This window comes from Phenylobacterium sp. P4_E10 (assembly GCF_056401675.1).
This window is the reverse complement of sequence record NZ_JBFUIW010000003.1, coordinates 278,099-333,758: the sequence shown is the minus strand read 5'-3', so window position 1 is coordinate 333,758 and position 55,660 is coordinate 278,099. Positions and strand designations below refer to the sequence as shown.

Sequence of the window (55,660 nt, the reverse complement as noted above, 5' to 3'; positions counted from 1 at the left end):
AAGGTCGCCCCGGCGATCGGCGGGCGGACACGGTCGTCGGCGGCCTCGACTGGCACGTCCTCGGCGATCGGGATCGCCTTGGAGAAGATCATTACGCTGCACCGGGCGCAGCTGGCGTGATAGCCGGCCAGGCCCGCCTTCAGTTCCGGGCCGATCCTGCTGGCCTCCTCGATGACCAGAATGTCGGCGTCCTGGGCGGCGAGCCAGGCGACGGTCTCGCCGTGCTGGGTGTTGCGGCCCCAGGCGTTGAACTGGATCAGCTTGAGCTGGCCCGCCGCGTCGGCGGCGGCCGGTTCGCTGCGCGGACGCAAATATTCGGGGGCGATCAGCAGGCCCGCCGCCAGCGCGCCCAGCGCGCTGAGCCCGACCAACGCGCCGCGCATCGCGCCCTGTTCGAACAACAGGCCATAGCCGAGCGGAAGCAAGGTCGCCGCCAGCAGCATCGGTGCGAAATGGGTGAGGACGTCGAGCCGGATGCTCCAGCGCCCGCCATGCGCGGCCAGGGCCCAGCCGGCGCAGACCAGGGCGACCAGCAGCATGAGGGCCGCGATGAGGGATCTGATCTGTTCCATGCGGCCTGTCAGGGAGTCTTGGGCGCCAGGACGGCGATGACGGGGTAGTGGTCCGAGCCGATCCGCGGGCCGCGGGTGACGGAGACGGTGCGCCAGCCGGAGCCGGCATAGACATGATCGATGGGCAGGAAGGCCAGTCCGAACCGTCCGTTGGCCGGCCAGGTCGCCAGGGCGCGGGTCCGGCGCTCCAGCCCGTACTGCGCCTCCTCGCGTCGGCGGACGAACGACCAGGGGGTCGAGTTGAAGTCGCCGGCCAGGATCGTGCGGGGCAGCGCCTGCCGCTGCAGCAGTTGCTTGAGGCGCAGGCCGTTATGGTACTGGTAGTCGATGTTGGTCGGCCAGTTGAAGTGCGTCCCGATGACCGTGTATTCGCCCCCGAGCCCAGCCAGATGGACGATGGCGACCGCGGGACCGAGCCCATACTGACCCCGCCGCGGACTTTCGATCCGCACGGGCGCGGAGCGGGTGAAGATCGCCACTTCGCAGGTCATGCCGCAGGACATGCGCCGGCCCATCTGCTGGGCGACGGCGGTCTGGAACACCGGGCGCGAATCCTCGACCACCAGCACGTCGGGGTCTTCGCGGGCCAGCCAGGCCAGCCGTTCCTCCAGGCCTTGGGTGTCCAGGGCGGCGTTGAACTGGATCAGCTTGATCTGTCCTGGAGCGTCGGCGAGGGCAGGCGGGCTGGTGGGGCGCAGGAATTCAGGGGCCATCAGCACCAGGCTTGAGATCACCGCCGTCGCGCCCAAAAGGGCCGGCGGCAGGCGGCGGGGGATGAACAGCGCCGCGATCAGGACCACTACTCCGCCGGCCAGATAGAGCGGCGCGAAGTGGGTCAGGATGTCGAGATGAGCGCTGAAGCGTCCGCCCTGCGCCGCCAGCGCCAGCCCGGCGCAGCCCACGCCGAGGGGCAGGACGATCCGGCGATGAACGAATCGCGCGAGGCTCATGACCCGAAGTAACATGCCGTGATGCTTGACGGGTGGGCCCGCCCGTGCGCTTCAAGCGCGCCCATGCAGCTTGCCGACTTCGATTTCGAACTTCCAGAGGACCGCATCGCCCTGCGGCCGGTCAGCCCGCGCGACGCCGCGCGGCTGCTGCTGGTGCGTCCAGGCCGTCCGCTGGAAGATCTCAGCGTCGCCGATCTGCCCGCCCAGCTGCGGGCTGGCGACGTGCTGGTGCTCAACGACACCCGGGTGATCCCTGCGCGCCTGAAGGGCCGCCGGGTGCGCGAGGCCTCCGACATCGCGGTCGAGGCGACCTTGCACAAGCGGCTCTCGCCCTCGCGCTGGAGCGCATTCATGCGCCCGGGAAAGAAGCTGGCGCCGGGCGACCGCATCCACTTCGGACAGATGGAGGACCGCGCTTGCCTGCTGGGCGCGCTGGACGCCACCGTCCTGGAGAAGGGCGAAGGCGGCGAGGTGGCCTTGGCCTTCGACCTGGCCGGTCCTGATCTGGACGCCGCCGTCGCCGAGCGTGGCGCCATGCCGTTGCCGCCCTATATCGCGGCCAAGCGCGGCGAGGACGCCCAGGACCGCGCCGACTATCAGACCGTCTACGCCGACGAAGAGGGCTCGGTCGCCGCGCCCACCGCGGGACTTCACTTCACCCCGCAGCTGATGGAGCGGCTGGAGGCGATGGGCGTCACGCTGCAGTTCGTGACCCTGCACGTCGGGGCCGGCACGTTCCTGCCGGTGAAGACCGAAAACCTGTCCGAACATCGGATGCACGCCGAGTACGGCGAGGTCGACGCCGGGACGGCCGAGGCCCTTAACGCCGCCAAGGCCGCCGGCGGCCGCATCGTCTGCGTTGGCACCACATCGCTGCGACTGGTGGAGAGCGCCACCGGCGACGACGGGGTCGTCCGCCCGTTCGCGGCCGAGACCTCGATCTTCATCACCCCAGGCTACCGGTTCCGGGCCGCCGACGGCCTGATGACCAACTTCCACCTGCCGAAGTCGACCCTGTTCATGCTGGTCAGCGCGTTCGCGGGCGTGGCGACCATGCGCGAGGCCTATGGCCACGCCATCGCCAGCGGCTACCGGTTCTACTCCTACGGCGACGCCAGCCTGCTCTGGAGGGCCGACTAGTGGCCGCATTCCCCTTCGAGATCGCCGCCACCGACGGCCCGGCGCGCACCGGCGTGCTCAAGACCCCGCGGGGCGACATCCGCACCCCGGCTTTCATGCCGGTGGGCACCGCGGCGACGGTCAAGGCGCTGACCGTCGATCAGGTGGCGCAGACCGGGGCCGACATCATCCTGGGCAACACCTACCACCTGATGCTGCGGCCGACCGCCGAGCGGGTCGCGCGGCTGGGCGGGCTGCACCGCTTCATGCGTTGGGACCGGCCGATCCTCACCGATTCCGGCGGCTTCCAGGTGATGTCGCTGTCGAAGATCGCCAAGGTCACCGAGGAGTCGGTCCGCTTCCAGAGCCATATCGACGGCTCCAAGCACGTGCTGACTCCTGAGCGCTCGATCGAGATCCAGGCCGACCTGCTCGGCTCCGACATCGTCATGCAGCTGGACGAGTGCGTCTCGTGGCCGGCGGAGGAGAAGCGCGCCGCCGAGGCCATGCGGCTCTCGGCCCGCTGGGGCGCGCGCTCGAAGGCGGCCTTCGGGGAGCGCGAGGGCCAGGCGCTGTTCGGCATCCAGCAGGGCTCAACCTTCGAGCATCTGCGCAAGGAGTCGGCCGAGCGGCTGATCGAGACCGGCTTCGACGGCTATGCGCTGGGCGGGCTGGCGGTCGGCGAGGGCCACCAGGCGATGTGCGAGGTGCTCGACTACGCGCCGGCCATGCTGCCGGCGGACCGGCCGCGCTACCTGATGGGGGTCGGCAAGCCGATCGACCTGGTCGAGGCGGTGGCGCGCGGCATCGACATGTTCGACTGCGTGCTGCCGACGCGCTCGGGCCGCCATGGCCAGGCCTGGACCTGGGAAGGCTCGATCAATCTGAAGAACGCGCGCTTCGCCGAGGACGACAGCCCGCTGGACGAGACCAGCGACTGCCCGGCTTCGTCCTATTATTCGAAGGCCTATCTGCATCACCTGGTGAAGGCCGAGGAGATCCTCGGGCAGGTGCTGCTGTCGTGGCACAACATCGCCCACTTCCAGGCCTTGACCGCGGCCATGCGCTCGGCGATCGCCGAGGGGCGGTTCGAGCAGTTCCGCCGCGACTTCAAGGCCCGTCAGCGCACCGGGTAGCGCGGCCTCATCTGCTGGCTGATCACCGGACTGCCGGTGAGGATGTGCGAAGGCGTGGCCGGCGGTGGGCAGCCGTTCGCCTCGCCCAGGCCCTTCAGATAGGCGCGCCGCACGCCGCCGGCGGTGATCGCCGCGGTGACGAGGCTGTCGTGGCGCTCGGCTCCTGACAGCTTGCGCACCCAGCCGCGGAACGGGATCACGTCGGAAGCGAAGCCGGCCACGGCCCCCAGCGCCGCGTCCCTGCCGCGCTCCATCAGGTCGTCCTCGTTGGTCGCCGGCTCGTCGAGATCGGCGCCCAGCGCGCCGTTCAGGGGCAGGATCTCGGCGGCGATCGCCTCGCAGGCCGTGTGCGGCGGACGCTGGTAGGGATCGGCCATCGCCTCCAGCAGTACGACCGGGATCTTGGTGCGCAGCACATTGGCGTCGCGCAGCGGCGCAGCCACGGCCTGCTTTACGCTCTCGCGCTTGGCGTCGGAGGTGGTCTGGATCTTGTCGGAACCGTCGGCCGGGGCGGTCACGCAGGCGCCCAGCGCCAGTAGCAAGGGCAGGGGATAGAGAGTCGCTCGCATCGGGCCCTGCTTGCCATCCACGATGAACGAGGGAAAGCGCGACCGATGGTCTTGCTCAGGCGAGGCCGCCCGCATATGGTCCGCGCCTCTTCGCCGGCGCGTTCGACGCGCCGCGCTGGGGGCCGGTAGCTCAGTGGTAGAGCATTCGACTTTTAATCGAATGGTCGTGAGTTCGAACCTCACCCGGCCTACCAACAGCCAAGCCTTACTGGATAGGGCGTTCCGGTTGTTGGGGTTGTAAGCAAAACGCCGCCTTTAGACTTCCGGATCGAAGGCCGCGGCCGCCTTCGAAGCCGCCGACCGCAATTTTGCGACGCAGTAAGCCCGGCAGATGGGCGCGGTCAGCGAGGCTCACGGCGCGGGCGTGAAATCAGATGGCCATTACGAATTGAGTAATTCGGACAATTGTGCAGGTACTCGCCTCTAAGGGGACGGCTGTAGAGCAAGGTTGCTGACCTGCTAAGCTTGACCAATAACGCCCGACTATTTGGGCAACGGGGGATGGTCGAGATGGTGGATAATCTAAGAGTAACTGGAGTCCTGGCAGGTGTCCTGGCGCTTGCTATGACCGCCGGGGTCAGCACCGCTCACGCTGAGGACGAAGTCCTCACGTGGAGTTCCGCCAATGCATCCGTTGGTGTTTGTCAGGTTGGGGTCACCTGCGGTCAACCGAACGGCGTGGCTATCCTGGCGCGTGAACAGTCAACGCAAGCTGACACCGATTTCAACAGCGCTGCCGTCGGCCCGCCCGACTATCTCCACCTCACCAACGGCGGCTACTTTGGCAACGCTTCGGCGTGGGCCGAGGCTGGCGAGGGGTTGCTCGGCCTGCCTCAGCTTCACGCGTTCTCAGAAAGCCGCAGCGTCGGCTTCGGGAGCAATCCGTTCATTGGGGTGGATGCCGCGTTTGTTCAGGCGGTGCAGGGCTACACCAACACCTCCACGAGCAACATGCTGATCCCGCTCAACGCGTTCCAGGGGCTTGTTGACTATAGGGTCACCGGGTCGCTTGGCATACTGAGCGCCGGGATCGCAGTGACGACCTCAGCAGCCCTTGAGACGGCGTCGTCGGCCGCACTCTGGTCGGCCGTCGGGACCGGTCCTGCGTTCGGCCAGTTCACCGCGGGCTGCGGCTCCACCGGGGCGCTGGCCATCGGCAACCCCGCGGTGGCGAACAGCAGCCCGTCCGCGGCTCTGCAATATCTGGCAGTTTCCGCCTCGTCCTGCACGTCGGAAACCACGTACCTCCTGGCTCCCAACGAGACCTTCTACGTCTGGACTCGCCTTGGTGTCGTGCACACCGCCAACGGCGTCACCGACGCCGCCAACACGTTCAACGTCACGATCGCGCCTGAGTACCAGCAGCAGGTCGCAGAGTTTGCGCCGGGCCTTAAAGTCGCCAGCGGGGCGAACCTCGAAATTCCGGTCTCGGCCGTTCCCGAGCCTGCCACCTGGGCGCTCATGGTCGGCGGTTTCATGGGGACGGGCGCCATGCTGCGCCGGCGTCGGATCTCCGCCGCCGAGGCTCCGGTCTGCTGACACTGCTGCAAAGCCCCAGCCTCAGGGCTGGGGCGCTTGCGGACTAGCGAGGAGGCGTCTCGGCGCCCAAGGTCCAGACGCACGCCAGTTCGTCCAATTCGGCCCGGCTGAGCGGGCGCGGCTTGAGCCAGTGGCTGAGCAGACCGGCGAGGGTCGGCGTCGGCGTCGGCTGCGTGGCGCAGGCGAGAGCGATCATCAGAAACCCGACGGTTGCCCGGAGCTGTTGGAGCTCTGCCTCGGATCCTCGGTGGAGGTGAAAGTTCACTGGTGGCATCTGGTACGCCTCTGGACAGCCCCCACTGTCCGAACCCCCTACAGATTGTAGCCACTATGTATGCGAGAGTATATCGCCATGACTCGCGATATGCGTGCGCGTTTGCAAGCGCCGATGACCTAGCGCCACGGCGACTGGGCTAGGCGGGGTTCTGGCTGACGACCACCACCAGCCCGGCCAGCATCAGGCCGTAGCCGAGGGCCATCTGCCAGGAGAAGGATTCCTTGAAAATCAGCCAGGCGGCGAGGGGCACCAGGGCCGATCCAACCAGCGAGAACGTGTAAGCGCTCGACAGCGGCACTCTGGTCAGGACGTAAAACCAGAACAGCGCGGTCACCGCGTACCAGGCGAAGGCGCCGATCAGCGGCCAGTTCTGCACCACCCGCAGGATGAAGGGCCCTTCGAGCCTGGCGTTATAGATCGACGCCCACTTGAACATCACCTGTCCGACCGGGAGGGCGATGGCGAAGACCGAGCACAGTACGACGTCCTTCCAGTGCATGGCCTCTACTCGCTGGCGATGCGCTCAAGCGTGCGCAGATAGGGATGGATGGGCCGAGTCGGGATGTTCAAGACGTCGAAGTTCATGGCTTGTAGCAACAGCTGAACGCCGATGATCACCGGCAGGGCGGCGGCCATGACCACCCCGGCGGACGCCGTCTGGCCGGGGTCGCGCACAGCCAGCCAATGCAGGGCATAGGCCGAACCGAAGGCCAGGGAGGCCGCGCCGAACACCAATTCCAGCGTCGCCACGTGGAAATCCCGGACGAAATACTCGCCCAGGATCCGTCGCACGAAATTCTGCAAGTGCCTGAGCGCGAAGGGGCCGACGATGGCGCTGATCCGCAGGTTGGAGACCTCGTCGCCATAGCGGGCCGGAATCGGCACGTCGCGCACCACCGCACGCAAAGTGCCGAGGTGATAGAGCAGGTCGGTCTCGAAGAAATACCTGCGAGAGATCCGCTTTTGAGTGACCAGCTTGGCGACGCTCGCCTCAATGGCGGTGAAGCCGTTGGTCGGATCGAAGACGTTCCAATAGCCTGTGGAGATCTTGGCGGCGAACGAGAGCGCGGTGTTGCCGAACACTCGCAGGCCCGGCATGGCGCTCAGGTGGCTGATCGACGTGAACCGGTTGCCCTTGGTGTAGTCCGCCTCGCCCAGCAGGATGGGGGCCACCAGCTGGGGCAGTTGGCTCAGGTCCATCTGATCGTCGCCATCGACCTTGACGAGGATCCGGCCGCCGCGCGCCTCGGCCTCGGCGTAGCCGGCGATGACCGCGCCGCCCACGCCCCGGTTTTCGGGCAGGCGCACAATGACGACCCGCGGGTCTAGCGCCTGGGCCGCAAGGAAGTCAGCGGTGCCCTGGGGGCAGGCGTCGTCCACGCAGACAATGCCTTCAATCCAAGTCGGCGCGCGCGCGATCACCTGCATGATCTGGCCGCGCACCTTGTAGCAGGGGATGACGAGCCAGACCCGCGCGTCACGCAGAGCCGATTCCAGCGGCGCGATGGCGCCCGCCCACAGCTGACGTTCCTCGGTTGGCGCCGGCGAGCGGGGGGAGTCCATCAGTCGGGCTCCCGGAGCAGCGCGATCTGATGGACTACGACCTCGCCCCCGGACCCGGTGTCCAGGTCCAGGCGGATCTGCTCAACGGTCGACCGGCTCCAGTCACGCCCGCCGGCGCGCAGGTCGGAGAGGTCATAGACGAGGGTCGTGGGGCTGCCCGCGATCGGCGGGCCGTTCAGCGGATAGGTCATGAACTTGGGCGATTCCCCGTGCAGATCGGTCGAGTAGTAGAGCGCGCCGTCCCAGGCCTTGGTCGCCCGGAGGCGAGTGAGCCGGACGACAAGAAGCCGCGCGCTGGCCCCCGAGAGGCTGAGCGCCGCTGGGGTCCGCAGGAACGGATCAGGGGCGGTGGCGACGACGCCCAGGCCCTGGCCGGGGAGGCTGGTCAGGCGCGCATTTGCCGCCTCGAAGCCGGTCGCGCCGCGCTCGAAATCCCAGAGCTTGACCAGTCCCGCGGGGCGGGCGCCGAGCTGGAATCTGTCTTCAGCCTCATCCCAGGCGACGAGCTTGTCCCAAGCGCGAGCCGGTTCGGGACCATTGGGCTTGTCGCAGGCGGCGAGCGCCAGGCACGCCAGCACGGCGGCGTTGGTGAACCGGTTCATTCCGTGGGCGCCTCTCTGACATAGGCCGCCACTTCCCGCCCACCGTAGACCTTGCGCCAAGCCTTGCCCGGCGTGCGGTCGCCGAACACGATGGCGCTGTCGAAGCCCGAGAGCGGGCGATCGTTGACCGGCCCGGGAGGCGTCATGCGGATGGCGGCCTGTCCCTTGAGCCGGAGATAGGCCACATGGCCGTCATTGCCGTCGCGGACGATCACCACTGTCCGTCCGCCCTGCTCGACAGTGAGGGCTGCGGCGACGTGAAGTTCGTGCTCGATCGCCTGCGCGCGCCTGGCGATCTCGCCCACCCAGGCGTCGTCTGCCCGCGTCGACAGCAGGCCGAGGGCCACGAAATAGGCCGGCCAGACCGCACGGAGCGGCGCCCCCGCCAGTGTGGCGATGGCCAAGGCGAGCGTCGCGAGGCTGGCGATCAGGCGGCCGCCTCCGACATGGCCGAACGGGAATGGCACGGTGTCGGGATGGGAAAAGGCAGTGATCGCTGTTCCGTCCCAGGGAAAGAGGCGCACCCCGAGTGCGAAGACGCCAAACAACCCCCCCAGGCCGATCAGCAGGCCGACGGCGACCAGCGTCCGGGTCTTGGCGGTGGATGAAATGTCCCAAGCCGTCAGCGGCCGTGCGGCCAGGAGCCAGATCATCGGCGTGTAGAACTCGAAATAGCGTCCCCAGAGCCGCCGGGTCTCGCTCTCGATGCCCGACATCTTGAACGAGAATATCGTGACCATGGCCAGGGTCCCGGCCAAGCACAGGACGACGAACCACAGGGCCAGGTCTCCCGGCTTCACGTCCGACCTTGCTTCGCTTCGGTTGCGGAGCACGGCCATGGCGGCCGCAGCCAGCGGGACGGACAGGAAGATTGCGGTGAGCGACAGCATGCTGGCGGCGGACAGGCTGGCGATGCCAAGGGCGTGCAAACCCGGATCATGCCCAAGGTGTTCGGCGTAGGCGGAGCCCAGGAAGAAGGTCATCGCGCGCTCGATCGTCCGGCCGTCGAGCAACTCGATGCTCGCGCCTACTGCAAGGAAGGCGATCGCAAAGAGCCCGAGCCTTCCGAGAAGCGACAGGAGCGAGCGGCGACGGATCATCGTCTCGGCGAGGCAGAGCGCCAGGAAGGCGGGGGCGACCACCACGCCGTGCGGCTTGACCAACACCAGGGCCGCAGCCAGGCCTCCGATCAGCGCCGCGTTCAGCAGCGGTCGCGACAGATAGGTCCAATAGAGGACGAAAACGATCAGGCAGAGCAGGCCGACATAGACGCCGTCCGGCATCGCGGCAAAGGCGAAGCGATAGTAGGGGAAGGCTGCGGCGATCAGCAGGAAGCCCAAGGCGGCCTTGCGTCCGCACTCCCGGACGGCGATGGAGGAGAGCAACAGCAGGCCGCCGAAATACGATAGCGCGCCGATCAGCCGCATCCAGGGAATGACGTTCAGCGACAGCACGTCGACCAGCCGGATGAGGGCGAAGTACAGCGTATTGGCCACCGGTTGAACGGCAGGATAGCTGCCGGGATCGAAGGCTAATTGGCGCGCATACAGCGCCCGGATCAGGTAGGCGCCTTCGTCGCCCGGATAGAGCGGAAGTTCCGCGAACAGGCGGTTCACATAGAACAGCAGGACTCCGATCCCGACGCCGAGCACCGCGCTCGCCGCGCCCCATCGGAGCAACCGTAGAATTGGTCCGTCAGCCCTCACGCCCCAGTGTTCTCCTCATCCCAACGTTCTTTGAAGCAATCCATAGTCGTGGCCGCTCCTAATTTCCACGTATCCTAGCGGTGGTCGTGCCGTCGCGGGTTAGCCTTTCCGCCGTCACCCCCAGAAAAACTATATTGTCCATGGGGGCGATGGGAATTAGCGAAGCGGCAAGCCGAGACGCAGCGATCCGCGCGCCTCGGCGTTTATGCGTTTGAACCGGGGCCGTAAGGATGACTGCGACTGCACCGATCGACAGAGTCGCGTCGCGGCGTCCGCTGATCAGGCGGCGATCGGCGATTCCCGGATTCTCGCTGACCATGGGCGTCACGCTGGCGATCCTGTCGCTGATCGTGCTGATCCCGCTGACCGCCGTGGCCCTGAAAGCTTCGCAGCAGTCACCCTCCGAATTCTGGCAGTCGGCCTTCAACGAGCGGGCGCTGACCGCCTATCGGCTGTCGTTCGGGGCGGCGCTGATCGCTGCTGCAATCAACGGGGTGTTCGGCGTTCTCACCGCCTGGGCGCTGGTCCGCTATCAGTTTCCCTTCAAGAGTCTGATCAACGGCATCATCGACCTGCCGTTCGCCTTGCCGACCGCCGTGGCCGGTATCGCGCTGGCGACGCTCTATGCGCCCAACGGCTGGATCGGATCGATATTCGAGCCGGCCGGGATCAAGATCGCCTACACGCCGCTCGGCGTGGTGGTGGCGCTGACCTTCATCGGGTTGCCGTTCGTGGTGCGCACCCTTGAGCCGGTGATGCGCGACCTGGCCGCCGACGTCGAGGAGGCCGCCGCCAGCCTCGGCGCCAGCCGGCTGGACACCATCGTGAGGGTCATCCTGCCCGCCCTGGGCCCGGCCTGGCTGACCGGGGTGGCGCTGGCCTTCGCCCGCGCGGTCGGCGAGTACGGCTCGGTGATCTTCATCGCCGGCAACATGCCCTACAAGTCCGAGATCGCGCCTCTGCTGATCATCATCGAGCTCGAGCAGTACGACTACGCCGGGGCCGCCACCATCGCGGTGGTGATGCTGGCGGTGTCGTTCCTGATGCTCTTCGTCATCAACGCCATCCAGGCGTGGGCCCGGAAGGTTTCCGCATGAGCCGCCTGCGTCATCCGACCGAAGATCCGCTATGGGCCAAGGGCCTGATCCTGGCGGCAGTGTTCGTGTTCTTGGCCAGCGTGCTGATCCTGCCGCTGGTCACGGTGTTCTTCGAGGCCCTGCGCAAGGGACTGCCTGCCGCCCTGGAGGCGATCGGCAACGAGGACGCCCGCGCGGCCATCAAGCTGACCCTGATCACCGCGGCGATCACCGTGCCGTTCAACGTGTTCTTCGGGGTCTGCGCCTCCTGGGCCGTCGCCAAGTATGAGTTCCCCGGCAAGTCGTTCCTGATCACCCTGATCGACCTGCCGTTCTCGGTCTCGCCCGTGGTGGCGGGCCTGATCTATGTGCTGGTGTTCGGGGCCCAGGGCTGGTTTGGGCCCTGGCTGATCGACCACGACATCAAGATCATCTTTGCGGTGCCCGGCATCGTCCTGGCCACCATCTTCGTGACCTTCCCGTTCGTCGCCCGGGAACTGATCCCGCTGATGCAGGAGCAGGGCGTCGACGAGGAAGAGGCGGCCGTCTCGATGGGCGCGTCGGGCCTCCGCACCTTTTGGAGCGTCACCGCGCCCAATATTCGCTGGGGCCTGCTCTACGGGGTGCTGCTCTGCAACGCCCGGGCGATGGGCGAATTCGGCGCGGTGTCGGTGGTCTCTGGTCACATCCGGGGCCTGACCAACACCATGCCGCTGCATGTCGAAATCCTCTACAACGAGTATGATTTCGTTGGAGCTTTCGCTGTCGCGGCGCTCCTGTGCTTCCTTGCTGTCCTCACCCTGGTGATGAAGACGCTTCTTGAAATGATCCAGCCGCAGTCGCGGCCGGGCCGCCACTGATTAAGAGACGACCCAGATGACCATTTCCATCCGTTCGGTGGAGAAGACCTTCGGCCGCTATCCGGCGCTCAACGGCGTCAGCCTGGAGATCGCCGACGGCGAGCTGCTGGCGCTGCTGGGCCCGTCCGGCTCGGGCAAGACCACGCTGCTGCGGGTGATCGCGGGCCTGGAGTTCCCTGATAGGGGCCAGGTGCTCTACGGCGACCAGGACATGACCTTTACCGGCGCAGCCGCGCGCCGGGTTGGCTTCGTGTTCCAGCAGTACGCCCTGTTCCGCCACATGACGGTGGCCAAGAATGTCGCCTTCGGGCTCGACGTGAGGAAGGGCCAGGCCAAGCCGCCGAAGAGTGAGATCGCCGCCCGCGTCGACGAGCTGCTCAAGCTTGTGGAGCTGGGCGAGCTCGGCAAGCGATATCCGGCCCAACTGTCCGGCGGCCAGCGCCAGCGCGTGGCCCTGGCCCGCGCCCTGGCGGTGAATCCCAGCGTGCTGCTGCTCGACGAACCATTCGGGGCGCTCGACGCCACCGTGCGCAAGTCGCTGCGCAAGGAGCTGCGGCGGATCCACGACGCCACCGGCGTCACCACCATCTTCGTGACCCACGACCAGGAAGAGGCGCTGGAGCTGGCCGACCGCGTGGCCATCCTCAACCAAGGCGCCATCGAGCAGGTCGGCGCGCCGCAGGAGGTGCACGACAATCCGACCGGCGCCTTCGTGGCCGGCTTCGTCGGCGAGGCCAACCGCTTCGAGGGCGAAGTGAAGGGCGGGCGCTTCCGGAAGGGCGAGATCGAGCTGCCGGCGGCCGGCGTCGCCGACGGCAAGGCCACTGCCTTCGTCCGCCCGCATGAGCTGCTCCTGGCTGAAAGCGGCGGCCTGCAGGTCACCGCCAACCATGTCGCGCCGCAGGGGCCGGTGGTGCTTGTCGACGCTGTCACCGCGGACGGCCAACGGATCGACGCGGCGTTCTCACGCCAGGCGGCCGAGGGGCTGCGTCCGGGCGCCAAGCTCAGGCTGAACGTCGGCCGGGCCTACGTCTTCGCGGCCTAGACCCCTTTCCGGTTCAGGTGGAACCTGAACCGGCCAGGAAGGGTCTACCTTCAGAAGATTGGAGCGTGACGGTCGCCGCAACCGGCTTCCACTAGCGGCTCTCACGCTCTGGAGGAGGCTTCCATGGACTTCCAGGTCCTCGGTGACGGCGATCTGGCGGTTCTGGACCGCGTCGCCGACGAGGTGTTCGACGAACCGGTGGATCCCCGCTGGTGGGCGGAGTTCCTTGCCGATCGGCGGCACTATCTGGCCGTGGCCATCGACGCCGGAGAGGTCGACGGTTTCGCTTCGGCCGTCTGCTACGTGCATCCCGACAAGCGGCCCCAGCTCTTCATCAACGAGGTCGGGGTCGCGCCGTCCCACCAGCGCCGCGGCGCCGCCCGCCGTTTGCTGGAACTCTTGCTGGAGAAAGGCCGCGACCTCGGTTGTTCGGAAGCCTGGGTGCTCACCGACGAGGACAACGCCGCGGCCCGTGCGACCTACGCCTCGGCCGGCGGTGAGGAGACCTCCGGGGTGGTCATGGTGACCTTCCCGCTGGCCTGAGGACGCCTACTGCTGCTGTTGCTGCTGCTGCTGGTCGTAAGATACGGCGCCCAGCGGCCGGCGGCGGCCGTTGCGGGCGAAGGTCGGCTGGGCCATGCGGATGAACTCAGGCTCGGTCAGGGCGGCCCGCGCCCGTCGCACCGAAACTCCAACCGCCAGCTGGCTTTCCGCCTCGCCCTTGTAGACCCCGCGTGAGGGCGGGACATCGTCGTAGTCGCGGCCGACTGCAGCGGCGATGTGGCGTTCGCCGGTCAGCACGTTGTTGGTCGGGTCGAAGCCGACCCAGCGCAGCGAGGGCAGGAACACCTCGACCCAGGCGTGGGTGGCGTCGGGATCGGAGCGGTCGCCCGCCTCGCGATCGGTGAACAGGTAGCCCGAGACGTAGCGCGCCGGCACGCCCCAGGCGCGGCAGATAGCGATCATGATGTGGGCGAAGTCCTGGCAGACCCCGCGGCCGGCCTCCAGCGCCAGGTCGATCGGGCTGTCGGCGCGGGTCACCCCGGCCTCGTAGCCGAACGCGGCGTAGATGGTCTCCGACAGGCTGCGCACCGCGCTGAGCGGATCGCGTCGGCGCAGTTCGTCCAGGCCGTGCTGCGCGACGAACGCCTTGAGGGCGGGCGTCTCCACCGCGAAGCCGCCATGGGCCAGGAAGTCGAAGTTTTCGCCGCGAACGAAGTCGCTGCGCAGCCGGTCCCATTCGCCCTGGTCGAGGGCCTCGGGCAGGGGCGGGGGCGTCTGGGTCTCGACCGCCGAGCTGGCCACGATCCGCAGGTAGTCGTGCGGCTGCGGTACGTCGAAGTGATAGACGGCGTTTCCGAACGGGTCGGCGTAGGAGAACAGCTGCGCGGCCGGATCGATGTCGAGATCGAACGAGACCAGCCGTTGGCGGGCGCCTTTCTGCGGCTGCATCCACACCTCCATGACGCTTTCGCGCACTGGCTCGGCGTAGTGGTAGTGGGTGACGTGGCGGACTTCGAGCAGCACGGGGTCAGGCCTTTCTCACGCCGGCAGCCGCATCTCGAGCGAGTAGGCGACGAAGGTGTCGTAGATCGACTGGTGCAGCGCGGCGCACTCCTCCAACACGGTGGAGATGAACCCGCCGGCCGCGGCCATTTCATCCATGTCGGCGTACTGCAGTCGCGCGCGCAGACGCCCGGCCAGGCGCTCGGGCGCCGCGTGGCCGGCGGTCCCGGCGTGGCGCGCGGCGGTGGACAGGTACTCCTCGATCCGCGCCGTGCAGAACCGCATCGAGCGCGGGAACTCCTCGTCCAGCAGCAGGAACTCCAGAACCTTGCGCGGCTGGATGTCGGCGGTGAAGCGCCGCAGATAGGGCTCCAGCGCGCAGCTCATGCGAAGGACTCCCATCAGCGCCATGTGGTCGTCGACCGGTCGCCCGGAACCGAAGCAGACCTCCAGCAGGCGGCCGATCAGCTGGGCGCGCTCCAGGTAGACGCCGAGCAACAGGAACCGCCAGCCTTCCCCGTGGCTCATGGTGGCGTCGGCCGCGCCCTTGAACAGGTGCAGGTCGGCGATGATGTCGTGCAGGAAGGACGAGGCTCCGTCGGCGAACGCCTTGGGCGCGTCGCTTCCGGTCATGCGCAGGTGGATGAGATTGAGCCGCTCCCAGGTCTCGGTGGTGATCTGGTCGCGGACCTGGCGGGCGTTCTCCCGCGCGTTGGCCAAGGAGGTGGCGATGGAAGCGCCGTCTTCGCGATTCAGGGCCAGCAGATGAGCCAGGTCGTAGGGATTGGCGGCGCGCTCGGCCTCGCTGCCGCCCACCGCCGCGAGCACGATGCGGGTGACCTGGCCGGCCGCCTCGTTGCGGTCGAGCGTGGCGTTCAGCATCACGTCCGACAGGCGGCACATGTGCTCGGCGCGTTCGACGTAGCGGCCGATCCAGTAGAGGCTGTCGGCGACCCGGGCGAGCATCATGGCTGGACCTCCTGTGCGTCGGCTTCCAGCACCCAGGTGTCCTTGGATCCGCCGCCCTGGCTGGAATTGACCACCAGCGAGCCCTTTTTCAGCGCGACCCGCGTGAGGGCGCCGGGCGTCACCACGATCTTGTCGCCGGAGAGGATGAACGGACGCAGGTCGACGTGCCGCGGCTCCATCTGCCCGTCCACCAGGCAGGGCGCAGTCGAGAGCTGGATGGTCGGCTGGGCGATGTAGTTGGCCGGGTCCGCTTTCAGAGCCTGGGCGAAGGCCTCGCGCTCCTGGCGGCTGGCGTGCGGGCCGACCAGCATGCCGTAGCCGCCCGAGGCGCCTACCGCCTTGACCACCAGCTTGTCGAGGTTGGCCAGCACGTGATTGAGCTGGCTCGGCTCGCGGCAGAGATAGGTCTCGATGTTCGGCAGGATGGCGTCTTCGCCCAGATAGTAGCGGATGATCGCCGGCACATAGGCGTAGACCGCCTTGTCGTCCGCCACGCCGGTGCCCGGCGCATTGCAGATCACGACGTTGCCGGCCCGATAGGCGTTGAACAGGCCGGCCGAGCCCAGCCCCGAGTCCCGGCGGAAGGTGAGGGGGTCGATGAAGTCGTCGTCCACCCGGCGGTAGATCACATCGATCCGTCGCAGACCGGTGGTGGTCCGCATGTAGACCATGTTGTTGTGCACCACGAGGTCGCGGCCCTCGACCAGGGGGCATCCCATCAGGCGGGCGAGATAGGCGTGTTCGTAGTAGGCCGAGTTGTAGACTCCCGGCGTCAGGACCACGATCTGCGGGTTGGGCCGCCACTCGGCCGCCATGCTCTTCAAGGTCGCCAGCAGCAGGTCGGGATAGCGGTCGATGGCCCGCACCCCCGCCGCCCGGAACGATCCCGGGAAGGTCCGGCGCGAGGCTTCGCGGTTGGCCAGCATGTACGAGACGCCCGACGGCACCCGCAGATTGTCCTCCAGCACCGCGAACTCGCCGTTCGGCTGGCGGATCAGGTCGGAACCGCAGACGTTGGCGTAGGCCTGGTGCGGCACGTAGAGGTTCAGCATCTCGCGCTGGTAGGACGGCGCGCCGAGCACCAGTTCGCGCGGCACGATGCCGTCCATCAGGATCTGCTGGGCGCTGTAGATGTCGGCCAGGAACATGTTCAGGGCGCGCAGCCGCTGCGTCAGCCCGGCCTCGATGCGCTCCCACTCGGCCGCCGGAATGATCCGCGGCAGCAGGTCGGTCGGGATGATCCGCTCGGTCGAGCTCTCGCCGCCATAGACCGTGAAGGTGATGCCCTGCAGCAGGAAGTAGCGTTCCAGGGTCCGTTGCCGCTCGGACATCTCGGCCGGAGACAGGGTGGCGATCCGCTGGTGCAGTCCCTCGTAGTGACCGCGCACCTCGCCGAGGGCGGTCAGCATCTCGTCATAAGGACCGGAAACGCTGACAGCCGGCCCCATCAGCTCTTCGGGTTCCTGCGCCGTCGCCACGCCGTACTCCACCAGCTAGCCCTCTCGTGCCTTCGGTGATTGCGAGCTTAGGAAAACGGCCGGCGAATGAAGGGTGATTTCGCCGCGCGGAGCGGTTGCATGCACGGGCGCCCAGGGATTGGGCGCCCGCCTGTACACGGCGCAGGCGCCTTCGCCGTCCGGCGGTGGGTGACAGGCCGCCGCGACGCGGGCTACACCAAAGGTAGGGGCGCGAGTGGAAGGATTGGCGTGGGACGATTGGTCGTCGCGGTCGCCGCCTCGGCGGCCATTTGTACGTCTGGCGCTGTGCGCGCGGAGACTCCGCGGGCGACCATCGAGGGCGACCTGGATTCGAGGCTGCGCGAAGCGATCGTTCGCGCCGTCGGCGAAACCGACAAGCCGATCGCCAACCGCTTCGAGGCGCGCCGCCGAGCGATCGACGCCGGCGAGAACGCGATCTCCGTCCTGCGCGCCGAGGGCTACTACGCTTATGACGTGGAGCCGGACGTCGGCGAGGGCGATCCGCCTACCGCTATCGTGCGGATCACGCCCGGCCCGGTGTTCACCCTGGCCGATCCCCAGATCCAGTGGCTCGAGCCGGCCCCGTCGCCGACGGTCCAGCAATCGGGCGAGGTCGTCATGGGCCTGGCCATCGGGGCGCCTGGCCGATCGATCGACGTGATCCGGGCCGAAGGCCGCATCGTCGCGGCGGTCCAGAAGCGGGGCTATGCGGACGCCGCGGCCCAGCCGCGCGAGGTGATCGTCGATCACGCCGACAAGACGGTGCGTCCCACCTACAAGATCCTGGCCGGCACGCTGGTGCGGCTGGACGCCATGAGGATCGTCACTGAGGGCCGCAGCCGCCGAGCCTGGCTTGAAAGCCTGGCCCCGTGGAGGCCTGGCGACGTCTACGACCCCGAGGACGTCGCCGAACTGGAGCGACGGCTGCTGGACACGAGCGTCTATGAATCGGTCACCGTCGCCCTGGCGCCGAAGGACCAGACCACCGCCGAGGGCCTGCGGCCGATCCTGGTCAGCCTGTCGGACCGCAAGCCGCGGACCCTTGAGCTCGGGGCCAGCTATTCAACGAGCGAGGGCTTCGGGGCCGACGCGCGCTGGACCCGCTTCAATATCCTCGGCCGCGCCGACACGGTGCAGTTCCTGGCGCGGGCATCGAACATCGACAGCCGCGTGACCGGTGAACTGACGCTGCCGCACTGGCGGCGGCCTCAGCAGACGCTGAAGACGGGCGGCGGCTACTACTTCAACCGCACCGACGCCTTCGACGAAACTGGTGTCGGCGTGAGGCTCGACGTCCAGCGGCGGTTCGGCAAGAACTCCTACATCACCGTCGGCAGTTCGCTGGACTACAGCCATACCGAAGAGCAGCAGATGCTCGAGCCTCAGCCTCTGGGGCCCGACATCATCACCGTCGCGGGGCTGGCCATCGGCGTGCTCGATCGCTCCGACGATCCGCTCGATCCCAAGCGCGGTTGGCGCCTCGATATCCGCGCCGAGCCGACTTACCTGTTCGGCGATGGGAGCCTGCCGTACTTGAAGGCCCAGACCCAGGCGACCGCCTACGTGCCGTTCGGCGAGAAGGCGCGCACCGTCCTGGCTGGCCGCGTCAGGGCCGGGACCATGTTGGGCGGTAGCATTCCGACGGTGCCGGCCTCGCGGCGCTTCTACGCCGGTGGGGGCGGTTCGGTGCGCGGCTACGCGTTCCAGGCCATCGGGCCGCGGCTTTCGGACAACACCCCGCAAGGCGGGATTTCGCTGTTGGAGACGTCCTTCGAGATCCGCCAGAAGGTCGGTCAGCGCTGGGGGGTAGTCGGCTTTGTCGACGCCGGGGCGGTCGGCACTGACAAGTTTCCTACCGGCGATGACGTCAGCGTCGGCGGCGGGGTGGGCGTGCGCTACGACCTCGGCTTCGGCCCGATCCGCGCCGACATCGCCATTCCCCTGGACCAGCGCGAAGGCGACCCATCGTTCCAGATCTATCTAAGCATCGGGCAGAGCTTTTGAGCGAGACACCGACCCTGGGCGAAGAGGCGGCCAAGGAGGTCGCCAAGGTCGCGAAGCGTTCGGTCCTGCCGAAGATCATCCTGATCGTCTGCGCGCTGCTGGCCATCGTCCTGGGCGGCGCGGTGCTGACCGCGCGCTACGGCGTCCTGTTTCCGCAAGGCCGGCTGCTGGTCGAGGCCCGGGCCAACGGCCTGAAGGTCGGCCGCTTCGGGCGGCTCAAGATCGAAGGGCTCGGCGGCGACATCTGGCGCGACTTCAGCATTCGTCGCCTCACCGTCTCCGACGAAAAGGGGATCTGGGTCGAGGCGAAAAACATAAAGATGACATGGAGTTACGCGGCGCTCTTCCAGCGGAGATTCCAGGCCGACACCATCGTTGCCGAGCAGGTGACGCTGCTCCGGCGTCCAACCCTGACTCCCAAGACCGTGTCCGCCGGGCTGCCCATCAGCATCGACATCGATCAGCTCAAGGCGCGGGTCGAGATGACGCCGGAGTTCAGTTTCCGGCGCGGGGTCTACGACGTGACCGCCCAACTCGACGTGCAACGGCGAAACGGCGGGCAGAAAGGCGTGATCACCGCCGCCAGCGCCCTGCACGCCGGCGATCACCTCAATCTGCATTTCGACTTCGGCGGCGGGCGCCCGCTGCTGCTCTACGCGGACGCCGTCGAAGCCAAGGGCGGGGCGCTGGCCGGCAGCCTTGGCCTGCCGGTCGATCAGCCATTCGACCTGAAGGTCAGCGCCAATGGCGACAAGGGCCAGGGCCGCTTCAAGGCGGTGACGCGGGTCGGCGATCTGACGCCGGTGGATGCGGCCGGTTCGTGGAACGCGCAGGGCGGTTCGGCGAAGGGCAAGCTGCTGCTTACCGCTTCGACCCATACCAAGGGTCTGGTCGAGCGATTGGGGCCGGACGTCGGCTTCGACATCACCGGGCGCAAGGCCGCCGACAACCTGTTCGATGTCGACGCGCACCTGGCATCGGCCAAACTCACCGTGATCGCCAAGGGCAAGGCCAATCTCGGCGAGCGCCGCACCGGTCCGCAGGGCGTGGCCCTGCAACTCGCCGCCAAGGAGCTTTCGAAGGTGACCGGCGGTCCGTCGATGGGGCTTGGCCGGGCCGACGGGGTGCTGACCGGCACGCTCGATGATCTGCGCTTCGCCGGCACGGCGGACGTCGCGCGGCTGAAGCTCGGCAGCTACGGCCTCGACCGAGTGTCAGGGCCGTTCGTGCTGACCCGCAAGGACAAGGTACTGGCGATCAACGGCAAGGCGGATGGAGCGGGCGGGCGAGGTTCGGGCCTGGCCGCCGCGCTGCTCGGGGCCAATCCGCGCGCCAATTTCGACGTCGCGCGCCTGGCCGACGGCCGGCTGATGCTGCGCGACATCGACGCGGCGGGAGCAGGCCTGAAGGTCAGGGCCAGCGGCGGGCGCAGCCTTCTGGGCGGGCTCAACTTCAAGGGGCGAGCCGACTTCTCCAACCTCGCCGCCGCTCGCATCGGCGCCACCGGCGCGGTCTCGGCGGAGTGGTCGGCCGACCAGGGCGGCAAAGGCCGGCCCTGGGTTCTCAGCGTCGACGCCACGGGCGCGCGCTTCGCCTCGGGCTTCGCCGAGCTCGACCGGCTGCTGGGGGCATCGCCGCGCCTGCAGGCCAAGGCCGAGGTCGCGGGACGCCGGATTTCGATCTCGCGCGGCGTCCTCGACGGCGCCGCCATCAAGGCCAACACCGCCGGCGTGCTCGACGACGGAGACATGCGCTTCAAGCTGGACTGGTCGGCCAACGGCCCCTTCCGCGCCGGCCCGGTGGAAATCACCGGCAAGGCCAGCGGGAGCGGTGCGATCACCGGAACCCTGAGTGCGCCACGTGCCGACCTGATGGCCGACATCGAGGCGATCGACCTGCCGCGCATTCCGCTGAAGAACGCCAAGCTGACCCTCAGCTTCATGCGCCGCGCCGACGGCAGCAGCGGCGTCTTCGCCCTGACCGGGGCCAGCGAATACGGTCTGGCGGCCGCCAAAGCCGCTTTCCGTTTTCCGCGCGGCGGCGTCGATCTCAGCGACCTGTCGGTGAACGCCGGCGGCCTCACGGCGGCGGGCTCGGTCTCGCTGCGCAGGTCGACGCCGTCGGCCGCCGACCTTCACGTCAGGCTGGCCCAGGGCGCCTTCCTCGAGGGCGGGCAGGTGGACGGGGTGGTCAGGATCATCGACGCCGCGGGCGGGCCGCGCGCCAAGCTCGATCTGACGGCGGCGAACGCCGTGCTGCCGGGCGCGAGGTTCGCAGTGAAGACCGGTCGCATCACCGCCGACGGGCCGCTGGCGCGACTGGCCTATCAGGCCAAACTCGAGGGCGCGTCCACGAATGGGACCTGGAGTGTCGAGGGCCGCGGACTGCTGTCTCAGAACAAGCCCGGTCTGGAGCTGACCTTCGACGGCGGCGGTCGGCTGGGCCGTCGCAAGATTGAAACCACCGAGACCGCAATCTTCCGGCTGAATGGGGATGACCGGGCGGCGCATCTGCGCCTGGCTGCGTCGGACGGCGGTCGGATCGACGTCGACGCCAAGCTCGGCAAGAGCAGCACGGATATCCGCGCTCAGGTTGCGCAGCTGGGCCTTGGTCTGGTCAGTCCGGATCTGACCGGCAAAGCCGACGCGACCTTGACGCTCAGCGGCGCCGGCGGGCGGCTGGACGGCGTGCTGGACGCCAAGCTCGACGACGCACGCAGCCGCGGTTCTCCGCGCGAACTGGGCATGGACGGGACGCTGAAGGCGCGGCTGGCGGGCGACGAGATCGTCCTCGACGCCGCCGTCACCAACGAACACGGCCTGCGCGCCAACGCCAACCTGACCTTGCCGGCGGAGGCCAGCGCCGACCCGTTCCGCATCGCCATCAACCGCACGCGCCCAATGAAGGGGACGTTCTACGCCGACGGCGAAGTTCGGCCGTTGTGGGATCTGCTGGTGGGCGGCGAGCGCGAGCTGGCGGGGCATGTCCGCATGCAGGGCACGCTGTCGGGCACCTTGGCCGACCCACGCGCGGTCGGTCAGGCCGAAGTCGACGACGGCCACTTCAACGACAGCGTGACCGGGCTGGCACTGACTAATGTCGTGCTCCGCGCCACCCTGGCCAACAACGCCGTCAACATCGTCCAGGCGACCGGCGCGGACGGGCACGGCGGTTCGCTGTCGGGTTCGGGGCGGCTCAGCCTGCAGCGCGACGGGGCCTCGACCTTCAAGCTCGACCTGAAGAATTTTCGCCTGATCGACAACGAACTCGCCACGGCCTCGGCCTCCGGCGAGGCGACGCTCGACCGCACCGCCGACGGCAAGGTTCGACTGGCGGGCGACTTGACCATCGACCGCGCCGATGTGTCGGCCGCCAAGTTCTCGGGCGGGACCGGCGTGGTCAGCATGGATGTCATCGAGATCAACAAGCCCGCCGACATCTCTCGCTCGCTGCAGCCGGTGGCGCGCCGAGGCCCGGGCATTGCGCTCGACGTGAGCCTCAAGGCGCCGCGCCGGATCTATCTCCGCGGCCGCGGCCTGGACGCCGAGCTCTCGCTGGACGCCAAGGTCGGCGGCACCACGTCCAAGCCGACACTGTCAGGCACGGCCCGGATCGTACGGGGCGAGTACGACTTCGCCGGCAAACGCTTCGAGTTTGACGAGCGCGGCACAGTGCAGCTGGCCACCTCGCCGCAGAACATCCGCCTGGATCTGCTGGCGTCCCGTGTGGATCCGTCCCTCACCGCGGTGGTGCGGATCCGCGGGACGGCGGCCAAGCCTGAGATCACCCTGACCTCGGTGCCGGTGCTGCCCAACGACGAGGTGCTGTCGCAGGTGCTGTTCGGCCGCTCGGCCTCGCAGCTCTCGCCGCTGGAAGCCGCCCAGCTGGCCTCGGCGCTGTCGTCGATGGCCGGGGGCGGGGGGTTCGACGTGATCGGCAATCTGCGCACCTTCGCCGGGCTGGACCGCCTGGCCCTGGCCGGGGGCGACGAGAGCGGCGTCACAGTTTCAGGCGGCAAGTACCTGACAGAGGACGTCTACCTGGAGCTGACGGGCGGGGGCCGCGATGGTCCCTCCGCTCAGGTGGAGTGGCGCTTCGGGCGCAACCTCTCCATTATCTCCAAGCTCGCCAGCCAGGGGGACGGCCAGCTCGCCGTCCGTTGGCGCAAGGACTACTAGATGCGTAAGCTTGCGTGCTTGCCTGGCCTGCTGGCCCTGACGGCGCTGGCCGGCTGCGAGAAGCCGCTCACCGCGCCGGCCAATCCGGGAGTCTGCTGGATCATTGTCGAGGGCCTGAACGGCAAGCCGGACTTCCGCCCGATCGCGCCCAACATCGACAGCCTGGAGAACTGCGCGGTCCGCCTCGAGGGCGTTCATGTCGCACAAAAGCGGGCAGTCACAGGTGCTTATCAGAGTGTCTTCATCTACGTCACCGACGCCGATGTCAGCGCTGCCGTCGGCCCCAAGGCCCAACGCTATCGCGTGTTCACCCCCGAGCAGCGGGCCAAGGTCCGGCAGGGGATCCACACGCTGATGGAACGTGAAGGGCTCTAGGCCGCGCGGCCGCCGGCGTTGGCGTAGGCCTGAGTGCCGACCGTGAACACCTTGTCGCTCGGCACGATCGCCTCGATCGGGATGTCCTTGGCGCCCTCGATCCGCGCATAGATCGGCGCAAAGTCGGCGAGGGTGGTCTCGCGCAGCGCCTCCAGCGACGGGATGACGAAATAGACCTGCTGGAAGTCGTCGATCCGATAGGGCGTGCGCATCAGCCGATCGAGGTCGAAGCCGATACGGTTGGGAGAGGGGTCATCCAGAGCGAAGATCGACTCAGCCCGACTGGAGACGATGCCGGCCCCGTAGATCCGCAGGCCCTCGGGCGTCTCCATCAGCCCGAACTCCACCGTGTACCAGTAGAGGCGTGCGAGGTTGTGCAACTGTCCCCGGCCCAGGGCCCTCAATCCGCCCTGGCCATAGGCCTGCATGTAGTCGGCGAACACCGGGTCGGTGAGCATCGGCACGTGCCCGAAGACGTCGTGGAAGACGTCGGGCTCCTGCAGGTAGTCCAGCTCTTCGGGCTTGCGAATGAACTGGCCGGCCGGGAAGCGGCGATTGGCCAGGTGATCGAAGAACACGTCGTCGGGAACCAGCCCCGGGACCGCCACCACGCTCCACCCGGTGAGTTTCTTGAGCTCCTCGTTGATGCGCGCGAACTCGGGGATGCCTCCGCGGTGCAGATCCAGCGCGTCCAGCCCTTTGAGGAAGGCGTCGCAGGCGCGGCCGGGCAGCAGCTTGGACTGACGCTCGTAGAGGGTCATCCACACCTGATGCTCGGCCGGCGTATAGGCCGCCCAGTTCTGATCAATCGTCCAATCGGCGGCCGCGCCCGGGGGCGGCCCAGCGGAAAAGCCATCTGCGCTCATGGCGACAGAATGAGCGGGAATTGGCGGAAGTTCCGTTCGAACTCACCGGCCATTTGCCGGTTTGGCGGATAAAGTTTGCGTCACCGTGGCGACGATTGGAACACCCTTGCCGTGGCTGATCGCTAGTGGCTAATCCGCGGCCGCAGGACGTAGTGGCCCTCGTGGAACGACTCGAAGATCAGCGAGGCCTGCGGATGGCCAACCGGCTCGCCGCTCTCGTCCGCCAGCAGGTTCTGCTCTGAGACATAGGCCACGTAGGCGTTGTCCTCGTTCTCGGCCAGCAGGTGATAGAATGGCTGGTCCTTGCGGGGACGGATCTCTTCGGGGATCGACAGCCACCATTGCTCGGTGTTGGCGAAGGTCGGGTCCACATCGAAAATCACGCCGCGGAACGGGTAGTGCTTATGCCGCACCACTTGTCCGATGGCGTATTTGGCCAGGCGCGGTTCGGCCAACACCGCGGGCGGCGCCACCAAGTCCCGACCACTTTTTTCGATTCGTGCGTCCATAAATCCGATTCTAGATCCCGTCGCCTAACTGGGAGGTGAACGTACTGCTCATCTTCGCCCGCGCAAGGGCGCGCCTTCCGAGAGGCGAATAGCCTTGCTACAGTCGCCTGTGAAACGAGGCGTTCATCCGCGGCGCCTGCAAGGACGAAAGAGTGTCCATGACTGTGGCGCTGTCGAGCGCGTTCGCGAAGGACGCGTTCCAAAGCCTTGGTGCGCAAGCGTTTTGGTCGCCTGGCCGGTGACAACCACGCTTGATCGCGTAACCGACGCTGCGGCCAGGAAAAGTCCTGTGACGCCGCAAGCGGATTCGCCGTGCTACGGCGCGCTCGATCTCGGTACGAACAATTGCCGACTGCTCATCGCAACCCCGTCGGGGCGCGGATTTCGGGTTGTTGAAGCCTATTCGCGTATCGTTCGCCTAGGCGAGGGCCTCTCTCAGACGGGGCGACTATCTGACGCAGCCATGGATCGTGCGCTCGCGGCGCTCAAGGTCAGCGCCGAGAAGGTCCGACGCCGCAAGGTGGTCAAGCTGAAGGCGATCGCCACCCAGGCCTGCCGCGCCGCTGAGAACGGCCCGGAGTTCGTGGCCCGCGTCGCGTCCGAAACCGGGCTGCACCTGCAGATCATCACCCCGCGCGAGGAGGCCCAGCTCTCGGTCGCCGGCTGCCTGAACCTGCTGGATCGCCGCTCCGAAGCGGCGCTGGTGGTCGATGTCGGCGGCGGGTCCACCGAGCTCAGCTGGGTCGATCTCACCAGCGGCGGCCTAGAGACCGAGCTCGCCAAGTTCTCGCCGGCCCGCCTGCCCATCAAGGCATGGCTGTCCATTCCGATCGGAGTCGTCACCCTGGCCGAGCGCTTCCCGGAGGGCGCGCGCGCCACCGACGGCTGGTTCCGCGCCATGGTCGAGACGGTGAAGGACGAGCTGCGCGAATTTCGCCACGCCGACGAACTGCGGCCTATCTTCGACGCCGATAACGCCCACTTGGTCGGCACTTCGGGCGCCATCACCAGCCTGGCTGGCATGCATCTGGGCCTGAAGCGCTACGACCGCGCCCAGGTCGACGGCATCTGGATGACCCGGGCCCAGTGCGACGAAGCGGCGCGCATGCTGCTGGACCTCAGCCCGTTGGAGCGGGCCGAGCAGCCTTGCATCGGCGCGGATCGCGCCGATCTGGTGCTGGCCGGGGCGGCGATCCTCCAGGCGGTGCAGGAAGTCTGGCCCTGCACGCGGGTGCGGGTGGCCGACCGCGGACTGCGCGAAGGCATCCTGATGTCGCTCATGGCAGGGACCGGAAAGAGCAAGCGCCGTCGTCGTCGTCGTCGCGGTCGTGGATTGGGCGCGGCTTCCACTGTAAACGCTGCGGAATGAGCGAACCGCCCCGCAAGAGAATGGTCAAACCGCCGACTGGCGGATTGGAAGAAGGCCGCACCAAGCCCGCGCGCCTGAAGACCGCCAAGGATCGCACCCCGTCCCAGCAGGCCTGGCTGAACCGGCAAATCAATGATCCGTTCGCGGCCAAGGCCCGAGCCCACGGCTACCGCAGCCGCGCGGCCTACAAGATGACCGAACTCGACGACAAGCTGCGCCTGCTGAAACCCGGCGCGCGGGTCATCGACCTGGGCCTGGCGCCCGGCGGCTGGACCCAGGTCGCCATCGAGCGCGGCGTGACCCACATCGTCGGCGTCGACCTGCTGCCGGTCGATCCACTGGCCCCGGCCCACATCCTGGAGATGGACTTCACCGATCCGGCCTGCGGACCAATGCTGATCGACCTGCTGGGCGGCCGGCCCGACGTGGTGCTATCCGACATGGCGCCCAACACGGTCGGCCATAGGCGCACCGACCACTTGAGGATCATGGGGCTGATCGAGGCCGCGGCCGAGTTCGCGATCAGCGTGCTGAAGCCCGGCGGCTCGTTCGTCGCCAAGGCCTTCCAGGGCGGCGAGACCTCCGAGGTCATCGCCGACCTCAAGCGCCACTTCACCGAGGTGAAGAACATCAAGCCCAAGGCCAGCCGCGCGGACTCGTCCGAGGTCTATCTGGTGGCGACGGGGTTCAAGGGCTGAGCGGGCGGCGCGTCGGTCTTTGCGCCCTCCGCCACCAGCCACCTGCGGAATTGCTCCAACGGCCGGCCTCCAGCGCCGGGCGAGGCGAGCATGGCGAAGGCGCTTTCGGCCTTCCTGAAGCCCATCGGCGCGACCAGGCGGCCGTTGCGGACATAGTCGGCGACCAGCGGCCAGGAGATCACCGCCGCGCCCAGCCCGGCGATCGCCGCGTCGATGGCGAAGTGCAGGTGGGCGAACGGCTGCTCGGGCGCGGGCGTCAGCTCCATCCCGGCCAGCGCCGCCCAGATCGCCCAGGCTTGCGGGTGGGTCTGGGCCGTCAAGCGCGGCGCCTTTAGCAGATCTTGCGCGAACCGTTCGGCCAGGGCGGGGGCCATCACCAGCCCCAGGTGGTTGGGAATGAAGGCGCTGGCGCCCGGATCGGCCAGCCGGCTGGTCGGCACGATGCGCACAACGGCGTCGGCCCCGCGATACGAGGTGGCGTGCGAGGGAAGCTCGGCCAGCTGCAGGTTCACCTTCGGGTGGGCGACCTTGAACCGCGCCAGGCGCGGGATCAGCCACTTCACTGAAACACTGGCGTTGACGGCGATCAGCAGTTCCTCACCGCCGACCTGCACCTGGCGGACGGCGGAGGCGATCTGGTCGAAGGCGGCGGTGAGGGCGGGCAGCAGGCTGCGCCCGGCCTCGGTCAGTTCCAGTCGGTGCTTGGGGCCGGTGAACAGTTGAACCCCCAGATGCGCCTCCAGCGCCTTCACCTGACGGCTGACGGCGCTGTGGGTGACATTCAGTTCCTCGGCGGCCAGGGTCGCCTTGCCGGTCCGCGCCATTGCCTCGAACGCCCGCAGCGCGTTGAGAGAAGGCGGTGCGCCGGATGTGAGATTTTCGAACATCAAAGGACCAATATATCGGTTTCCTCAATTTCCCAACCGGCGCACAAGCTCGCCATGACGGACGAGCCCAACCACACACCCGCACGGCGCCTGGCGATCACCCTGGTGCTGGGCCTGGGCCAGACGGTCGCCTTCGCCTCCAGCTACTATCTGATGGGCGTCATGGCCGACGCGATCGCCGGCGATCTCAAGCTCTCCGCGACCTTCATCTTTGGGCTGATGTCGCTGGCCCTGGCGGTGTCGCCGCTGCTGTCGCCGGCGGCGGGGCGCTGGATCGACCGGCGAGGCGGCAAGCGCGTGCTGCTGGCCTCCAGCCTGATCTTCGCGCTGGCCCTGGTGCTGCTGGGCTTGGCGGTCAACGCCGCCGCCCTGACGCTGGCGGTGCTGGTCCTGGGCGTGGGCATGAGCATCGGCATGTACGGCACGCCGTTCGCCATCCTGGTGGCGCTCTACGGCGACGAGGCGCGGCGGCCGATCACCGGCGTCGCCCTGCTGGGCGGGCTGGGCTCGGCGGTCGGCTGGCCGCTGACCGGCTATCTGACGGAGGCCCTTGGCTGGCGTGGAGCCTGCTTCGCCTGGGCGGCGGTGCACGCCGCGGTCTGCCTGCCCCTGGTGGCAATGGTGACGCCCAAGGTCGCCGGCCACGCCCGCAAGGGGGCGGACACTGAGCGCGTCCCCGTCGTCTGGGACCGCCGGATGGTCCAGCTGGCGGTGTTGTTCGCCTGCGCCTGGTTCATTTCCAGCGCCATGGCCAATCACCTACCGCGGCTGCTCGCCAGCTTCGGACTGGCCCCGGCCCGCGCCGCGGCGATCGCCGGCCTGGTCGGCGTCGCCGCCGTCAGCGTCCGCTTCGCCGAATTCACGATTCTGCGCCGGGTGGCGCCGCTGGTCTCTACGCGGATCGCCACGCTGATGCACCCGCTGGGCGCGGCGGCCCTGCTGGCGCTTGGCGCTAAGGCCGCGCCGCTGCTGGCGCTGGGGCAGGGGGCCGGCAACGGTATGATCACCGTGGCCAAGGGCGTGCTGCCGCTCAGCATGTTCGGCCCGTCGAACTACGCCTATCGCTCTGCCCTGCTGACCCAGCCCGCCCAGGTGCTGCAGATCGGTGGTCCGGTGCTCTACGGCCTGGCGATCGCCGAATCGCCAAGGGCGGCGCTTGGCATCTCGGCCGGGCTCTGCCTGGTCATGTTCACGATGACTTTTGGACTTCAGACCCGCGTTCAACCCCAGAAGGAGCACGCTGCGGCATGATTACGCTTGAACCGGCCCTTGCCCGAGGCGCCCCCAAGGGCTTATACGCGGCTCGCAAAATGGAGCCTTTCATGGACATTCGCGAAGGTCTTACCTTCGACGACGTTTTGCTGGAACCGGGCGCATCCGACGTGATGCCAACCCAGGTGGACACGACCACCAAGTTCACCCGCGAAATCAGTCTCAATATCCCCCTCGTGTCCTCCGCCATGGACACGGTCACCGAGAGTCGTCTCGCCATCGCCATGGCCCAGGCCGGCGGTCTGGGCGTGCTGCACCGTAACCTCACCGTCGAGGAGCAGGCCGATCAGGTCCGCGAGGTGAAGCGCTACGAGAGCGGCATGGTCATCAATCCGCTGACCATTCATCCGGACACGCCGCTGCGCGAGATCCGCGAAATCAAGGCGCGCCGCAAGATCTCCGGCTTCCCGGTGGTCGAGCGCGGCTCGGGCAAGCTGGTGGGCATCCTCACCAACCGGGACATGCGCTTCGAAGGCCGTGACGACATCCCGGCCAAGGAGCTGATGACCAAGGACAACCTGATCGTCGTCCGCGAGGGCGTCACTCAGGCCGAGGCCCGCGATCTGCTGCGCAGGCACAAGATCGAGCGCCTGATCGTCGTCGACGAAGCCTTCCACGCCATCGGCCTGATCACGGTCAAGGACATGGAGAAGGCCCAGGCCTATCCGTCCGCCGCCAAGGACGCCCAGGGCCGCCTGCTGGTCGGCGCGGCCTCCACGGTCGGCGACGCCGGCTACGAGCGCTCGATGGCCCTGGTGGACGCCGGCGTGGACGTGGTGGTGATCGACACCGCCCACGGCCACAACGCCGACGTCGCCAAGGCTGTCGGCCGGCTGAAGCGCGAAACCAACCGCGTCCAGATCGTCGCCGGCAACGTCGCCACCTACGAAGGGGCTCGCGCCCTGATCGACGCCGGCGCCGACGCCGTGAAGGTCGGGATCGGTCCCGGCTCGATCTGCACCACCCGCATCGTTGCGGGCGTGGGCGTGCCGCAGCTGACCGCCATCGCCGACGCCGTCCGCGCCGCCAAGGGCACCGACGTCCCGGTGATCGCCGACGGCGGCATCAAGTACTCGGGCGACCTGGCCAAGGCGCTCGCCATGGGCGCGCAGGTAGCCATGATGGGCTCGGCCTTCGCCGGCACCGACGAGGCCCCGGGCGAGGTGTTCCTGTACCAGGGCCGCTCGTACAAGGCCTATCGCGGCATGGGCTCGCTGGGCGCGATGGCCAATGGCTCGGCCGACCGCTACTTCCAGAAGGAGGTCTCGGCGCTGAAGCTGGTGCCCGAGGGCATCGAGGGGCAGGTGGCCTACAAGGGTCCGATCGGGGCCATCCTGCACCAGATGGTCGGCGGCCTGCGGGCGGCCATGGGCTATGTGGGCGCGCCGGACCTCGAGACGTTCCGCAACAAGGCGCGGTTCATCCGCATCACCGGCGCGGGGCTTCGCGAAAGCCATGTCCACGACGTGATGATGACCCGGGAGTCGCCGAACTATACGAGCCCGGTCTGATGGGCATGGCCGTCGAACTGAAGCTGCTGGGCGTCGCCGTCGTGATCGGCCTCGTCCAGTTGCTCTGGGCGGCGGCCGCTGCTCGCGGCCAGCAAGGCCTGGAGTGGGGCAGGGGGCCGCGTGACGAACCCCGGCCGCTCTCCGGCAACGCCGCGCGGCTGGAGCGCTCGTTCTCCAACTTCCTGGAGACGTTTCCGCTTCACGCCGTGGCGGTGGTCGTAGCCTATCTGGCCGCCAAGCTGGGCGATCTGACGATGTGGGGCTCGCTGCTCTATGTCGTCGCCCGCGCCCTGCATCCGGTCGCATACATCCTCGCCGTTCCCTTCGTGCGCAGCCTGGTCTGGTTCGTGGGGTTCGGCGGCACCTTGGCGGTCGTGGCCGCCATATTCCTCTGACTATGAGAACAGCCCTTGCGTGACGGCGGACGCCTCTCCGCAGCCATCGAGATCCTCACCGACGTCGAGACGCGCCACCGGCCTGTGAAGCTGGCGCTGAAGACGTGGGGGGACGCCTCACGGTTCGCCGGGTCGAAGGACCGCGCCTGGGTCTCGGGCCTGGCGCTCGACGTGCTGCGCCGCCGCCGCTCGCTCGGATGGCGGATGGGCGAAGACAGCCCGCGCGCCGCGGCGCTCTGCGCCCTGCACGTACTCTGGAACTGGCCGATCGAACGGATCGCCGAGGCCGCCGGCGACGCGCCGCACGGCCCCGGCCCGCTGACCGAAGCCGAACGCGCCGCCCTGGTCGCGCCGCGTGACCTGGCCGATGCGCCGCCATCGATCCGGGGCGACTATCCCGAGTGGCTGCAGACATCTTTCGCCCGGGCCTTTGGCCACGAGGCGGCGCTGGAGGGCGCGATGCTCTCAGAGCGCGCGCCGGTGGACCTGCGGGTCAACACCCTGAAGACTGACGCCGAGCAGGCGCTGAAGGCGCTCGCGCCGCTCAACGCCAACCCGACAGGTGTGCTGCCGAACGCATTGCGCATCGCCGCCCCCGATCCGAGCGAGCGGAGCCAGTCGCTGGAAGCCGTCCCGGCCTTCTCCAAGGGCTGGTTCGAGGTCCAGGACCTGGCCTCGCAGATCGCCGCCGAAGCCGCCGGCGAGATCAAGGGCGCGCAGGTTCTCGACCTCTGCGCCGGCGGCGGAGGCAAGACGTTGGCCCTGGCCGCCGCCATGGCCAACAAGGGGCAGATCTACGCCTATGACAGCGAGGCGCGCCGGCTGGCCGACACCGTGCGCCGCTCCGAGCGCGCGGGCGTGCGCAACCTGCAAGTCCGCTCGCCGATCTATCCCGACGCCCTGAGGGGCCTGGCCGCCAAGATGGACGTCGTCTTCATCGACGCGCCCTGCACCGGCACCGGAGCATGGCGGCGGCATCCAGACACCAAGTGGCGGCTGAAGCCCGCGACCCTGAGCCAGCGTATGGCCGACCAGGACGCCGTGCTCGACCACGCCGTCCAGTTCGTGAAGCCAGGCGGGCGGATCGTCTACGTCACCTGCTCGGTGCTGCCGGAGGAGGACGAGGACCGCGTCGCCGCGTTCCTCGAGCGCTGGATGGATTTCCGCGTCGACCCGGCCACCGCCAACCCGCACCTCGCCCGCCACCTGACGGCGGAAGGATACCTTCGCCTTTCGCCCCGCAGCTCGGCCACCGACGGCTTCTTCGTCGCCGTGCTTGAGCGCGCCAAATGGACCCCGCAATGACTCAACAAGCCCACGAACGCGTCCTGATCGTCGACTTCGGCAGCCAAGTGACCCAGCTGATCGCACGCCGCCTGCGCGAGGCCGGCGTCTATTGCGAGATCCATCCGTTCGACAAGATCGACGGGATGATCGAGGCCTATGGCCCCAAGGCGGTGATCCTCTCCGGCGGCCCGGCCAGCGTCCATGAGGACGAAAGCCCGGCCGTGACCAAGAAGGTCTTCGAGCTCGGCGTGCCGGTGTTGGGCATCTGCTATGGCGAAATGACAATGTGCGCCGAGCTGGGCGGGGCGGTCGAGGGCGGTCACACCCGCGAGTTCGGCCGGGCCGAGATCCTGATCGAGCGCGAGAGCCCGCTGCTGGACGGGCTGGGCGCGGTCGGCGCGAAAGAGACCGTGTGGATGAGCCACGGCGACAAGATCACCGCCATTCCGCAGGGCTTCCACGTGGTGGCGTCCTCTGAGGGCTCGCCGTTCGCGGTCATCGCCGACGAGGGGCGCCGCTACTACGGCATTCAGTTCCACCCGGAGGTGGCGCACACCCCGCGCGGCGCGCTGATGCTGCGCAACTTCACCCACAAGATCGCCGGACTGAAGGGCGATTGGACCATGGCGTCTTACCGTCAGGAGCAGGTGGCCAAGATCCGCGCCCAGGTCGGCGACGCCAAGGTGATCTGCGGACTCTCGGGCGGCGTCGACTCATCAGTGGCGGCGGTGCTGATCCATGAGGCGATCGGCGATCAGCTGACCTGCGTGTTCGTCGACACCGGCCTGCTGCGGAAGGATGAGGGCCAGCAGGTCGTGACGATGTTCCGCGACCATTACAACATCCCGCTGGTGCACGTGGACGCCTCCGACTTGTTCCTCGGCGAGCTGGCCGGCATCAGCGATCCGGAGACCAAGCGCAAGACAATTGGACGCCTGTTCATCGAGGTCTTCGACAAGGAGAGCGCCAAGATCGAGGGCGCGGCGTTCCTGGCCCAGGGCACCCTCTATCCCGACGTCATCGAGAGCGTCTCGGCCAGCGGCGGCCCCTCGGCGGTAATCAAGAGCCACCACAATGTCGGCGGTCTGCCCGACTACATGAAGCTCAAGCTGGTCGAGCCGCTGCGCGAGCTGTTCAAGGACGAGGTTCGCGCGCTCGGCGTCGAGCTCGGCCTGCCACCGGCCTTCGTCGGCCGCCATCCGTTCCCGGGTCCGGGCCTGGCGATCCGCATCCCTGGCGAGATTACCCGTGAAAAGGTCGCCGTCCTGCAGCAGGCCGACGCCATCTATCTCGACGAGATCCGCAAGGCCGGCCTCTACGACTCGATCTGGCAGGCCTTCGCGGTGCTGCTGCCGGTCAAGACCGTCGGCGTGATGGGTGATGCGCGCACCTATGAGGACGTGCTGGCCCTGCGTGCGGTGACCTCGACCGACGGCATGACCGCCGACTTCTTCGAGTTCCCCTGGGAGGTGCTGGGCCGCTGCGCCACGCGGATCATCAACGAGGTCCGCGGCGTCAACCGGGTGGTCTACGACGTCACGTCGAAGCCGCCCGGCACCATCGAGTGGGAATAGGCCGGCCGATGACCACGACGATCTTCGGCATCAAGGCCTGCGACACCATGAAGAAGGCGCGGACCTGGCTCGATGAGCACGGGATCGCCTACGGCTTTCACGACTATAAGGCGGTGGGCGTCGAGCGCGAACGGCTGGCCGGCTGGGCCGCGCAGGTCGGCTGGGAGGTGCTGCTCAACCGGGCCGGGACCACCTTCCGCAAGCTGCCCGACGCCGACAAGGTCGGGCTGGATGAGGCCAAGGCCATCGACTTGATGCTGGCCCAGCCTTCGATGATCAAGCGCCCGGTGCTGGATGTGGACGGCAAGCTGCTGGTCGGGTTCAAGCCCGACGCCTACGCGGCGCAGTTCAGTCAAAAATAGAGCGACAGGCTGCTTCCACGCGGCCAATCTGCGGCGAGTAGCCCCGCCGGCTTCTGTTGTTTGCGTTCGTCGGTCGGGGGCTATTCGGCCCGCTGCAAATCATGACGAACATTTCATCCCTGATCTTGCATCTGTTGGCATCGACGGACGCCTCTTTCCTATCAGAACGGGGCTGTTAGGCCCGCGCATCGAGAGAAGGAGCAAACAACATGGAAATCCTCATCCCACTCACGTTCTTCGCAATGATTGCGGCGATCGTGCTGGTGCCGCGCTATCTGAAGAGCGTCGAGCGCCAGAAGCTGCAGGACACGCTGCGGGCGTCGATCGAAAAGGGCGCTGAACTTCCGGCCGAAGTCCTTGAAGCCCTGACCAGCGACGTGAAGGCGCCGCCGTCGCCGTATCGCGACATGCGCGCCGGGATCATCTGGCTGGGCGTGGCCGTCGGCTTCGCGGCCCTGGGTTTTGCGGTCTCATTCGAAGAGCCCGACGCCCTTTATCCGATGCTCGGCGTCGCCGCGTTCCCGGGCTTCATCGGGCTGGCGCTGATCGCGCTGTCCTTCGTCGCGCGCGGCAAGTAGGCCCTCGAGGGGAGGGGGAAAGCCCAGATGACGGGCTCTCAATTGTCTAGACTGGCGAGCTTCCACGACGTGGAACTGGCGGCCCTGGCGGCGGCGGGCGACCGTTCGGCCTTTGGGGAGCTGGTGCGCCGGCACGGTTCTGCGGTGCGCGGGCTGCTGCGCCGCATGGGCGCTCCGGCGGCGGAAGCCGACGACGTGGCTCAGGACGCCTTTCTCACCGCCTTCGAGCGGATCGGGGAGTTCCGCGGCGAGGGCGCATTCGCGGCCTGGGTTAAGAAGATTGGCGCGCGCGCCTATCTCCGCCGCCTGCAGAAGGAGCGCCGGATCGCCAGCCTGGCCGCCGCCAGTGAGGACTCCGAAGAGGTCGCGCCCGCGCCGGACACGGCGGGCCGCATCGACCTGGACGACGCCTTGCGCTCGCTGGGCGCAGCCGAACGTATCTGTGTGTCCATGTGCTACGGCGCGGGCCTTTCGCATGCGGAAGCCGCCGACGCCTTGAATCTGCCGCTTGGAACGGTCAAGTCCCATGTCAAACGTGGTCTGGAGAAGCTCAGAGCGCGATTGGCGCCGGCCAATGGCGCTCAATTGGACGGGAGGCGCGAAAATGGCTGACCTCGAGTTCGAGCGGCGTCTGGAACGCCTGTTCAATGAGCCGCCCGCCTTCTCTGACGAGAAGGCTTTCGCCGCTTCGGTTGAGCGCAAGCTTGATCGCGGCTGGAGTATCCGGCGCTGGACGATCGGAGCTGCCGGCCTGGTCGGCGGCGTCATCGGCGCAAGCCAACTGATCATGTCGAACTTCATGCAGCAGTTGGAGACGGCCTCCACCGGCTCGACCCGGCTGATCGAAACCGGCATGCGGGAGCTCACCCCGCGGATGGACCTTTTGTCCGCGCTGCCGGAAGGCTCGTCCGTGGTATGGATCGCCAGCGGAATGGCCCTGCTGGCCTTCGGCTTCGCCATCACCCGGGTGTTCGAGGAGTTCTGATCGATGTCGGCTCAGCGTCAGGAAACCGTCAGGCGTCTCGCCGCCCCCGACATCGCCGCGCGCAAGGGCGGCGTACCGGTGGTCTGCCTCACTGCCTACACCGCGCCGATGGCGGAGATCCTCGACGAGCATTGCGACCTGCTGCTGGTCGGCGACTCGGTGGGCATGGTCGTGCACGGCCTGCCCAACACCGTGGGGGTGACGCTGGAGATGATGATCATGCATGGCCAGGCGGTGATGCGCACGGCCAAGCGCGCCATGGTCGTGGTCGACATGCCGTTCGGCTCCTACGAGGGCGCCCCGGAGATCGCCTATGCGAATGCCGCGCGGGTGATGAAGGAAACCGGCGCCCAGGCCATCAAGGTCGAGAGCGGGCCCACCGTGGTCCACACCATCGACTATCTGGTCAAGCGCGGGATCCCAGTGATGGGCCACGTCGGCCTTCGCCCGCAGGCAGTGCTGGTCGACGGCGGCTTCAAGGCCAAGGGCAAGGGCGGCGACGAGCGCGCGCGCATCCTCGAGGAGGCTCGCGCCACCGCCGAGGCAGGGGCCTTCGCGGTCGTGGTCGAGGGCGTCGCCGAGGGGCTTGCCCGCGAGATCACCGAGGCTATTTCGGTTCCGACGATCGGCATCGGCGCTTCAGCCGGTTGCGACGGGCAGATCCTGGTCACCGACGACATGCTCGGCCTGTTCGATTGGACGCCGAAGTTTGTGCGGCGCTACGGCGATCTGCGTAACGAGATCAGCAAGGCGGTCGCCGGCTACGCCGACGACGTGCGCGCGCGCAGCTTCCCCGGACCGGCCGAGATCTACTTCGCCAAGGCGGGCTAGAGCTTCCTCAGCCCGGAGACGTCCAGCCCCGGTTCGAACAGGATCCGGGGTGAGACGTGCAATGCGCTGATGACGGCGTGGACCTGAACTGAATCGAGACGGACACGGCCATGCTCGGCCAGGGACAAGGTGGCGTGGGCCATCCTGGCCTCGTCCGCGAGCCTGTCGAGCGACAGGCCTCTGGCCTCGCGTACGGCCCTCAACCTTCGGCCGATCGCCTGGAGCTGCGCGTCGGCCGGCGGCAGCGATATGATCATCGCCGCTCCTCCCTATGCGTGGAGCTTAGACCCCCGGCGGGATCGGGCAAGTCCGGTAGAGCAAGCGTGATCGGCGCCCGCCGCGCAGGCCGAGGCCGCGAGATTTCGCCAGGGGCCGAAAACCAGTTTCACCGAGCCCCGAACCCGCTTTAGTTTCCGCGCGATGGCCAAGCTTCTCAATGCGGTTCGCGCCGCCGGTTCTAAGACCACCGTACGCATCCTGATCGCCTTGGCGGCCGGGCTGATCTTGGGGGCGCTGCTGGCGGGGCAGCCGTTCATGGACCGCGTGATCGCGGTGGCCGATCCGGTCGGCGGGATCTGGCTAGACGCCCTGCGCATGACCATCGTGCCGCTGGTCTTCTCGTTGCTGGTGGTCGGTGTCTCGTCGGCGGCGGGAACGGCCGCTGCGGGCGGCACTGCGGCCCGGGCCCTGGGTCTGTTCGCAATGTTCCTGTTGGCGAGCGCCTTGTTCTCGGCCCTGGCGGTCACCGGCGTGTTGGCGATCTGGCCCGCGCCGGAGGCGGCGGTGGCCGGCCTGCGCGAGGCCGCTGGGCATTCGGCCGAGAAGGTGCCCGACTTCCCAACCATGGGCGCGTGGCTGCGCGCCTTCATCCCGACCAATCCGGTGCAAGCGGCCGCCGAGACCAGCATGGCGCCGCTGGTGGTGTTCGCGCTGCTGTTCGGGCTGGCGGTGACGCGGATCGCCCCGGAGCAGCGCGCCGGATTGCTGAACGTCTTCAACGCGATCATGGCCGCGATGCTGGTGATGGTGCAGTGGGTGCTGTTCGTCGCGCCGATCGGGGTCTTTGCGCTGGCCCTGATCGTCGGAGCCAAGGCTGGGTTCGGCGCGGCCGGAGCGTTGGGCCATTACATCCTGCTGCTGTCGGGGGTCTGCATCGCCGTTGGGCTGCTTTCCTATCTGATCGCGCTGTTTGCGGGGGTTTCCTTGCCGGGCTTCGCACGGGCGGCCGCGCCGGCCCAAGCTGTGGCCTTCTCTACCCAGTCATCGATCGCCTCGTTGCCGGCGATGATCGCCGGCACGCGTCAACTGGCCGTTCCGGAGTCGATCATCGGCGTCGTCCTGCCGTTGGCGGTGTCGCTGTTCCGGATCACCAGCCCGGCGGCCAACCTTGGCGTCGCGATCTATTGCGCGCACGTCTATGGCGTGCCGCTGAACGCCGCGCTGCTGGCCGCGGGCATCGGGGTCGCGGCGGTCATCAGCCTTGCCTCGGTCGGATTGCCGGGGCAGATCACCTTCTTCACGACCACCGGCCCGATCTGTCTGGTGATGGGCGTGCCGCTGGACCTGCTGCCGATCCTGCTTGCTGTGGAGACCATTCCCGACATCTTCCGCACGGTCGGCAACGTCACCGCCGACATGGCGGTGACCTGCCTGGCCCGACGCGCCGAGGATCGCCCTTCGTGACCAAGCCGCCCGCCGCCGCTCGGGGCCGCCGCCGCAAGGGGGAAGGCCTGGACCTGCGGGGCGCGATCCTCGACGCGGCCGAATTGTTGTTCGCCGCCCATGGCTTCTACGGTGTCACCACGCGCCAGGTGGCGGCCGAGGCCGGCGTCGACACTGCGCTGATCCACTATTACTTCGGCGCCAAGCGTGACCTGTTCGAGGCGGTGTTCGCGCGTCGGGCGGAAATCCTCAACCGGGTCCGCGCCGAGGCGCTGGCCGCCTACGAGTCGGCGCATCCCGAGGACAGGACCGCCAACGGCGTCATCGCCGCCTTCATCGGCCCGCTGATTGAGCTTTCGCTGACCGGCGAGGCAGGCTGGAAGAACTATTTCCGGCTTGTGGCGCTGGTGAACAACACGCCGGCGTGGGGCGGGGAGACCATGCATCGGTTCTTCGATCCGCTGGTGCATCAGTTCATTGAAGCGCTGAAGCGCGCCATGCCCGAGGCCGAGCTGCGCGACCTCTACTGGGGCTACCAGTTCCTGACCGGCTCAATGATGTTGGCGCTCTCGGAGACCGGCCGCATCGATCAGTTGTCGGAGGGATTATGCCGCTCAACCGATCTGGAGGCGGTGAGGGCGCGGCTGTTCGACTACTGCGCCGCGGGCTTCCAAGCGATCGTGCGTCGCTAGGCCCAGGCAAGGGAGCAAGGTCGAGCGTTGCAGCCGCGCGCGGGCCGCTATAGGTTCCGCCGCTCTGAACACTAACGCCTATTCGTGCGGAGTCCCCCGACGTGGTCGATGTCTTTGATGAAGTCGAGGAGCAGCTTCGCTCTGAGCGCTACAAGTCGATCGCGCTGAAGGTGCTGCCGATCGTGGGCGGGGTTCTGGTCCTGGCCCTGGTCGTGGCCCTGGCCGTGTGGGGCTATCAGCACTTCCGAAACCAGGCCGCCGCCGAGGCGTCCGAGAAGTATGCTCAGGCGATCGAGGCCTTCAACACCGGCCGCCGCGACGAGGCGATCCGCCTTTGGGGCGAAGTCGGCAAGGGGTCTTCCAAGGCCTACAAGGCGCTCTCGCTGCAGCATCTCGGCGGTCTCAAGCTGGCCGACAACAAAGTGGCTGACGCGGTGAAGCTGTTCGACGAAGCGGCCGAAGCCGCGCCGAACAACATCATCGGCGATTCGGCCCGCCTCAAATCCGCCTTCGCCCTGTTGGACACGGCTCCGTACAAGGACATGGAGGCCCGCCTGACGCCGCTTACCGAGGAAGGCCGCCCCTACCGGGCTGAAGCCCGCGAGGCGCTGGCCTTCGCCAAGCTGATGGCCGGCAATCTTGAGGGCGCGCGCAGCGATTTCGCGATCATCGGGCTGATGGCGGACGCCGGTGAGACCTCTCGCCAGCGAGCCGAAGCGGCCAAGGCGCTGATCGATTCCGGTTCGGCCAAGGCCCTGCCGGCCGCCGTCAAGGCGGCCCTGGCCCTGCCGCCGCCGATCGAGCTGCCGCCGGGCGCGGTTCCGCCGCCGTCCATGCCGCCTGCCCAACAACAGCCTGCCCCCGGAGCTCAATGACGTCTATGCGCCGTAGCACCAGCTTCCTTGCGCTCTTCCTGGCGGCCAGCGTCGCCGTGAGCGGCTGCTCGACCGTCAATCGACTCAATCCGTTCAAGGGCGACGACGAAGGTCCGCAGGAGACGGCCGCCGAGGGCGATCGCATCGCCATCGTCGCCGCGGACCAGACGCTTGAAGTCGCCGAAGCCCTGAAGGGCGCTGACTTCTTCCTGCCCAATCCGGAGACGGTCACCAGCTGGCCGCTGCCTGGCGGTACGCCGGAGCAGTCGGTGGCGCACGCCGACGCCGGCGGCGCCCTGTCGATCGCCTGGAAGCGCGGCTTCGGCGAGAAGTCGAACCGAGGCGTGCACGTCACTGCGCCGCCCGTCGCCGCCAACGGCAAGATCTATGTGATGGACGCCCAGGCCAAGGTCTCGGCGTTCGACGCCCAGTCGGGCTCGCAGTTGTGGAGCGTCGACCTGCGCCCCGACTCCAAGCGCGACAAGGAAGCGTTCGGGGGCGGCTTGGCCGTGGCCGATGGCAAGCTCTATGTGACCTCCGGCTACCGTTTCGCCGCTCAGGTGGACGCCGATACCGGCGCCGTCGTGTGGCGCACCGCGACCGAGCAGCCGATCCACGCCGCGCCGACCGTTTCCGGCGGCCGCGTGTTCGCGGTCTCGGTGGACAACACCCTGCAGACCTTCGACGCCGCCACCGGCGCCGCCGGCTGGACCTATCAGGCGTTGACGGAATCGGCCCGCATCCTGGCCGCCTCCAGCCCGGCGATCGCCGGCGACACCGTGGTGGCCTCGTTCGGCTCCGGCGAACTGGTCGCCCTGCGCGCGGCCAACGGCAACGATCTGTGGAGCGAGGCGCTCAGCCGCGCCAACCGCAACAACGCGCTTTCCGAAATTCGCGACATCCCCGGACGCCCGGTTGTCTACCAGGGCGACGTCTTCGCCGTCAGCCACTCCGGCGTCTTCGCGGCGACCGACCTGCGGACCGGCCAGGCTCGTTGGAGCCTGCCAGTGACCGGCATCACCACGCCGTGGCCGGCCGGCGACGTCGTCTATGTCGTCTCCAAGGCTGGCGAGGTGATCTGCGCCGCGCGTGAGACGGGCCAGATCTACTGGATCCAGGACCTCGGCAAGGGCCGCGAAAAGCACGGCGGCGGCTTCCTGGGCGTCGGCAAGAAGAACGTCACGACCAAGCCGATCTGGTCGAGCCCGCTGCTGGCCTCCAACCGCCTGATCGTGGCCGGTTCGAGCGGCGAGCTGGTGGCCCTGAACCCAAAGACCGGCGCTGTCGAAAAGACCGTCAATCTCGGCTCGGCGACGCTTATCGGACCCATCGCCGTCAACGGCACCATCTATATCGCGACCGATGAGGCTCAACTCATCGCGCTGCGTTAGGCTCGAGCGGACCTGATCCAATGCCTATGCGGCTCGCTATCGTCGGACGCCCCAATGTCGGCAAGTCGACATTGTTTAACCGACTGGCGGGCCGAAAGCTCGCCATCGTCGACGACCAACCCGGCGTCACCCGCGACCGCAAGTTCGCGACCGGTCGCATCGGCGACATCGATCTGGAGCTGATCGACACTGCCGGCTTCGAGAACGTCACCGATGACAGCCTCGAAGCGCGGATGCGCCTGCAGACCGAGACCGCCATCGAGGAAGCCGACGTGGCGCTGTTCGTCATCGACGCCCGCGACGGCGTGACGCCGATGGACAAGGTGTTCGCCGAGCTGCTGCGCAAGCACGACAAGCCGGTAATCCTGGCGGCCAACAAGGCCGAAAGCAAAGCCTCCGAAGTCGGGGTCAACGAGGCGTTCGGCCTCGGCCTCGGCGAGCCGGTGGCGATCTCGGCCGAGCACGGCGAGGGCATGGCCGACCTCTACCAGTCGCTGCTGGCGGTCTGGCCGGAGATCGACGACGAACACGACGAGGAAGAGGGCGAAAAGCCGATCCGGATCGCCATCGTCGGCCGGCCCAACGCCGGCAAGTCGACCCTGGTCAACAAGCTGATTGGTGAAGACCGCCTGCTGACCGGTCCCGAGGCCGGCATCACCCGCGACGCCATTCCGGTCGATTGGACCTGGGAGGACCGTCCGGTCCGGCTGGTCGACACCGCGGGTCTGCGCCGCAAGGCCAAGGTCCAGGAAAAGCTGGAGAAGCTTTCCACCGGCGACACCATCCGCGCGATCACCTTCGCCGAGATTGTGATCCTAGTGATGGACGCGACCCATCCGTTCGAGATCCAGGACCTGCAGATCGCCGACCTGGTCGAGCGCGAAGGCCGGGGCCTGGTCTTCTGCCTAACCAAATGGGACCTGATCGATAACCAGGGCGCGACCCTGAAGGAGATCACCGAGGAAGCCGGGCGCCTGCTGCCGCAGCTGCGCGGTTCACCGGTCGTGGCGCTGTCAGCGGAGACCGGGCGTCACCTCGATCGGCTGATGCCGTCGGTCTTCAAGGTCCACAAGGACTGGTCGACCAAGGTCAAGACGCGCGACCTGAACGATTGGCTGCAGATGGCGATGGAGCGGCATCCGCCGCCTGCAGTCGGCGGCCGTCGCGTGAAGCCGAAGTACATGGCCCAGACCAAGGCGCGCCCGCCGACCTTCGTGCTGTTCGCCACCCGGGCCGACCAGTTGCCCGACCACTATCGGCGCTACCTGATCAACTCCCTGCGCGAGAGCTTCGACATGCCCGGCGTGCCGATGCGGCTGACTGTCAAATCGAACAAGAACCCCTACGCCGAGGGCGAGGAAAAGGGCGGGCCTGCGCCGCGGTCCTCGGTTCCGAACTTCGCGCCCAAGATCGGTAAGAAGGTCGCCGCGCCCAAGGGCGTGGCGGCGGTTCGCGCCAAGGCGGCCGCTGCGCCGGAGGTTGCGGCGGAAAAGAAGCCGAAGCCGAAGGTGAAGCCCAAGACGAAGCAGGTCTCGCCGGGCAAGTTGAAGGTGGGCGCTGGCCCGACCCCGAAGGGCCGGGCCGCCAAGCTGGCGCGTCCGGGCGTTAAGCCGAAGCGAGCTTCCCGGCCGACTTCCACTCGTCGAAGCGGACGTTAGACCTGGGCAGGCCGAGCTGGGCCTGCGCCAATTCGACGATCAGCGGACCGATCTCAGACGGATGGGGCAGGGTCGCGGGATCCTCGCCGGGCATTGCCTCAGCCCGCATCTTGGTGCGCATGGCGCCCGGATCGACCAGGGCGGCGCGTACGGTCGTATTCTCGAGCTCGTCGGCCCAGGTGCGCACCAGGTGCTCTACAGCCGCCTTCGAAGCCCCATAGGCGCCCCAGAACGCCTTGGGGCGATCCACGCGGCCGCTGGTCAGGAAGATGCCGCGACCGGCGTCCGAGGCGCGCAGGAGGCGCTCGGTCGAGCGGATCAGACGATAGGTGGCGGTGACGTTGGCGGTCATCACTCGATCCCAGATCGGCGGGTCAATGTGCGAGACCGGGGTCAGGCCGCCAAGGATGGCGGCGGCGTGGACCAGGATGTCCAGGCGGCCGAAACGCTGGTGGATGGCCAGGCCCAGCGCGTCGATGCCGTCGCCTTGCGCCAGGTCCAGCGGGACCAGCACCGCCGAGCGGCCGGTTGCGGCCTTGATCTCGTCGTCCAGTTCCTCAAGCGCGCCCTGGTTGCGGGCAGTGGCCACCACGTGGGCGCCGGCCTTCGCTAGGGCGAGGGCGCATTCGCGGCCGATGCCGCGGCTGGCGCCGGTGACCAGGGCGATGCGGCCGTCGAGGGGAAGGGACTCAGTCATGACTTGGCTCTTGAAGCGGACGGTGGGCGTAGCGCTGCGCCAGGGCGGCGCAGAGCATCAGTTGAAACTGGTGATAGAGCATCACAGGCAGAAGCACGAACCCGACCGTTGCGGCGGGAAACAGAACGCCCGCCATGGGCACGCCGGCGGCCAGGCTCTTGTTGCAGCCGGCGAAGGCGATGGCGATCTCGTCTTCCTTGGGGAAGCCGCGGGTCCGGGCGACCCAGATCATGAAGCCGAGCGACATCGCCAGCAGGACGATGCAGATCACGATGATCCGACCAAGGTCGAAGGCCGAGACCTTGGACCAGATGCCGGCGACGACGGCGCCTGAAAAGGCGTTGTAGACCACCAGCAGGATCGAGAGGCGATCGACCATGCTGACCGGCTTGGCGTGGCGCTGAATCCAGGGGGCGGCCCACCGGCGCAGCAGCTGGCCGGCCACGAACGGCGCCAGCAGTTGCAGCAGAATGGCCTCGAACGAGGCGAAGTTGAGCGCGCCGCCGTCGGCGTCCAACAGCATGCCGACCAGCAGCGGCGTGGCGATCATGCCGAGCAGATTGGAAACCGAGGCGCCGCAGACCGCGGCCGCGACGTTGCCCTTGCCGATGGCGGTGAAGCCGATGGCCGACTGAATGGTCGAGGGCAGGCAGGCGAGATAGACGAGGCCCGGGGCCAAGGCGGCGGGCACGATCCAGGCCGGCAGCTGCGAGGCCCCCAAGCCGACCATCGGCCAGAGGACGAAGGTGGTGGCCAGGACCAGGCCGTGCAGCCGCCAGTGCAGCAGGCCCTTGAGCACCGCGTCGGGGCTGAGCTTGGCGCCGTGCAGGAAGAAGACTAGCGCGATGCCGGCCTTGGTCAGATTGGCGACGACCGGCGCGGCGTCTCCGCGCGCCGGCAGCACGGAGGCCAGCACCACCATGCCGACGATCGCGGCGATGTACCAATCGAGGCCTAGGGCCTTGAGCCAGGCGGCCCTAGGTCTTGAACTCACGCGTCGACCAGGAACGACAACTGGCGATCTGCGCCGTCATTCCGGCCCTCAGCGATTTCCCGGTCCAGCAGTCGGGTCGGGTAGTCGCCCGTGAAGTAGTGGTCGGTGAACTGCGGGTTCACCGGGTCGCGCGGGTCGGACTGCATGGCCGCATAGAGCCCCTCGACCGAGAGGTAGCCCATCGAGTCGACCTCGAGGATCTTGGCGATCTCCTCGACCGACTTGTTGGCCGCCAGCAGGTGCTCGCGATCGGGCATGTCGATGCCGTAGTAGTCCGGCCACTTGATCGGCGGGGAGGCCGAACGGAGGTGGACCTCGGCGGCGCCGGCCTCGCGCACCATGCGCACGACGCGGACGGAGTTGGTGCCGCGGACGATCGAGTCGTCGATCAGCATCACCCGCTTGCCGGCCAGCACGCTGCGGTTCGGCGAAAGCTTCATCCGCACGCCCAGTTCGCGGGCGCCTTGGGTCGGTTGGATGAAGGTGCGGCCGACATAGTGGTTGCGGATGATGCCCATCTCGAACGGCACACCGGTTTCCTGGGCGTAACCGAGCGCGGCGGGGACGCCGGAGTCCGGCACCGGCACCACGACGTCGACGTCGACATGGCTTTCCTGGGCCAGGCGGCGGCCCATGCGCTTGCGCACTTCATAGACCGAACGGCCGTTCACGACCGAGTCCGGGCGGGCGAAGTAGACATATTCGAAGATGCAGGGACGGGCGCGGGCAGCCGGGAACGGCTTCATGCTGCGGATGCCCTTGTGGTCGATGACCACCATCTCGCCGTGCTCGACGTCGCGCACGAACTTCGCGCCGATCATGTCGAGGGCGCAGGTCTCGGAGGCGAGCACCGGCTTGCCGTCGAGGTCGCCCAGCACCAGCGGCCGGATCCCGAGCGGGTCGCGGACGCCGATCAGCTTCTTGTTGGTCAGTGCGACCAGGGCGTAGCCGCCCTCGATCTTGGACAGCGCGTCGATAAACCGGTCGACGAACTTGGCCTTCCGCGAACGGGCCAGCAGGTGAAGGATCACTTCGGAGTCAGAGGTCGACTGGAAGATGGCGCCTTCGGCGACCAGCTGGTCGCGCAGGGTCAGGAAGTTGGTGAGGTTGCCGTTGTGAGCCAGCGCGACGCCGCCCGCCTCAAGGTCGGCGAACATCGGCTGGACGTTACGGATGAAGCTGCCGCCGGCCGTTGAGTAGCGGGTGTGGCCGATGGCTGAGTGGCCGGGCAGGCGGTCGACCAGATCGTGACCGGCGAAAGCGTCGCCGACATGGCCCATGTGCCGCTCGGTATGGAACCGCGAACCGTCGAAGACGGCGATGCCGCACGCCTCCTGGCCGCGATGCTGGAGGGCGTGAAGGCCGAGAGCCGTGATCGCCGCCGCCGCCGGGGTGTCGTAAACGCCGAACACACCGCACTCTAGGCGCGGAGCATCGTCGTCAGGATCCCGAAAGGTCGGCTGGCGCCATCGATCTTGGTCCTGGTTCATCGGGATTTCTCCACCAGATCGTCGAGCCTGCTTCGTTGGCGCGGGTCATAGCCTCGGGCGTCCCGAGAGTCACCCCGGTCCGTCGCCGAACCGTCACGAACTGCCTCCCCAATCGAGGGGGCGAGCTTATCTGCCATGTCCAAACCCTTGGGCGCGAAGGCCTTAAGTAAGTTCGCTGCGGCGCTGGTCATTGGATAAAACGCCGCACCCGTCATCCATTTCGGAACCCGGTCGGGCGGAGTGGCGGCCTGGAAGGCCAGATGCAGCGCGCCGAGGACGACTAGCGCGCGCAACAATCCGAACCCAAGGCCGATCGACCGATCGAGCACGCCGAGCACATGGGTGTTCTGCACCCCGCGCGCCATGGCCCCCCCGGTGATGCGCATTGTCGCATAGACTGCAATGAACACGACGAGGCCGGCCACCACGGTCCCGGCCCAATCAGGATCGATGAGCTCGCGGCCGAAGGGGGCGGTCCAGCGCAGGCCATAGATAGCGATCACCGCGGCCAGCAGGAACGACAGGGCGCGCACCATTTCGCGGGTGGCGCCGCTGAAGAAGCCGAACGCCGCCGAGGTCAGCAGGATCGCCAGGACGATGATGTCGAACCAGGGCAATCCATCTACTCCCACTGATTGTCGCCGATCCGGCGGACGGCGTCCGCCAGCCGGCTGACCCCGGTGACCTTCATGCCGGTGGACTCGATGTCCTGCGGTCCCAATACCCGCTTAAAGCCAAGCTTGGCCGCCTCTTTCATCCGCGACTCCATGCGGCTGACCGGGCGAAGGTCGCCCGACAGGCTGATTTCTCCGAAGACGACGCAGTCCTGGGGCAGAGCCTCATCCAGCGCCGACGAGGCAAGAGCCGCGGCCGCAGCCAGGTCCGCCGCGGGCTCGGTGACCCGCAGGCCCCCGGCCACGTTCAGATAGACGTCTCGGTCGCCCAGCGAGAGGCCGCAGCGGGCCTCCAGCACCGCCAGCACCATGGCCAGCCGTCCGGTGTCCCAACCGACCACAGCGCGCCGTGGGGTGCCATAGGCGGACGGCGCGACCAGGGCCTGGAACTCGACGAGCACCGGGCGGGACCCTTCGATACCGGCGAAGACCGCCGCGCCGGCCGCGCGTTCGCCAGAGGTGTCGAGGAACAGGGCCGAGGGATTGCGCACCTCGCCCAGACCCGCGTCGCCCATCTCGAACACGCCAATCTCGTCCGTGGCGCCGAAGCGGTTCTTGGTGCCGCGCAGAATGCGGAAGGGATAGCCGCGCTCGCCTTCGAAGGTCAGCACCGCATCGACCATGTGCTCGACGACACGCGGACCGGCGATGGCGCCGTCCTTGGTGACGTGGCCGACCAGGATGATGGCGACGGAGTGCTTCTTGGCCAATCGAACCAGTTCGCCGGCGGCGGCGCGGACTTGGGTGACGGAGCCGGGCGCCGCCTCGTGGGCGTCGCTCCACATGGTCTGGATGGAGTCGATGACGACGAGATCGAACTTCTCGCGCTTCAGGCTCTCCAGGATGTCGCGCAGCGAAGTCTCGGCCGCCAACCGCACCGGTGCATCGGCGAGGCCCATGCGCTGGGCTCGCCCGCGCACCTGCTCGATGGCCTCTTCGCCGGAGATGTATGCGCACTTTACGCCGCGGCGCGCGGCGTTGGCGGCCACCTGCAGCAGCAATGTCGATTTCCCGACGCCCGGGTCGCCGCCCAACAGGATCGCCGAACCGGGCACGACGCCGCCGCCGCAGACACGGTCGAACTCATCCACGCCCGTGGAGAGTCGAGGCGGGGCAGGGGTCGCGTCCTCAAGCCCCTGGAAGGCGAGTCCGCGGGTGCGCGCGCCGCGGCTTGGGGCCAGCGCTCCGGGCGGGCGGCTTTGCAGCTCTTCGGCCAGGGTGTTCCAGGCGCTGCAAGCGGGACACTGGCCAGCCCACTTGGTCTGCACCGCCCCGCAGGACTGACAGACATAGACGGCGCCGTCGCGGGCCATGCTCGCTCCCTGATTCGCTAGAAAGGCTCAGTCTAGCAGGGCCGTGCGCCGCATCCGTCGCGTCAAAGTTGGCGTCCGTCGAACAGCGTGGGATAGACTCGCGATACGCGGTTACGGCAACGGGTTTTCAAGGGGTGGAGGCCTCATATGAGCGTAGTTGAACCTGGCGCAGCAACATCGGGGCTTGTGGAGCGGGTGAAAGCGATCCTGCTGCGGCCGTCCCAGACCTGGGACGAGATCGACGTCGAGCCGGCGACGATCAGCGGGATCTTGAAGGGTTACGTCATCCCGCTCGCCCTGATCCCCGCGGTTGCAGGTCTGATTGGGTCGATCGTGTTCGGCATCGGATTCTTCGGGATCACCTACAAGCCGCCGATCCTCAGCGCCGTGATCAGCGCGGTGGTCACCTACGGCGCGACCCTGCTTGGGGTCTTCCTCCTGGCTCTGGTCATCGATGGGCTGGCGCTGAACTTCGGCGGCGAAAAGAACCGGCTGCAGGCCTTCAAGTTGGCTGCCTATTCGGGCACGGCCAGCTGGGTGGTCGGGATATTCCAGATCTATCCGCCCCTGGCGATCCTTGGGCTGGTCGGGCTCTACAGCCTCTATCTGCTCTATCGGGGCCTGCCGCGACTTATGAAGACGCCGGACGACAAGGCGATGCCCTACACCGTCCTGGTGGTGATCGCTGCGATCGTCCTGACGATCCTGGTCGGCGCCATCGCCACCCCGATCACGCAGTTCGGCGCTGGGGCTGGCGGCTTTGCCGCCAGCGAGGCCGGCGGCAAGCTTGTCGCCGGCGACAAGTCCATCGACCTGAGCGAACTCGAGGCGCAGTCCAAGCGCATCGAGAAGGCGGCCAAGCAGATCGAAAGCGGCGAGGCCCCGGAGGCCGTCCAGCCGGACGTGCTGAAGGCCTATCTGCCCGAGGGCGTCGCGGGCTATGCACGAACCGAAGTGAGCACCGGAGCGGGCGGCATGGCCGGCGCGGCCGGCTCGCAGGCGCAGGGCGTCTACACCAAAGGCGACGCCAAGCTCAGTCTTAGCGTTTCCGACCTCGGCGCCGCTGGCGCTCTGGCCGGGATCGCCAGCGCCTTCAACGTGCAGTCCTCCACCGAGAAGGATGGCAAGTACGAGAAGGTCGGCAAGGTCGGTGGGCGGATGACCCAGGAATCCTATGACCGCACGACCAAGCACGGCCAATACAGCGTGCTGGTCGCCGAGCGCTTCATGATCGCCGTTGAGGGCGAGGGGGCCAGCATGGACGAGCTGAAGGCCGCCGTCGCCGCCGTGAAGCCCGACCGGCTCGAAGGCCTGGCCAAGGGCTAGACCTCGCCGAGATAGACCCGCTCGGCGCGGCCGCCGAGCCGCACGAGGCACTCGTGAGCCACTGTCCCGGCGGCCGTGGCGATGTCGTCTATCAGCACGTTGGGGCCCAGAAGCTCCACATAGTCGCCGATGGAGGCTTGGGCCTGGCCGATGTCCACGCCGATCAGGTCCATGGTGACGATCAGCAGCGGTCGCCGCGCGCCGTTGAACCAGGCGTAGCCGCCGCGGTGCGAAGCGCGGATCACGCCGTCGGCGTAGCCCGCCGCGACCACCGCCATCCGGATTGGCCGATCGGCGACTAGCTTGGAGCCGTAGCCGATCATCTCGCCGGGCTGGACGTTGCGGATATAGAGGATCGGCGCTTCTAGCTTGGCGACCGCCTTCAGGCGGGGATCGGGGCGCTCCTCGGGCCCGCCGCCATAGAGGCTGATGCCCGGCCGGATGATCTCGGCGCGATAGTCCGGGCCAAGCATGATCCCGGCCGAGGCGGCGAAGCTCGCCTTGGCCTGCGCGAACAGTGGCCGGACTTCGGTGAACCGGCCAAGCTGCAGTGGATTGCGAGCGTCGGCCGGATCGGTGGCCGAACCCAGATGGCTCATCACCACTTCAATTCGAAGATTTTTCAGACGGTCGGGCGCGGTGGCCAGGGCCTTCGCCTCCTCCAGGCCCAGCCCCTGGCGGTTCATGCCGGTGTCGATCTGCAAGGCGACCGCGAGAGACTGCCCCTGGGCTGTTGCGTAGGCGCTCGCCGCCTCGATCTGCGGCAGGCTCGACAGCACCGGCGTGAGGGCGGCGGACGCCAGCCTCTGCCCTGATCCCGCCAGGAACCCGTCCAGCACATAGATCGTGGCGGGGCGCGCGTCGCCCAGCTCGTGGCGCAGAGCCTCGCCCTCTGAGAGTCTCGCCACGAAGAACGCCCGCGCGCCTTCGGCCCACAAGCGGCGACCCACCGGGCCGGCGCCCATGCCGTAGCCGTCGGCCTTGATCACCGGCGCGGCGTCGGCTCCCGGCGCCTCGGCGCGCAGGACTGCGAAATTGTGGGCGAGCGCGTCGAGATCAATGGTCAGGCGCGCGGAAGTCGGCAACGGCATTCTCGGTCCTTAGCGGCTGCGCCGCGCGAGGCCTAGTGCGGGTCGTAGTAGCCCTGATGCGCCAGGTTGCCGAACTTGGTGATGTCTTCGTTGAAGGAGAGCTTCACGGTGCCGATGGGACCGTGGCGCTGCTTGGCGATGATCACGTCGGCCGTGCCGCGGCACCGATCCATCTCCTCCTGCCAGGTCAGGTGCTCGGGCGTCCCCTCGCGGGGCTCGGCGCGGCCGAGGTAATAGCTCTCGCGATAGATGAACATGACCATGTCGGCGTCCTGTTCGATCGAGCCCGATTCCCGCAGGTCGGAGAGCTGGGGCCGTTTGTCTTCGCGGTTCTCCACCTGACGCGAAAGCTGCGAAAGCGCGATGACCGGAACCGACAGCTCCTTGGCCAGGGCCTTCATCGACTGGGTGATCATCGAGACTTCCTGCACCCGGTTGTCGCTCTTGCCCTCACCCCCGGTGACCAGCTGCAGATAGTCGATGACGATCAGATCCAGGCCGTGCGTCCGCTTCAAACGACGAGCGCGGGCGGTGAGCTTGGCGATGGTGATGCCGCCGGTGGCGTCGATGAACAGCGGCGCGTCCTGGATTTCGAGGGCCGCATCGCGGATGCGGGCGAACTCAAGGGCGTCGATCTCGCCCTTCCGGAGGCGGTCGCCGGAGACGCCGGAGACTTCAGCCAGCAGGCGCATGGCCAGCTGGTCGGCGGACATTTCGAGCGAGAAGAACGCCACGACTCCGCCCGAGACGGTCTTCTTGGTCCCGTCCGGCTGCGGCTCCCAGGCGTAGTTGCGGGCCACGTCGAAGGCGACGTTACAGGCCAGCGATGTCTTCCCCATCGAGGGACGGGCCGCGAGGATCAGAAGGTCGGAGGGGTGCAGGCCGCCGATCTTGCGGTCCAGGTCGGCGAGCCCCGTGGAGATGCCGGCAAGGCCGCCGTCACGGGCGTGGGCTTCCGCCGCCGACGTGACCGCCCCGTGGAGGGCTTCGGAGAAGGTGACGAAGCCCTGGTTGGTCCCGCCGGCTTCTGCCAGGGTGAAGAGCTGGGCTTCCGCGGCCTCGATCTGGTCGCGAGCCGAGCGCTCTGCGTCGCCCTGCGAAGCCTGTTGAGCAATTTCTCCGCCGATCCGGATCAGATCGCGGCGCAGGGCGAGGTCGTAGATGGCCCGGGAATAGTCGGTGGCATTGGCGGCCGGCGGGGCGCGGTCGACCAAGTCGGCCAGGTAGCGGATGCCGCCGAGCTCCTCGAAGGCCGGATCGCGGTTGAACTGCTCGGCCAGCAGGATCGGTTCGGCGAGTTGGCCCTTACGCACCGCGCTTTCGATGGAGGACCAGAGCCGCTGGTGGAACGGCTCGTAGAAGTGCCGGGCCTGGAGGAAGTCGCCGATCCGTTCGAAGGCGGCGTTGTCGTAGAGCAGGGCGCCCAGCAGCGCTTGTTCGGCTTCGATGTTGGCCGGCGCATGTGGGATCGCGGCGTCGTTCTGGGCGGGGCGGAGGTCGAGTGCGGGAACGATGGCCATGGCTTACAGATAGCTTAAGCCCGTCGCCGCGAGCATGGGGCGGATAGACCCGATTCACAGGAAACAGTCGGCCTGTGGATAGCTTATTCCTCCAGTGGCGAGTCGGAGAGCCGCACCCAGGAGATGCGCACTTCGGGGAAAGGTAGTCGGCGTCGGGGAAACGGTGGTCTCAGCGAAAACGGCGCGGGACCAGTAGACCCGCGCCGCGTCAGTTTCGGTCGTGGAGCGCTAGGCTACCACTTGTAGGCCAGGCGGCCGTAGACGAAGCGGCCATTGAAGCCGAACGGCGAGAACGACGAGAACGGCGCAGCCGAGGTCGTGTTCTGGGACGGATTGATCTGGCGCGGATAGACGTCGAAGACGTTGTCGGCGCCGACCGAGGCCGTCAGACCGATCGGGAAGGTGTAGCGCGCCTCCAGATCAACCAGACCCCGATTGCCGGTGTGGTTGTCGGCGCTGCCGTCGGCCAGGGTGCCCGGCGAGAGGACGTCGCCATAGAAGGTGGTGCGCACGGTCGCGCCCCAAGCCTCGCGGCTCCAGTCGCCCTGCAGGGACAGCTTGTGCTTGGGCGTGCCGTCTTCGAAGCGCAGGGTGGCCTGGCGGGCGAACAACGACACCGGCTGGGGCAGGATCGAGGTCTTGGTGACCGGGGTCTTGGTCACGTCGACGTCGTTGTAGTTGCCGGCCGCGGTCAGGTCGAAGGTCCCGGCCTGGTCGTCGACGATCCGATAGCGCGCCACCACGTCCAGGCCGACGGTCTCAGTATCGACGCCGTTGATGAAGAAGCGGGCGGCGGTCGCCCCCAGCGGCGCGAGCAGGTCGTAGATTACCCGGGCGTTGGTGCCCGGCGCGGCGGTCGGGCTGCCGGTCAGGGTTTCCGACAGGACGATCCGGTCCTTCACGTCGATCTTGTAGCCGTCCACCGTCAGTTCGAACGCGCCGCGGCGGAAGACGAAGCCCAGGGCGTAGTTGTCCGAGGATTCGGGCTCCAGAGGCTCGGCGCCCAGGGCCTGGGCCACGGGGCTGGTGGCCGGATAGGTGCCGGTCTCGAACGGGACGTTGTTGATGTAGAGGATCGAGGTCGAGGTGAAGTACTGCTGCTGCAGCGCCGGAGCGCGGAAACCGCTGGAGATGGCGCCGCGAACGGCGAACTCGGGCGTGAAGTCGTAGCGGGCGGCGAGTTTGCCGGTCGTGGTGCCGCCAAAGTCCGAGTAGTCCTCGTAGCGAACCGCGGCCGACAGGGTCAGCTGTTCGGTGACCTTGCCTTCCAGATCCAGGTAGACTCCGACGGCGTCGCGATCGACATCGACCTCGTTGGACGGCGTGAACCCGGTGAAGCCGCGGGAGCCGAAGGTGACGCCCGGGACCGGACCGCGGGCGTAGGAGGCCTCTTCGCCCTGGTTGATCTTGTAGGTCTCCTTGCGGGCCTCCAGGCCGAACGCGACGTTCAGCGGACCGGCGAGGCCGACCTCGAACTCGCGGCCGAAATCTGCGCCAAAGACCAGTTGGTCATAGGTCAGGCCGCCGGCCTGAAATGAGGTCGGCGACGTGGGGCCATAGGACGGGTTGATGGTGTTCTGGACGCCGAAGTCGATGTCGTTCTTGCCGTAGACGAGGTTGATGTCGGTCCGGAACCCACCGATCTCGCCGCGGATGCCGACCCCCGCGCTGTTATCCTCGGTGTCGGTGGTGATGTAGGGCAGGTAGCCGTCCGGATAGACCGAGAGGATATTCTGCTGGGTGTCGGTCGGCAGGCGGTAAGTGGCGGCGCTGGAGGCGTCACGGTGCTGGTAGCCGTACCAGCCGTAGAGGTCCCACGTGTCGTTCAGGGACTTGCCGGCGTTGGCGTAGAACGACAGGTCGTCGACGTCGGCGTCGCCAAAGCGCGCGGTGACGCGATTGGGGGTGACGCGCTTGTCGATGTCGCTGCGATTGGTGTTCTCGCGGGAGCGGTACTCCGCCGACAGGGTCAGGAACCCGTCGCCGAGGAAGCTGAGGCCCTGCCAGCCGGCGACCGTGGTGGTAGCGCCGTCGTTGATGTCCTTCCCGCCGCCGTAGTAGCCGTCGAAGCTGGTGACGTAGGAGCCGTAGGTGACCGACAGGCCGCCGCCGGCGGACGCCTCGCGCAGGCGCAGGTTGATAACGCCGGCGATGGCGTCGGAGCCGTATTGAGCCGAGGCGCCGTCACGCAGGACTTCGATCCGGTCCACAGCCGTTGACGGGATGGCGTTCAGGTCGACAGCGGCCGAGCCGCGGCCCACCGAACCATTGGTGTTGACCAGCGCCGTGGCGTGGCGGCGCGTGCTGTTGACCAGCACCAAGGTCTGGTCTGGCCCCTGGCCGCGCAGCGAGGCCGGGCGGATGGCGTCGGTGCCGTCGGTGTTGGCTGGGCGCGGGAAGGTGATCGACGGGACGCTGGCGGCCAGGGCGGTCGCCAGTTCGGTGGTGCCCCGCTGCTGCAGCGTCTGGGCGGTGACCACATCGACAGGGGCCAGCGTCTCGAGACGGGAGCGGCCGACGGTGCGGGTGCCGGTGACGACCAGCTCTTCGACATCGCCGCCGACGGGGGCGGTCTGAGCGTAGGACGCAGTCGAATACAGACTCACCGCCGAAACGGCGGTGAGCAAATACGCGCGATACTTCATTGAAATTCCCCAACTATTCCCGTGAGAGGCGGGATTTGATTTTTTGGCCCTACTAAAATAGTAGGAATTAAAGCCGCCAAGTGAAATGACAAAATTGCCACGCTTGCCAAGTGAACGCGGCGCGACCGCCGCAGTGCTTTCGGTCGACGGCGGCAAGCGGCGCCATGCATAGTCGGAATCGGTTGTTCCGGGGTGCTGATGCAACAAGGCGTGGAGACGGGTGCAAACGCGGTGAGCAGCCAGGCGCTGTCGACTGCGCACGCCGCCCTGGTCCGCGACCGTAGCCTGCAGTTCGAGCGTTCCGACTTCGTCCCGCCCAAGCCGCCGGAATGGCTGGCCTGGCTAGTGGACGCGTTGAAGGCGCTGGCGCCGGTGCTGAAGTGGGTGTTCTGGATCGGCGTCGCGCTGCTGGCCGCCCTGATCCTTTATGCGATCGTCCGGGAAGCTCGCCGGCTGGGCGCGCCGCGACCCAAGCGGGCCGAGCGCGCCGACCATGACGAGGTGGAATGGCGGCCTGACGCGGCCGCGGCGCGGGACCTGCTGACTGCGGCCGACCAGCTCGCCAGCCAGGGGCGTTATGCAGAGGCAGCGCACCTGCTGCTGCTGCGCAGCGTCGAAGATATACAAAGTCGCCGTCCCAACGCCGTGCGAATCGCGCTGACCACCCGGGAGATCGCCAGCTTGGCGGTGCTGCCTGAGGCGGCGCGCCCGGCCTTCGCCAAAATCGGCCGGGTGGTTGAACGCAGCCTGTTCGGCGGCTCTGCGGTCGGCGCGGACGATTTCGCCGACTGCCGGCGCGACTACGAGGCCTTCGCCCTGCCGCAGGGGTGGACGACATGAGGGCGGGGCGCGACGCCACCGGCTTCTCGCCGCTGGTAATGATCGTTCTGGTGCTGGTCGGCGTCGTGTCGCTGGCCGGCATGGCTGTGCTTTCGGCCTATGCGCCGGAGTTGCGGTCGGGCGACGACGGCCAGGAGCACGCCT

53 protein-coding genes and 1 tRNA gene (2 of these 54 cut by a window edge) are annotated in these 55,660 nt (G+C 67.8%); 31 read left to right on the top strand and 23 right to left on the bottom strand.

The features are described from left to right. Both AC1DQJ_RS05515 and AC1DQJ_RS05510 read right to left on the bottom strand, forming a co-directional pair. A protein-coding gene (locus AC1DQJ_RS05515) for an endonuclease/exonuclease/phosphatase family protein (protein ID WP_477601050.1) crosses the window boundary here: on the bottom strand, positions 1-572 show its 5' portion. 394 nt of this gene lie to the left of the window's left edge; only the first 572 of its 966 coding nucleotides appear in the window; the start codon lies at positions 570-572; its stop codon lies off the left edge, out of view. Between the two features lie 8 nt (positions 573-580). Further along, positions 581-1,522 carry an endonuclease/exonuclease/phosphatase family protein gene (locus AC1DQJ_RS05510; protein WP_477601048.1) on the bottom strand — a complete coding sequence of 314 codons (942 nt, stop codon included), beginning with the start codon at positions 1,520-1,522 and terminating at the stop codon, positions 581-583. Between the two features lie 63 nt (positions 1,523-1,585). On the opposite strand from AC1DQJ_RS05510, the gene queA reads away from it, so the two are divergent. Further along, positions 1,586-2,662 carry a tRNA preQ1(34) S-adenosylmethionine ribosyltransferase-isomerase QueA gene (gene queA, locus AC1DQJ_RS05505; RefSeq protein WP_477601046.1) on the top strand — a complete coding sequence of 359 codons (1,077 nt, stop codon included), beginning with the start codon at positions 1,586-1,588 and terminating at the stop codon, positions 2,660-2,662. Then, positions 2,662-3,777, top strand: a complete 1,116-nt coding sequence (gene tgt, locus AC1DQJ_RS05500) for a tRNA guanosine(34) transglycosylase Tgt (RefSeq protein WP_477601044.1) — start codon at positions 2,662-2,664, stop codon at positions 3,775-3,777. The genes queA and tgt overlap by 1 nt, the downstream gene beginning before the upstream one ends. On the opposite strand, the gene AC1DQJ_RS05495 is transcribed toward tgt, so the two are convergent. After that, complete coding sequence (locus AC1DQJ_RS05495) at positions 3,762-4,346, bottom strand: hypothetical protein (protein WP_477601043.1); 585 nt, start codon at positions 4,344-4,346, stop codon at positions 3,762-3,764. The genes tgt and AC1DQJ_RS05495 overlap by 16 nt on opposite strands. Positions 4,347-4,465: 119 nt before the next feature. Here AC1DQJ_RS05495 and AC1DQJ_RS05490 point away from each other — a divergent pair. Both AC1DQJ_RS05490 and AC1DQJ_RS05485 read left to right on the top strand, forming a co-directional pair. After that, positions 4,466-4,540 (top strand) — tRNA-Lys (locus AC1DQJ_RS05490). Positions 4,541-4,910: 370 nt separating this feature from the next. Next, complete coding sequence (locus AC1DQJ_RS05485) at positions 4,911-5,885, top strand: PEPxxWA-CTERM sorting domain-containing protein (RefSeq protein WP_477601041.1); 975 nt, start codon at positions 4,911-4,913, stop codon at positions 5,883-5,885. 43 nt (positions 5,886-5,928) lie between these two features. Here AC1DQJ_RS05485 and AC1DQJ_RS05480 read toward each other — a convergent pair whose 3' ends face one another. The 5 genes from AC1DQJ_RS05480 to AC1DQJ_RS05460 form a co-directional block, all read right to left on the bottom strand. Continuing rightward, positions 5,929-6,081, bottom strand: a complete 153-nt coding sequence (locus AC1DQJ_RS05480) for a hypothetical protein (RefSeq protein WP_477601039.1) — start codon at positions 6,079-6,081, stop codon at positions 5,929-5,931. A gap of 217 nt (positions 6,082-6,298) precedes the next feature. Then, positions 6,299-6,661, bottom strand: coding sequence for a DMT family transporter (locus AC1DQJ_RS05475; protein WP_477601037.1), 363 nt, complete (start codon positions 6,659-6,661; stop codon positions 6,299-6,301). A gap of 5 nt (positions 6,662-6,666) precedes the next feature. Further along, complete coding sequence (locus tag AC1DQJ_RS05470) at positions 6,667-7,725, bottom strand: glycosyltransferase family 2 protein (protein WP_477601035.1); 1,059 nt, start codon at positions 7,723-7,725, stop codon at positions 6,667-6,669. Continuing rightward, positions 7,725-8,327, bottom strand: a complete 603-nt coding sequence (locus tag AC1DQJ_RS05465; protein WP_477601033.1) for a hypothetical protein — start codon at positions 8,325-8,327, stop codon at positions 7,725-7,727. Before AC1DQJ_RS05465 ends, AC1DQJ_RS05470 begins: the two co-directional genes overlap by 1 nt. Beyond that, complete coding sequence (locus AC1DQJ_RS05460) at positions 8,324-10,033, bottom strand: hypothetical protein (RefSeq protein WP_477601031.1); 1,710 nt, start codon at positions 10,031-10,033, stop codon at positions 8,324-8,326. Before AC1DQJ_RS05460 ends, AC1DQJ_RS05465 begins: the two co-directional genes overlap by 4 nt. 230 nt (positions 10,034-10,263) lie before the next feature. Between AC1DQJ_RS05460 and cysT the strand changes: the two genes are divergently transcribed. The 4 genes from cysT (at position 10,264) to AC1DQJ_RS05440 (ending at position 13,557) form a co-directional block, all read left to right on the top strand. After that, the gene (gene cysT, locus AC1DQJ_RS05455) at positions 10,264-11,130 is read left to right on the top strand and encodes a sulfate ABC transporter permease subunit CysT (protein ID WP_477601029.1); all 867 of its coding nucleotides are present in this window, start codon (positions 10,264-10,266) and stop codon (positions 11,128-11,130) included. Then, entirely contained in the window at positions 11,127-11,969 is an 843-nt protein-coding gene (cysW, locus tag AC1DQJ_RS05450) for a sulfate ABC transporter permease subunit CysW (protein ID WP_477601027.1), read from the top strand. The genes cysT and cysW overlap by 4 nt, the downstream gene beginning before the upstream one ends. A 16-nt stretch (positions 11,970-11,985) precedes the next feature. After that, complete coding sequence (locus AC1DQJ_RS05445) at positions 11,986-13,014, top strand: sulfate/molybdate ABC transporter ATP-binding protein (protein ID WP_477601025.1); 1,029 nt, start codon at positions 11,986-11,988, stop codon at positions 13,012-13,014. A 123-nt stretch (positions 13,015-13,137) separates the two neighbouring features. Beyond that, positions 13,138-13,557 carry a GNAT family N-acetyltransferase gene (locus tag AC1DQJ_RS05440; protein WP_477601023.1) on the top strand — a complete coding sequence of 140 codons (420 nt, stop codon included), beginning with the start codon at positions 13,138-13,140 and terminating at the stop codon, positions 13,555-13,557. Between the two features lie 6 nt (positions 13,558-13,563). Here the strand turns inward: AC1DQJ_RS05440 and AC1DQJ_RS05435 are convergent, their stop codons facing one another. From AC1DQJ_RS05435 to AC1DQJ_RS05425, 3 genes are read right to left on the bottom strand one after another with little or no spacing between them, the layout of a single operon-like run. After that, positions 13,564-14,541, bottom strand: a complete 978-nt coding sequence (locus AC1DQJ_RS05435) for a transglutaminase family protein (RefSeq protein ID WP_477601022.1) — start codon at positions 14,539-14,541, stop codon at positions 13,564-13,566. A gap of 15 nt (positions 14,542-14,556) precedes the next feature. Next, positions 14,557-15,489 (bottom strand): alpha-E domain-containing protein, encoded by a 933-nt coding sequence (locus AC1DQJ_RS05430; RefSeq protein ID WP_477601020.1) that lies wholly within the window; start codon positions 15,487-15,489, stop codon positions 14,557-14,559. Then, positions 15,486-16,937 carry a circularly permuted type 2 ATP-grasp protein gene (locus AC1DQJ_RS05425; RefSeq protein ID WP_477601116.1) on the bottom strand — a complete coding sequence of 484 codons (1,452 nt, stop codon included), beginning with the start codon at positions 16,935-16,937 and terminating at the stop codon, positions 15,486-15,488. Before AC1DQJ_RS05425 ends, AC1DQJ_RS05430 begins: the two co-directional genes overlap by 4 nt. 258 nt (positions 16,938-17,195) lie before the next feature. On the opposite strand from AC1DQJ_RS05425, the gene AC1DQJ_RS05420 reads away from it, so the two are divergent. Genes AC1DQJ_RS05420 through AC1DQJ_RS05410 form a run of 3 tightly spaced genes read left to right on the top strand, consistent with a single transcriptional unit; the run spans position 17,196 to position 23,524 of the window. After that, positions 17,196-18,971, top strand: a complete 1,776-nt coding sequence (locus AC1DQJ_RS05420) for an autotransporter assembly complex protein TamA (protein ID WP_477601018.1) — start codon at positions 17,196-17,198, stop codon at positions 18,969-18,971. Continuing rightward, positions 18,968-23,149, top strand: coding sequence for a translocation/assembly module TamB domain-containing protein (locus tag AC1DQJ_RS05415; protein WP_477601016.1), 4,182 nt, complete (start codon positions 18,968-18,970; stop codon positions 23,147-23,149). The genes AC1DQJ_RS05420 and AC1DQJ_RS05415 overlap by 4 nt, the downstream gene beginning before the upstream one ends. Then, complete coding sequence (locus tag AC1DQJ_RS05410; protein WP_477601014.1) at positions 23,150-23,524, top strand: hypothetical protein; 375 nt, start codon at positions 23,150-23,152, stop codon at positions 23,522-23,524. It begins immediately after the preceding gene. On the opposite strand, the gene phhA is transcribed toward AC1DQJ_RS05410, so the two are convergent. Further along, positions 23,521-24,390 carry a phenylalanine 4-monooxygenase gene (gene phhA, locus AC1DQJ_RS05405; protein ID WP_477601012.1) on the bottom strand — a complete coding sequence of 290 codons (870 nt, stop codon included), beginning with the start codon at positions 24,388-24,390 and terminating at the stop codon, positions 23,521-23,523. The two genes, AC1DQJ_RS05410 and phhA, sit on opposite strands and share 4 nt — an antisense overlap. Positions 24,391-24,512: 122 nt before the next feature. Further along, a complete protein-coding gene (hspQ, locus tag AC1DQJ_RS05400) occupies positions 24,513-24,845 on the bottom strand; it encodes a heat shock protein HspQ (RefSeq protein ID WP_477601114.1) in 333 nt (110 codons plus the stop codon). A gap of 343 nt (positions 24,846-25,188) precedes the next feature. Here hspQ and AC1DQJ_RS05395 point away from each other — a divergent pair, with 343 nt between their 5' ends. Further along, entirely contained in the window at positions 25,189-26,268 is a 1,080-nt protein-coding gene (locus AC1DQJ_RS05395) for a Ppx/GppA phosphatase family protein (protein ID WP_477601010.1), read from the top strand. Then, positions 26,265-26,966 (top strand): RlmE family RNA methyltransferase, encoded by a 702-nt coding sequence (locus AC1DQJ_RS05390; protein WP_477601008.1) that lies wholly within the window; start codon positions 26,265-26,267, stop codon positions 26,964-26,966. The genes AC1DQJ_RS05395 and AC1DQJ_RS05390 overlap by 4 nt, the downstream gene beginning before the upstream one ends. On the opposite strand, the gene AC1DQJ_RS05385 is transcribed toward AC1DQJ_RS05390, so the two are convergent. Then, positions 26,936-27,853, bottom strand: a complete 918-nt coding sequence (locus AC1DQJ_RS05385) for a LysR family transcriptional regulator (RefSeq protein ID WP_477601006.1) — start codon at positions 27,851-27,853, stop codon at positions 26,936-26,938. The two genes, AC1DQJ_RS05390 and AC1DQJ_RS05385, sit on opposite strands and share 31 nt — an antisense overlap. Positions 27,854-27,907: 54 nt before the next feature. Between AC1DQJ_RS05385 and AC1DQJ_RS05380 the strand changes: the two genes are divergently transcribed. The 10 genes from AC1DQJ_RS05380 (at position 27,908) to panB (ending at position 36,648) form a co-directional block, all read left to right on the top strand. Then, positions 27,908-29,104 carry an MFS transporter gene (locus AC1DQJ_RS05380; RefSeq protein ID WP_477601004.1) on the top strand — a complete coding sequence of 399 codons (1,197 nt, stop codon included), beginning with the start codon at positions 27,908-27,910 and terminating at the stop codon, positions 29,102-29,104. A gap of 71 nt (positions 29,105-29,175) precedes the next feature. Continuing rightward, complete coding sequence (guaB, locus tag AC1DQJ_RS05375) at positions 29,176-30,636, top strand: IMP dehydrogenase (protein ID WP_477601002.1); 1,461 nt, start codon at positions 29,176-29,178, stop codon at positions 30,634-30,636. Next, the gene (locus AC1DQJ_RS05370) at positions 30,636-31,031 is read left to right on the top strand and encodes an MAPEG family protein (protein WP_477601000.1); all 396 of its coding nucleotides are present in this window, start codon (positions 30,636-30,638) and stop codon (positions 31,029-31,031) included. The genes guaB and AC1DQJ_RS05370 overlap by 1 nt, the downstream gene beginning before the upstream one ends. Positions 31,032-31,046: 15 nt before the next feature. Further along, on the top strand, positions 31,047-32,336 hold the full coding sequence (locus tag AC1DQJ_RS05365; protein ID WP_477600998.1) for an RsmB/NOP family class I SAM-dependent RNA methyltransferase: 1,290 nt from the start codon (positions 31,047-31,049) through the stop codon (positions 32,334-32,336). Further along, entirely contained in the window at positions 32,333-33,892 is a 1,560-nt protein-coding gene (gene guaA, locus AC1DQJ_RS05360) for a glutamine-hydrolyzing GMP synthase (RefSeq protein ID WP_477600996.1), read from the top strand. Before AC1DQJ_RS05365 ends, guaA begins: the two co-directional genes overlap by 4 nt. An 8-nt stretch (positions 33,893-33,900) precedes the next feature. Then, positions 33,901-34,254 (top strand): ArsC family reductase, encoded by a 354-nt coding sequence (locus tag AC1DQJ_RS05355; protein WP_477600994.1) that lies wholly within the window; start codon positions 33,901-33,903, stop codon positions 34,252-34,254. 209 nt (positions 34,255-34,463) lie between these two features. Then, the gene (locus AC1DQJ_RS05350) at positions 34,464-34,832 is read left to right on the top strand and encodes a DUF6249 domain-containing protein (RefSeq protein ID WP_477600992.1); all 369 of its coding nucleotides are present in this window, start codon (positions 34,464-34,466) and stop codon (positions 34,830-34,832) included. 27 nt (positions 34,833-34,859) lie between these two features. Continuing rightward, positions 34,860-35,444 (top strand): RNA polymerase sigma factor, encoded by a 585-nt coding sequence (locus tag AC1DQJ_RS05345; RefSeq protein WP_477600990.1) that lies wholly within the window; start codon positions 34,860-34,862, stop codon positions 35,442-35,444. Further along, entirely contained in the window at positions 35,437-35,817 is a 381-nt protein-coding gene (locus AC1DQJ_RS05340; RefSeq protein WP_477600988.1) for a hypothetical protein, read from the top strand. Before AC1DQJ_RS05345 ends, AC1DQJ_RS05340 begins: the two co-directional genes overlap by 8 nt. A 3-nt stretch (positions 35,818-35,820) precedes the next feature. Further along, positions 35,821-36,648, top strand: coding sequence for a 3-methyl-2-oxobutanoate hydroxymethyltransferase (gene panB / locus AC1DQJ_RS05335; RefSeq protein WP_477600986.1), 828 nt, complete (start codon positions 35,821-35,823; stop codon positions 36,646-36,648). On the opposite strand, the gene AC1DQJ_RS05330 is transcribed toward panB, so the two are convergent. Then, the gene (locus AC1DQJ_RS05330; protein WP_477600984.1) at positions 36,645-36,905 is read right to left on the bottom strand and encodes a helix-turn-helix domain-containing protein; all 261 of its coding nucleotides are present in this window, start codon (positions 36,903-36,905) and stop codon (positions 36,645-36,647) included. The two genes, panB and AC1DQJ_RS05330, sit on opposite strands and share 4 nt — an antisense overlap. Before the next feature lie 163 nt (positions 36,906-37,068). On the opposite strand from AC1DQJ_RS05330, the gene AC1DQJ_RS05325 reads away from it, so the two are divergent. From AC1DQJ_RS05325 to der, 5 genes are all read left to right on the top strand, one after another. Next, positions 37,069-38,331 carry a dicarboxylate/amino acid:cation symporter gene (locus AC1DQJ_RS05325; protein WP_477600982.1) on the top strand — a complete coding sequence of 421 codons (1,263 nt, stop codon included), beginning with the start codon at positions 37,069-37,071 and terminating at the stop codon, positions 38,329-38,331. Beyond that, on the top strand, positions 38,328-39,002 hold the full coding sequence (locus AC1DQJ_RS05320; RefSeq protein ID WP_477600980.1) for a TetR family transcriptional regulator: 675 nt from the start codon (positions 38,328-38,330) through the stop codon (positions 39,000-39,002). Before AC1DQJ_RS05325 ends, AC1DQJ_RS05320 begins: the two co-directional genes overlap by 4 nt. A 101-nt stretch (positions 39,003-39,103) precedes the next feature. Then, positions 39,104-39,877 (top strand): tetratricopeptide repeat protein, encoded by a 774-nt coding sequence (locus tag AC1DQJ_RS05315; protein ID WP_477600978.1) that lies wholly within the window; start codon positions 39,104-39,106, stop codon positions 39,875-39,877. Next, a complete protein-coding gene (locus AC1DQJ_RS05310; protein ID WP_477600976.1) occupies positions 39,874-41,268 on the top strand; it encodes an outer membrane protein assembly factor BamB family protein in 1,395 nt (464 codons plus the stop codon). Before AC1DQJ_RS05315 ends, AC1DQJ_RS05310 begins: the two co-directional genes overlap by 4 nt. Positions 41,269-41,288: 20 nt before the next feature. Continuing rightward, positions 41,289-42,926, top strand: a complete 1,638-nt coding sequence (gene der / locus AC1DQJ_RS05305; RefSeq protein WP_477600974.1) for a ribosome biogenesis GTPase Der — start codon at positions 41,289-41,291, stop codon at positions 42,924-42,926. Here der and AC1DQJ_RS05300 read toward each other — a convergent pair. From AC1DQJ_RS05300 to radA, 5 genes are read right to left on the bottom strand one after another with little or no spacing between them, the layout of a single operon-like run. Beyond that, positions 42,874-43,623, bottom strand: a complete 750-nt coding sequence (locus AC1DQJ_RS05300; RefSeq protein WP_477600972.1) for an SDR family NAD(P)-dependent oxidoreductase — start codon at positions 43,621-43,623, stop codon at positions 42,874-42,876. The genes der and AC1DQJ_RS05300 overlap by 53 nt on opposite strands. Next, the gene (locus tag AC1DQJ_RS05295; RefSeq protein ID WP_477600970.1) at positions 43,616-44,617 is read right to left on the bottom strand and encodes a bile acid:sodium symporter family protein; all 1,002 of its coding nucleotides are present in this window, start codon (positions 44,615-44,617) and stop codon (positions 43,616-43,618) included. The genes AC1DQJ_RS05300 and AC1DQJ_RS05295 overlap by 8 nt, the downstream gene beginning before the upstream one ends. Then, positions 44,614-46,107 carry an amidophosphoribosyltransferase gene (purF, locus tag AC1DQJ_RS05290; RefSeq protein WP_477600968.1) on the bottom strand — a complete coding sequence of 498 codons (1,494 nt, stop codon included), beginning with the start codon at positions 46,105-46,107 and terminating at the stop codon, positions 44,614-44,616. The genes AC1DQJ_RS05295 and purF overlap by 4 nt, the downstream gene beginning before the upstream one ends. Then, entirely contained in the window at positions 46,104-46,724 is a 621-nt protein-coding gene (locus tag AC1DQJ_RS05285) for a CvpA family protein (protein ID WP_477600966.1), read from the bottom strand. Before AC1DQJ_RS05285 ends, purF begins: the two co-directional genes overlap by 4 nt. Before the next feature lie 5 nt (positions 46,725-46,729). After that, complete coding sequence (gene radA / locus AC1DQJ_RS05280; RefSeq protein ID WP_477600964.1) at positions 46,730-48,094, bottom strand: DNA repair protein RadA; 1,365 nt, start codon at positions 48,092-48,094, stop codon at positions 46,730-46,732. Between the two features lie 147 nt (positions 48,095-48,241). Between radA and AC1DQJ_RS05275 the strand changes: the two genes are divergently transcribed. Next, complete coding sequence (locus AC1DQJ_RS05275; protein WP_477600962.1) at positions 48,242-49,420, top strand: Yip1 family protein; 1,179 nt, start codon at positions 48,242-48,244, stop codon at positions 49,418-49,420. Here the strand turns inward: AC1DQJ_RS05275 and alr are convergent. The 3 genes from alr to AC1DQJ_RS05260 form a co-directional block, all read right to left on the bottom strand. Further along, a complete protein-coding gene (alr, locus tag AC1DQJ_RS05270) occupies positions 49,417-50,511 on the bottom strand; it encodes an alanine racemase (RefSeq protein WP_477600960.1) in 1,095 nt (364 codons plus the stop codon). The two genes, AC1DQJ_RS05275 and alr, sit on opposite strands and share 4 nt — an antisense overlap. 32 nt (positions 50,512-50,543) lie before the next feature. Continuing rightward, the gene (locus tag AC1DQJ_RS05265) at positions 50,544-52,031 is read right to left on the bottom strand and encodes a replicative DNA helicase (protein ID WP_477600958.1); all 1,488 of its coding nucleotides are present in this window, start codon (positions 52,029-52,031) and stop codon (positions 50,544-50,546) included. 233 nt (positions 52,032-52,264) lie between these two features. Continuing rightward, complete coding sequence (locus AC1DQJ_RS05260) at positions 52,265-54,676, bottom strand: TonB-dependent receptor plug domain-containing protein (protein WP_477600956.1); 2,412 nt, start codon at positions 54,674-54,676, stop codon at positions 52,265-52,267. A 198-nt stretch (positions 54,677-54,874) separates the two neighbouring features. Here AC1DQJ_RS05260 and AC1DQJ_RS05255 point away from each other — a divergent pair, with 198 nt between their 5' ends. Next, positions 54,875-55,516, top strand: a complete 642-nt coding sequence (locus AC1DQJ_RS05255) for a DUF4129 domain-containing protein (RefSeq protein WP_477600954.1) — start codon at positions 54,875-54,877, stop codon at positions 55,514-55,516. Next, positions 55,513-55,660, top strand: the 5' end (the start) of a protein-coding gene (locus AC1DQJ_RS05250; protein WP_477600952.1) for a DUF4350 domain-containing protein. 1,070 nt of this gene lie beyond the right edge of the window; the window shows 148 of its 1,218 coding nt (coding positions 1-148); its start codon is at positions 55,513-55,515; its stop codon lies beyond the right edge, outside the window. The genes AC1DQJ_RS05255 and AC1DQJ_RS05250 overlap by 4 nt, the downstream gene beginning before the upstream one ends.

Bases quoted from the DNA above. Each gene is read 5' to 3' on its own strand.
- AC1DQJ_RS05510 (WP_477601048.1), bottom strand. From the start codon at position 1,522: ATGAGCCTCGCGCGATTCGTTCATCGCCGGATCGTCCTGCCCCTCGGC.
- queA (WP_477601046.1), top strand. From the start codon at position 1,586: ATGCAGCTTGCCGACTTCGATTTCGAACTTCCAGAGGACCGCATCGCC.
- AC1DQJ_RS05495 (WP_477601043.1), bottom strand. From the start codon at position 4,346: ATGCGAGCGACTCTCTATCCCCTGCCCTTGCTACTGGCGCTGGGCGCC.
- AC1DQJ_RS05485 (WP_477601041.1), top strand. From the start codon at position 4,911: ATGACCGCCGGGGTCAGCACCGCTCACGCTGAGGACGAAGTCCTCACG.
- AC1DQJ_RS05480 (WP_477601039.1), bottom strand. From the start codon at position 6,081: ATGATCGCTCTCGCCTGCGCCACGCAGCCGACGCCGACGCCGACCCTC.
- AC1DQJ_RS05475 (WP_477601037.1), bottom strand. From the start codon at position 6,661: ATGCACTGGAAGGACGTCGTACTGTGCTCGGTCTTCGCCATCGCCCTC.
- AC1DQJ_RS05470 (WP_477601035.1), bottom strand. From the start codon at position 7,725: ATGGACTCCCCCCGCTCGCCGGCGCCAACCGAGGAACGTCAGCTGTGG.
- AC1DQJ_RS05465 (WP_477601033.1), bottom strand. From the start codon at position 8,327: ATGAACCGGTTCACCAACGCCGCCGTGCTGGCGTGCCTGGCGCTCGCC.
- cysT (WP_477601029.1), top strand. From the start codon at position 10,264: ATGACTGCGACTGCACCGATCGACAGAGTCGCGTCGCGGCGTCCGCTG.
- cysW (WP_477601027.1), top strand. From the start codon at position 11,127: ATGAGCCGCCTGCGTCATCCGACCGAAGATCCGCTATGGGCCAAGGGC.
- AC1DQJ_RS05445 (WP_477601025.1), top strand. From the start codon at position 11,986: ATGACCATTTCCATCCGTTCGGTGGAGAAGACCTTCGGCCGCTATCCG.
- AC1DQJ_RS05440 (WP_477601023.1), top strand. From the start codon at position 13,138: ATGGACTTCCAGGTCCTCGGTGACGGCGATCTGGCGGTTCTGGACCGC.
- AC1DQJ_RS05430 (WP_477601020.1), bottom strand. From the start codon at position 15,489: ATGATGCTCGCCCGGGTCGCCGACAGCCTCTACTGGATCGGCCGCTAC.
- AC1DQJ_RS05425 (WP_477601116.1), bottom strand. From the start codon at position 16,937: ATGGGGCCGGCTGTCAGCGTTTCCGGTCCTTATGACGAGATGCTGACC.
- AC1DQJ_RS05410 (WP_477601014.1), top strand. From the start codon at position 23,150: ATGCGTAAGCTTGCGTGCTTGCCTGGCCTGCTGGCCCTGACGGCGCTG.
- phhA (WP_477601012.1), bottom strand. From the start codon at position 24,390: ATGAGCGCAGATGGCTTTTCCGCTGGGCCGCCCCCGGGCGCGGCCGCC.
- AC1DQJ_RS05390 (WP_477601008.1), top strand. From the start codon at position 26,265: ATGAGCGAACCGCCCCGCAAGAGAATGGTCAAACCGCCGACTGGCGGA.
- AC1DQJ_RS05385 (WP_477601006.1), bottom strand. From the start codon at position 27,853: ATGTTCGAAAATCTCACATCCGGCGCACCGCCTTCTCTCAACGCGCTG.
- AC1DQJ_RS05380 (WP_477601004.1), top strand. From the start codon at position 27,908: ATGACGGACGAGCCCAACCACACACCCGCACGGCGCCTGGCGATCACC.
- guaB (WP_477601002.1), top strand. From the start codon at position 29,176: ATGGACATTCGCGAAGGTCTTACCTTCGACGACGTTTTGCTGGAACCG.
- AC1DQJ_RS05370 (WP_477601000.1), top strand. From the start codon at position 30,636: ATGGGCATGGCCGTCGAACTGAAGCTGCTGGGCGTCGCCGTCGTGATC.
- guaA (WP_477600996.1), top strand. From the start codon at position 32,333: ATGACTCAACAAGCCCACGAACGCGTCCTGATCGTCGACTTCGGCAGC.
- AC1DQJ_RS05355 (WP_477600994.1), top strand. From the start codon at position 33,901: ATGACCACGACGATCTTCGGCATCAAGGCCTGCGACACCATGAAGAAG.
- AC1DQJ_RS05350 (WP_477600992.1), top strand. From the start codon at position 34,464: ATGGAAATCCTCATCCCACTCACGTTCTTCGCAATGATTGCGGCGATC.
- AC1DQJ_RS05345 (WP_477600990.1), top strand. From the start codon at position 34,860: ATGACGGGCTCTCAATTGTCTAGACTGGCGAGCTTCCACGACGTGGAA.
- AC1DQJ_RS05340 (WP_477600988.1), top strand. From the start codon at position 35,437: ATGGCTGACCTCGAGTTCGAGCGGCGTCTGGAACGCCTGTTCAATGAG.
- panB (WP_477600986.1), top strand. From the start codon at position 35,821: ATGTCGGCTCAGCGTCAGGAAACCGTCAGGCGTCTCGCCGCCCCCGAC.
- AC1DQJ_RS05330 (WP_477600984.1), bottom strand. From the start codon at position 36,905: ATGATCATATCGCTGCCGCCGGCCGACGCGCAGCTCCAGGCGATCGGC.
- AC1DQJ_RS05325 (WP_477600982.1), top strand. From the start codon at position 37,069: ATGGCCAAGCTTCTCAATGCGGTTCGCGCCGCCGGTTCTAAGACCACC.
- AC1DQJ_RS05310 (WP_477600976.1), top strand. From the start codon at position 39,874: ATGACGTCTATGCGCCGTAGCACCAGCTTCCTTGCGCTCTTCCTGGCG.
- der (WP_477600974.1), top strand. From the start codon at position 41,289: ATGCCTATGCGGCTCGCTATCGTCGGACGCCCCAATGTCGGCAAGTCG.
- AC1DQJ_RS05300 (WP_477600972.1), bottom strand. From the start codon at position 43,623: ATGACTGAGTCCCTTCCCCTCGACGGCCGCATCGCCCTGGTCACCGGC.
- purF (WP_477600968.1), bottom strand. From the start codon at position 46,107: ATGAACCAGGACCAAGATCGATGGCGCCAGCCGACCTTTCGGGATCCT.
- radA (WP_477600964.1), bottom strand. From the start codon at position 48,094: ATGGCCCGCGACGGCGCCGTCTATGTCTGTCAGTCCTGCGGGGCGGTG.
- AC1DQJ_RS05275 (WP_477600962.1), top strand. From the start codon at position 48,242: ATGAGCGTAGTTGAACCTGGCGCAGCAACATCGGGGCTTGTGGAGCGG.
- alr (WP_477600960.1), bottom strand. From the start codon at position 50,511: ATGCCGTTGCCGACTTCCGCGCGCCTGACCATTGATCTCGACGCGCTC.
- AC1DQJ_RS05265 (WP_477600958.1), bottom strand. From the start codon at position 52,031: ATGGCCATCGTTCCCGCACTCGACCTCCGCCCCGCCCAGAACGACGCC.
- AC1DQJ_RS05260 (WP_477600956.1), bottom strand. From the start codon at position 54,676: ATGAAGTATCGCGCGTATTTGCTCACCGCCGTTTCGGCGGTGAGTCTG.
- AC1DQJ_RS05255 (WP_477600954.1), top strand. From the start codon at position 54,875: ATGCAACAAGGCGTGGAGACGGGTGCAAACGCGGTGAGCAGCCAGGCG.